The following is a 57671-nucleotide window of genomic DNA, read 5'->3' on the forward strand; positions in this document are numbered from 1 at the left end:
TACCTTTTGTAATTTGCGGGTATAATTATGGTACAAATCTGTTATTATGTCATTGACCATCACACGCTCTTTTTTTTCAAAGCCTTGCTCCGTTTGTAATTTTGAAATCTCCATTATGTTATCCATAACGTGCAGCAGTTGACTGCCGTTTTGAAGTACGATGTCGATATATTCTTTTCTTTCTTCCTCGGCTAAGCCATTGGATTTTAATAGTTCGGTAAAGCCCATGATGGCGTTCATGGGTGTGCGTATTTCGTGGCTGAGATTAGCTAAAAATGAAGCCTTTAATTGCTGACCCTCTGCAGCTTTAATATGTGCTGCTTCTAGTTGTTTTTTTGTTTTGTCTAATTGTTTATTTGTACGCTCCAACTCTTCTTTGTAAAGAAGCAGTTCTGCACTTTTTCGCTCTTGTAGCTTTTGTTCTCCGGCACACTCCAGATTTCTGCTCAGGGTATGCGAAATTATAAACATCAGGCCTTCAGTTTTTATAACATCCTTTATTTTATCACAAAAAAGTGCGGTTAAAACCCCAATAGGCATACCTGTTGAGTCAAGTAAAACGATACGGCTATATGCTTCAATTTTTAGTTTGCTCAAAAGCGGATTGTCCGGGTAAGCAGCACGCATATTTTCTTTAATGGTGATAATATGCTCACGCAGCACTTCATCTCGCTGGCTGTCTGTTTTGTTAAAAAATGAGGGAGGTAGGATATCGGAACGGTTACATGCACAAACTATATCCATAGCTTTGCTGTTAGGACTAAAGCGCTCCACGTAAACGTAATCAGCACGCAGATGCTTGTTTAGCGAGAGCAAAGCGGACTCCAAAAGATCCTTTTCTAATTTATCGTGCTTAGGGTGTAAAATATCGTAAATGCACGATTCCCAAATATTGTCCGTATTTAGGTAATTTCTCAACATTTCTTTATATCGTTCTGCCATCATATTAATGTAATACTCCTTGATGCAGCGGTTTGTTACGTCAAAGGCACCCCTATTATGCGAACGGACTATAACCTTTGACAAAGTAATGATTTTGATACTATTAATAGGTGATGCCGATGTTGATGTATTTTTTGTACTTTTGAGCTTCCAAACAATAAGAGGACAGAAATGAGTAATCAATTGTATATCTATAATACCCTTACGCGAAAAAAAGAAGTGTTTGTTCCCCTTACACCCGGAAAAGTTGGCCTTTATGTATGTGGGCCTACGGTTTATGGCGATCCTCACCTGGGACACGCACGTCCGGCAATAACCTTCGATTTACTAACGCGATTTTTGACGCACCTGGATTATAAAGTCAGATATGTGCGTAACATTACCGATGTGGGCCACCTGGAGAACGATGCCGATGAGGGCGAAGACAAAATTGCAAAAAAGGCAAAACTGGAAGAACTGGAGCCCATGGAAGTGGCACAATATTACACCAACAGATACCATCATTATATGGCTTTGCTTAATATGAGAGATCCCAGCATTGAGCCGCTTGCTTCCGGACACATCATAGAGCAGATACAAGTGATAAAATCAATATTGGATAAGGGATATGCCTACGAAAGCAATGGATCTGTTTATTTCGATGTAAAAAAATACGATCAAAATTTCCCTTACGGAATTCTTTCCGGACGTAAAGTGGAAGACCTGATCAGTAATACCCGAACCCTTGACGGGCAAAGCGAAAAGCGCAGCGCTCCTGATTTTGCTTTATGGAAAAAAGCAGCACCGGAGCATATCATGCGTTGGCCATCAGAATGGAGTGATGGTTTTCCGGGTTGGCATCTGGAGTGTTCGGCAATGAGCAAAAAATACCTGGGCGAACAGTTCGATATACATGGTGGTGGCATGGATTTGCTGTTTCCGCACCATGAGTGCGAAATAGCCCAAAGCACTGTTGATAACGGTAAAGTGCCTGCCCGGTATTGGATGCACAACAATATGATTACCGTAAATGGACAAAAAATGGGCAAGTCGCTGGGTAACTTCATCACTTTAGAGGAGTTTTTTACGGGCAACAATAAAAACCTGGAACAGGCATATGAGCCCATGACCATTCGTTTTTTTATTTTACAGGCACACTATCGCAGTACGCTTGATTTTAGTAATACGGCCTTGCAGGCAGCCGAAAAAGGCTTCGAGCGCTTGCGCCAGGCTATGGCCAGCATGGATAAGATAGCTGTGTCGGATACATCGAGCGTGGATATAGCAGCATTAGAAGAAAAATGTTACGCTGCACTGTTGGACGACCTGAATAGCCCCGTTCTTATAGCACATTTGTTTGATGCAGTTAAAATGATCAATAGCCTTGTAGCAGGTCATCAATCTATTACAAAAAGTGACCTGATGCAGTTAAATCAGCTGATGAACTTGTTTGTTGCCGATATTCTTGGTTTAGACCTGTCAACGGAAAAGGGTAAAAGCGATGATGACAAGCTTCACGAAGTGATGGACTTATTATTACAGCTGCGCAACGATTTAAAAGAAAAGAAGGACTGGGCCACATCCGACAGAATACGTGATGAGTTAAACCGTATGGGTTTTATAATTAAAGATGGCACTACAAGCGCTAGTTGGCAACTGAAATAGAGTTTGTTGAACTATTACGAATAGAGTAAGAGAAACAGTGCTTGCCTTGTTGAAACTAAGTATAATATCGATCTAAAATAACACAACTATGTTACCCATAAACACTTTAAAACACGTAGTATTATTGGCATTGATTACCTTGACTGCCTGTAATTTTACATCGGGCAAAAGCAACAAGAGTAATAAAAGAAGCAGCAAAACAATTATTGAAACCCCTATTTTCAATGGGGATTCGGCGTACTCATTCGTTCAAAAACAGGTTGACTTTGGCCCCAGAGTACCCAATACCGAGGCGCATGCCAAATGTGCCAATTACCTTAGTGGCAAGTTGCGAGAATTCGGTGCCGAGGTAATTGTGCAAGAGGCCGAAGTGGTGGCATTTGATAATACCTTGTTACACGCCAAAAATATTATTGGTCAGTACAAGCCCGAGTTAAAGGATCGTATATTGCTATTTGCGCATTGGGATACCAGACCTTTTGCCGACCATAGCGAGGATGAAAGCCGAAGAAATGAACCTATTCCTGGAGCCAATGATGGTGGCAGCGGCGTAGGTGCCTTGTTGGAGATAGCCCGCCAGATAAATAATAATAAGCTCGATTTTGGTATAGACATTATTTTTTTCGATGCCGAAGATTACGGCACGCCGGATCACATCGTAACACAAAACTACCAACCCGATACCTGGTGCCTGGGATCGCAATATTGGGGCAAAAACCCACATGTAAAAAATTATTATGCCCGCTATGGAATTTTGTTAGATATGGTGGGTGCTAAAAACGCCAGCTTTCATCAGGAGTTGAACTCGAAGTACTTTGCACCGCGTATTCTGAAAAAAGTGTGGAAAACTGCGCATAGGATAGGATATGGTAATTACTTCCCGTTTAAAGATGGTGGTGCCATTACTGATGACCATGTTTATGTGAATAAGTATTTAAATATTCCCTGTATCAATATTATTCACTACGACCCGAATACCGATACCAGCTTTGGATCTTTTTGGCATACCCACAACGATAATATGGACATCATCGACCGCAACACACTTAAAGCGGTTGGGCAAACCGTACTTGAATTTATCTATAGCGGACAATAAAAGTATAGATCAAACCGGTATAGCCGGCCCTCCATCCTATGGACGAAGCACATATTCAGCTTACAAAGGAGGAGGATTGATATGGGCGCTGATTATCCGCGATTTACTAAATCTTAATCATGAAAAGGCAGTTGGATCTGTTTATGTACCCCGATAAAATTGAAGCAGGATGCGACGAGGCGGGGAGAGGATGCCTGGCAGGGCCGGTGGTGGCAGCTGCCGTAATATTGCCACGTACTTTCGCTCATCCCCTGCTTAACGACTCCAAGCAATTGAGCGAAAAACAACGCGATAAGCTTCGACCCATCATCGAACGGGAAGCACTTGCCTGGGCCGTTGCCATTGTTAACAACCACGAGATAGACCAGATAAATATACTCAACGCCTCTATTGTTGCTATGCAAAGAGCAGTGGCGCAATTGCCCATAGTTCCTGAACATCTATTGATAGATGGCAACCGCTTTAAACCCTACAAAAAAATACCACATACCTGTGTGGTTAAAGGCGATGGTAAATATTTGCCTATTGCTGCGGCCAGTATCCTGGCAAAAACCCACCGCGATGCCCTTATGCAAAATTTAAACAAGGAATATCCGGGATATGGATGGGATAAAAACAAAGGCTACCCTACCAAAGCGCATCGAGCCGGGATTGAAAATTTGGGTACTACCCCATATCATCGTCTGTCTTTTAGGTTATTGGATAAGCAGCTAAAGCTGGGTATGTAGTGAGGTGGAGGAAGGGAGGATATTACTTTACTATATGCATTAGCTCAATGATATTTTTTATCCCAAATAATTCTATTGTGCACGTTGTATGGCTTCCGAAAGGGAGAAGTGTTTCTCGGCCGTCTCATTCTGTTAATAATTATCACCCAAACTAAAATCATTGTTTTTGCCTGTAAATTATTATTATATTGTGCGTCGCAAAAAAATGGCAGATAAGTGTAGTTTGCATCAATACTTTTTTTGATTCCAAAAAATATTAAAACATTACGAATGAAGAAATTATCAATTTTATTCTTCGCCTTTATAATAGGTTTCGCAGGAACCCTTAAGGCGGATGAGGGAATGTGGCTGTTGCCCTTGATTAAGAAGCTGAACATGAATAAGATGCAGGAGATGGGACTTGAGCTCTCTGCAGAGGATATTTATAGCGTTAATAATTCTAGCATGAAGGATGCCATCGTTATTTTTGGTGGCGGATGTACAGGCGAACTAATTTCGGATCAGGGCCTTATCCTTACAAATCATCACTGTGGATATGGAGATATTCAGGCATTGAGTTCAGAGGAGAACAATTATCTGAAAGATGGGTTTTGGGCTAACTCATTGGACGAGGAATTGCACGCCGAGGGCTTATCGGTTACCTTTCTTAAAAAAATGGAAGAGGTTACCGACCGTGTGTTTGAAGGCATAGACGAAGCGGAAGGGATTGACAAAAGAAATGAGCTGATAAGCAAAAATATCAGTGCCATCACTAAAGAAGCATCCGAAGGTAATGATTACACGATAAGAGTACAGAGCTTTTTTGAGGGGAACCAGTACTTTTTGGTGGCTTACGAAAAGTTTAACGATGTGCGTTTTGTGGGTGCCCCCCCTTCATCCATCGGAAAATTCGGTCACGATACCGATAACTGGATGTGGCCCCGGCATACTGGTGATTTTAGCCTGTTCAGGGTATATGCCGACAAAGACGGTAAGCCCGCCGATTATTCAAAGGACAATGTACCCTTTAAACCTGCCAATCACCTGCCCATTTCGTTAAAAGGCGCACAAAGTGGCGATTTTGCCATGACCCTGGGATACCCGGGTAGCACCAGCCGTTACCTTACCTCGTGGGGTATTAAAGAACGTATGGACGTGATAAACGACTCCCGTATAGTTCCGCGTGGCGTAAAACAGGAGCTATGGCGCGAGGACATGATGGCCAGTGAAAAGGTGAATATTCAATATGCCTCAAAATATAGCCGTAGTTCCAACTACTGGAAAAACAGTATAGGTATGAACCGTGGTTTAGAAAGGCTCAAAGTGGTAGATGAAAAACAAAAATTAGAAAAGGAATTTGCAAACTGGGTAGCTGCCTCAACAGAACGAACAGCGGAATATGGTGAGGTCTTGTCAAATTTGGAAAAGGTTTATTCCAATAGAGCCAGCGACCTAAAAGCACAAAATTATTTGGTGGAGTGCATGTTACGCGGTACCGAAATTATTGCCTTGGGTACAAGAGCCATACAACTGGAAAAAGAATTGGCCCAGGGCAATAAAGAAAGAGTAGCGCAAATTGCAGAAGCAATTACGGAATCCTTAGATGGTTTTTTTAAAGATTATAACGTTTCTACCGATCATAAGGTGTTTGCGACCATGTTGGAGTTATACCACAACAAGATTGATGCTCAATACCATCCCTCTTTCTTTACGGAAGTGGTAGAGAAAAAACACAAAGGCGATTTTAAAAAATATGGCGATTGGGTGTTCCGTAAATCTATGTTTGTGGATAAAAATGAACTCGAAACTTTTTTAGCAGCTCCCAAATTAAAAACCTTACGTAAGGATCCGGTTTTTATTGCGGCATTATCCACCATGGATATGTACCGTCAAATTTATGGAAAGGTAAGCGTAACAAATACCGTTGAAAATGAAAATAACCGCCTGTTTTTAAAAGGTTTAATGGAAATGTATCCTGATAAAGTATTTTATCCTGATGCTAATTTTACCATGCGATTGAGCTATGGTAAAGTGGGTAACTACAAGCCGAAGGATGCCGTTATTTATGAGTACTTTACTACCCTTGCCGGAGTAATAGAAAAACACGTGCCTGGTGACTTTGAATTTGAAGTACCCGAAAAGTTAATAGAGCTGTACCAAAACAAAGACTATGGCCAGTATGCCGATGTCGATGGTACCATGCGTGTATGTTTTACTACGGATAACGATATCACGGGCGGTAACTCTGGCAGCCCTGTAATCAATGGTAATGGCGAATTGTTCGGCTTGGCCTTCGACGGTAACTGGGAAGCCATGAGTGGTGATGTTACTTTTGAAACAGAACTGCAAAAATGTATAAATGTGGATATACGTTATGTTCTTTTTATCATCGACAAGTTTGCCGGCGCTACAAATTTGATTGATGAGATGACCCTGGTAAAATAAGTAGCCTTTTTACGGAAACGTTAATTACCACATTGTTTATGCGTGGATAATATAGAGGATTATTTTTTGAGGGGATGTGATAACATCCCCTTTTTTATTCGCTATTTTTGTCCCCATTTGTGTCAGTACACAGGTGAGTAAAAAACCGGGCTCAAGGTAGAATAGTAAGCAAAAAAGCTGCTCTCCGGTATTTGTGCCGAGTAAGCAGGCTGACATGTATAAGTGGTTATTTATTAGTATGTTATCTATAAATCTATTTTCCATCAATATAATAGCAGATATATGAACATTGATTTTTTACAGATACTTTCGGCTTTTATCGTTCTTTTTGCCGTAATTGATATATTGGGTTCTATCCCCTTAATCCTGAACTTGAAAAAGCGGGGGGAAACCATAAAGCCATTTCAGGCCTCTTCAGTTTCACTGATAATACTGTTGGTTTTCTTTTTTATGGGAGAGCCCCTGTTGGGCTTATTTGGTGTTGACATATCTTCGTTTGCCATAGCGGGGGCGTTTGTATTGCTGGTAATGGCTTTTGAAATGATTTTTGGTGTACATATTTTCAGGCACGATTCGCCCGCAGGAGCCAGCATTGTTCCCATTGCTTTTCCGTTAATTGCTGGAGCGGGTACATTCACTACCCTGCTGTCGTTTAGAGCCGAGTTTGATAATATCAATATTATTATTGCCTTAGTGCTCAATATAGTGTTTGTGTTTTTTGTGCTTAAATCAACGGATAGAGTAGAAAAAATAATTGGCAAAGGAGGAGTTTATTTACTTCAAAAATTCTTTGGTATCATTCTCCTGGCTATGTCTATACGTTTGTTTCTCTCTAATTTTGCCGATTTGCTCGTACAGTTTTTTCCCGTACTAAAAGGATAGGTGTGGCAAAAAAAAGTAAATATTACGTAGTTTGGAATGGGCACAGTCCGGGCATTTATACCAGTTGGGAGGAGTGCCAAAAAAATATCACAGGCGTTAGCGATGTGCGATATAAGGGATTTAAAACTTTGCACGAAGCCGAAGCTGCGTTTGAGGACGATCCGGACAATTATTGGGGTAAAAAGGATATGCCTAACCCCGTTTATAGCTCTATTGAAAATAACCCTGCCATAATAGGCAACAGCCTTTCGGTGGATGCGGCTTGCAGCGGTAACCCCGGCCCCATGGAGTATCAGGGCGTATATACAATTTCCGGAACACCTGTTTTTTTAAAGCAGTTTAAATTGGGCACCAACAATATTGGAGAGTTTTTGGCTATTGTGCATGCCTTGGCCTATCAAAAGCAACACAATCTTAACCTGCCCATTTACACCGACTCCAAAATTGCATTAGCCTGGGTAAAGGCCGGGAAATGCAAATCGAAACTCGAAGTGAACACAAAAACGCAAGGTCTTTTTGAGGTGATAAAGCGGGCAGAAGACTGGTTGCAAAGCAATACTTATAGGCAGCCTATACTTAAATGGGACACCAAAAACTGGGGTGAGATACCAGCCGATTTTGGAAGGAAATAAGCCATTTGCCGATGATACTTGCAAAACCTTCCTTTACGTTCGCATTATCTTCAGCGGTATAGTAAGCTTAACGCGAGTACCACAAGTGCCGTCTTGACTTCTGTCTTGCACCTTTAAGTCAAAACCTGAACCCGGTTTGCCAAAGTTAATCAGTTTGAGCCTTTCGGAAGTGATTTTTAACGCTAATGATTTGTGTTTTTTTGTGGGTGCACTGGCATTTTCTTTTTGCTTATGCATTATTCCAATTCCATTATCTTCAATCACATAAATAATTTTGTTGCCGTTTTTCTCAAAGCGGACACTAATGTGTCCATTATCTTTTTTACTTAGTTCGCCATGCTCAAACGAGTTTTCGATAAAAGGTTGAGCCAACATGGGAGGTAACATTATTTTTTGTTCCCGGAGTTCCGGATCAACTATAATTTCGTAACTCACCTTATCGCCAAAGCGCTTGTTTTGTAAGTTGATATAATAATCTAATATTTCACATTCGCGCGCTAACGGTATAAATTCCTCTTGCGAATACTGAAGAACCATGCGCATTAAACCGGCAAAATCTGCTAAAAAATCAACCGCATCTGTCACTTTATTTTCCAAAATATAATATTGAATGGTAGATAAAGAATTAAAAATAAAATGAGGGTTCATCTGAGTACGCAGCACTTTCTGCTCCAAACGCAGCACCCGCTGATTTTCTTTCATCCGTCTGCCTCTCCAATGAAAAAATAAAAATACCCCGGTACATATTACAATAAATGCGGCTGCCAGAAAAAATATTAGATATAAACGGTTTTTGGCTTTTAATTCGGTCACTTGATTCTGGCTTTTTTCAAATTTATACCGGTTCTCCAGCTCCAGTATTTTATCCGACTGGTTCATTTTGTAAATGCTATCCTTAATTTGGTTAAAGTGCTCGTAAACCCGCAGGGCATTAGTAACATCACCTATTTCTTTGTAGGCCGTAGATAAGCTAAGTAAATTATCGCGTTGCAAATCCAATAGCCCCACGTCTCGGTTTATCGATTCGCAAATCTGGTACATTTTAACCGCTTGATCTCGTTGCTCTTTTGCTGCGTACAAATCTCCTAATCCGGTATAAGCGTTTATTAAGCCGCTTTTTTTATCCAGCTCTTTAAATACGGATATGGCGGTATTGAAAGGCTCAAATGCTTTGTTGTATTCTTTTATTTTTAAGTAATAATAACCAATATTGGTCTGTACTGATGCTATCCTGCCTTTGTCGTTAAGTTCGCGGTAGGTTTCTAATGCTTTTAGATAATACGCATACCCCTGGTTAAAATTTTCTTGAAAAATAAGTGAAACACCGAGGTTCAGTGCAATGTCGGCTTCCGAACGGGTATCGCCCATTTGCTTGTATAATTCCATGGCTCGCATATAATACGATTGCTGCATCTCGTATTTTTGCGAATTGCCAAATATCAAGCCCATATTTTGCAGAGTTTTGGCCATGCCAAGCGAATCATTAAGCAGTGTTTCTAGGGCAAAGGATTTTTCGTAGTACGATAGCGAAGCCGTATAATTGGCCTTATAATAATACATTAGTGCTATATTGCTATAAATGCCGGATATAACGGAGCTATCACCACTTTGTTCCAAAAATGGTTGGGCTTGCATATAATGTTGCAATGCTAAATTGTAGCGTTCCCGGTAATATTCGGCTTCGCCAAGTATATAGTAGGCCATGCCTTTGTATCTTACCTGACCATCGTGGCTGAGTTTAAGCAGCTGTTGTGCTATACTATCGGCCTGATCGGGGTTATCTGGCGCTATTTCCAAGCCCACCCGTTGCATCTCCTCTAAATCATGCATATCAGATACTTCATTAAATATTTGATTCATGTTGCTTTGGGCAGGCAGCAAGGGGCAAGCAACGAGGCAAACTGTGATTAGTAGGAGTCGAAAAAACATGTAGCCTGTTTTAGGTTTTAAGGTAGGGTGTACCCAAGTAGTTCAGCTTAAAAGGCACTAAAAGTAAAATAAAAATAGCATAAAAAAAAGCCGTTCAGATAAGCTGAACGGCTTGGAATAAACTTAAAATAACCTATGTGTTTATTATTTACTGCATTTTTTTTCGCAAGCAGCTTTTTTCTCTTCACATTCGGCCTTTTTTTCTTTTGTGCACTCTTTCTTTTCTTTCGTGCACTCTTTTTTCTCAGCACATTCTTTTTTTACCGGCTCCTGAGCAATATCCATTGCCATAACAGGTGATGCGATGGCCAACATAAACATAAATAAAAAGGTAATTGCAATTGACTTTTTCATAATACTGAATTTTGTATTGTTAATAACTAAAAATTAGTCACATGGCATATGGCACATGTTTGAGGTGCAATATATAATATTTACACACAAATGCTTGTTAATAGTATGTTAATGAAGTCTCGCTTTATTTTTATATTGGTAATTTTACAGCCATTAATAATACTTACCATATTATACCCACGTTAAACAGGCAAATGAAACCGAGATGAAAATTGATAAACAATCCTTATTGGCCATCACTACTTTTATTCTGCTACTGATGCTTATAGGCATACAGTTTATATTTCTGGTACGGGCTGCCAAGTTAGAGCAAAAGCATTTTAATCACCGGGTTGTACTCGCACTTAGCGAATCGCGTAACGAAATAGCTCGGGCGGCCAACGCCTGTCAGTACATGAATAATTATGTTTGTGGCAAGCAGTGTACCAAGGATATGGCAACGGTAAATTCGCAAAAGGCCGACAGTATAATACGCTCCAACCTGGCCATTCATAAAATAAACCTGGATTATACTTTTGAATTTGTAAATATTGAAAAAGAAGGCAATGCCAAGTCTGATGTTTCGTGCTACGAACAATCCTTGAACGGATTACTGGCTCAAAACGGTATTAAACTCTTGATTACATTTCCGGAACAAAGCCAGTTTATTTTTGCACAAGCCGGCACTTTGTTTTACATCTCAATTGCAGTTATTGTTTTTGTTATGATTTCTTTTGTATTCACCTCTCGTTTGTTTAGTAATCAAAAAAGGATACTTTCAAACACTAAAGATTTTATCGACAATATGGTGCATGAGTTTCAAACGCCTGTGGCGAATATAAAATTGGCATCCAGCCTGATCAAAAAAAATATAAATACTGATTTTAATGGCGAAAAAATAAACAATTATACGCATCTTATACAAGACGAAAACAATAAAATTAAGAACCATGTGGCCGACATATTGAGAGTGGCCGATATGATTGGTAGCAAAAAAGAAATGGCCGATGTAAACATGCACCAACTGATTCATGATTGCACAAACATTTTTCGGGAAACTATAAATAGAGCCGGAGGAAGTTTATCCCTGGATTTAAAAGCCAATGATTGTGTGGTGAGAGGCAAAAAGGAATATTTACACCATGCCCTTTGCAACTTGTTGGACAATGCGATTAAATACTCCCGTTACGAACCGGATATAAAAATATCTACCATTAACAAAAAAAAGAAGATGTATCTGGCTATTAGCGATAAGGGAATAGGTATAGATCCTGAAAATCATAAAAATATATTTGAGAAATATTTTAGGGTAACCAATGGTAATATTCACGATACAAAAGGATTTGGTTTAGGATTGGATTTTGTAAAAACAGTAGTGTTACAACACGGAGGGAGAATTCATATTAATAGTCAACTAAATAAGGGAAGTACCTTTACCCTTGTTTTTAAGGTAATAACGCTTTAGGTATTGGATTAATTTTAGACAGATGGATAAAAAAACGAAAATACTTTTAGTTGAAGACGATACTACAATGGGCTTTTTGCTGGTGGATTTTTTGGAAACGAAAGGTTTTGAGGTAAAGTTATACCCCGACGGGATACAGGGTATTACTGCCTTTAACCAAAATAATTTCGATTTCTGTATCCTCGATGTTATGCTGCCCGGCCTGGATGGATTTGGAATAGCACAACGTATCCGAAAGAAGAATAAAGTAGTACCTATTATTTTTTTAACCGCCAAGGCACTTAAACACGATAAAATTACCGGTTTTGGCATTGGTGTGGACGATTACATTGTAAAACCCTTTGACGAAGATGAATTGCTGTGCCGTATAAATGCCATATTAAACAGGTGTAAAACAACTACGGAGCCTATGCAAAAAATGGACATAGGGCAATTTAAGTTTGATGCCGATAATTTGCTACTGACCATAGGTAAGGAGCAAAAGCGTCTGACGCAAAAGGAAAACGAAGTATTAAAAATGCTCGCCTGTTCCAAAAATAGTCTGGTAAAACGGGATGAGATATTACTTGCTTTATGGGGGAATAACGACTACTTTAACAGTAGGAGTTTGGATGTTTTTATTGCTAAACTTCGAAGATATTTAAAAGCGGACACTATGGTACAAATAGAAAATGTACCTACCGTTGGTTTTGTTTTAAGGGATCAAGCGGTAAATTAAACGGGTAAATAAATACGGGATATTAAAATGCCGCCATCAATAAACCAATATCTTTGGAGGGGAGCGAAAAGGTTTCGCCAATGTAATGATTGGTGAGGATTCCTTTGTAAATGTACAATCCATGACTAAAGCCGTTGTCCTCCTTTATTAAAGTGTTGATGTTTCCGGCATTGGCTATTTGTAAAAGCATGGGGGCAAAAATATTACTCAGGGCAATAGAGGCTGTCCGTGCCACATGCGATGCTACGTTGGGCACGCAATAGTGAATTACACCGTGCTTTATAAAAACCGGATGGGCAAAATCGGTACAGATAGAGGATTCAAAACAGCCGCCCTGGCCCATACTCAAATCAATAAGTATAGCGCCCTTTTTCATTTGCGAAACCTGTTCCTCGGTAACCATATAGCTTAATCCCGATTGCAAATAACGCAGATTGGCTATAACGGCATCGGCCGTTTTGAGGGCTTTGGTTACGGCTTTGGGATAAAGCACCGAAGTAAACACCCTTTGTCCCACGTGCAATTCCAGTTCGCGCAGGCTTTTTAGGGAGTTGTCGAAAACTTTAACCGTAGCCCCTAAGCCCAATGCTGCGCGTGCAGCACTCTCGCCGGCAGTGCCTGCTCCCAAAATAATGACTTCGGCAGGCGATACACCCGTAATGCCACCTAATAAAACTCCTTTGCCATTGTGCGCTTTACTTAAATATTCACTGGCAATCATAATGGAAGCAACACCTTCTATTTCACTCATGCTGCGTGATATGGGGTAGCAGTCGTTGCTGTCTTTGATTAACTCGAAGGCAATGGCATTTACCTTTTTGTCCATCATTTTACGAATGAGTTCGCGCGATTGCTGATGCAGCTGTACCAGTGAAATAAGCGTTTGACCGGGCGATAATAAATCCAGTTCGTCATTCGTAAATGGGGATATTTTCAGCACTACTTCAGCTCTAAAAACTTCGCTGTTGTTGTTTACGATGGTGGCTCCACATTCCGAAAAGTTGCGGTCGTAAAAATTGGCTGCTTCGCCCGCACCTGATTCAAATAAAACCGTATGCCCGTTTTCAACTAATAATTCAATCCCTTGGGGTGTCAATGCGATGCGGTTCTCGAATTTTGACTTTTCCTTAGGAATGCCAATCGTCAGTTTTTTACCGGTTTTTTTCACCTCAAGCATTTCTTCTTGTGGCATTAAAACGGTGTTATATAACGGAAAATTTGATTTATCACTTATGCCTGCCATTTTTATCGAATAATCAAAACAACATTAGAAAGGGTAAGTTAATCATTTTTTGGCTAATAGTATAACTAATAAATCCAAGATAACGGGCTGTATATTTTTTATAGGTAATTATCTATTTCCATTCAGGATAGCCTTAAGCTTCATTTAGAAATGATATTTTGCAACGTACGTTGAATGCTGAGCATCAATTAGCCAATGTTTTTTAGTGTTTAACTTCTTGGCCGAACCTGTTTTAGCTGCCTATTCGGCATCAATATGAACTTCCTTTGATTTGCCGGGTAAAATCAGGTTCAGAAATACCCCTACTACCGAGGCCAGTCCTATGCCCGCTAATGAAAAATTTCCGAAGTCGATAGATGCCCCGCCGATACCTATGGTCAATATCACGGATGTGATAACCATATTCCTTGTTTTATGAAAATCGGCTTTTGATTCGATTAGTGTTTTTATGCCCACGCTGGCTATCATGCCAAATAACAATAGCATAATACCACCCAGCACTTCATTGGGTATGCTCTTTAATAAGCCACTTATTTTCCCTACTAACGAAAATACGATAGCGGTGATGGCAGATATGCGTAAAACTTTAGGGTCCGTTACTTTGGTGAGCTCTATGGCGCCTGTTACTTCTGAGTAGGTGGTGTTGGGAACGCTTCCCAGCATACCGGCAATACCGGTAGCTACACCGTCGCCCAGCATTGTTTTGTTTAATCCCGGATCTTTTACAAAATCTTTTTCGGCCACGGCGCTTATGGCATATACATCGCCCACATGCTCTATCAATGGCGCAATAGCCACGGGTATCATATATAAAATGGCTTCCCAACTAAGTGAGGGTAAGGTAAACTCCGGCAATTGAAACCAGGCTGCCTCTGCGATCGGTGTAAAATCTACCTTGCCCATAATTAGGGCCAACAAGTAACCCACAACTATACCTACAAATATAGGGATGAGCCTGATAATGCCCTTAAAGTAGATTACGGCAATAATAGCGGATAATAACGAGACGCTCGCTATAACCCAATTGGTTTTAGCCATGTTAACACCTACAGAAGCCAGCGAAAGACCAATGACCATAATAACGGGTCCAACCACCACCGATGGGAAAAACCTCCGGATAAAACCTACACCACGCCATTTAACAAATAACGAAACAATGGTATATACAAGTCCAACGGCTACGATGCCGGACAAGGTTCCGGACCATCCAAATTTTTCGGTGGCTGCGGTAATGGGGGCAATAAAGGCAAAGCTGCTGCCCAGAAAAACCGGCACCTTACCTTTGGTTATAAAATGAAAAACCAGGGTCCCCACACCAGCCGAAAATAAGGCAATGGACGGGCTGATACCCACCAGCAAGGGTACCAGTACGGTTGCGCCAAAGGCAACAAATAAAAATTGAATACCCAAAATCATTTGTTTTGGCGGCGATAACTTGTTTTGTGGATTCATAGATATAAATTTGGATGTGCTGCGAAAATATAAAAAAATGGGAAAAAAACTTGGTAAGTAGGTTTTTTAGTCCATAAAATCAAGATTCAATAACATGTTCCAATGAAAGGTGTTGAGGAAAGGATACGTAGGTTGAAGGCAGCAATATGGGTAGAGCCGCTAAATCAAGTTATATGCTAAGAACCCGTTGGTGGAAAGAGGAAATTGTAAAGAGAATAATAGCCCTGTTTTTTTTAAGCTTGTTTGTGGGGGTGTTAAATTTCAATCTATCACAGATCAATTCTGATTGTATACGGAAAACATAATTTTTAATTTTATGTCTTCGATGTTTACGTTTAAACGAATTAAGAGCTGATAAAAATACGATGCTTTTTTTAGGTTGACAATGGCGAGAAACAATCGTTTTAGGGTTACGTAGTGATTCGGATAATCGGATAACTCAACAAACAATTGTTTGCATTCCTTGCTTCGGTGATAAACGCCATTTGCCGGCAAGCCGTTGCCATCGGGTAGCATGTGGCGCAGCGAACGGCGTAAGGTGGTAGGGTTTAATTTGTTGTAATAAAGTATTTTATATAGCTTTTCTTTTTCGACAAGAAGTTCCTCATAATCTTGTGCAGAGCGCACTCTGATACGTTCCTGGATTTTTTCCATCGATAATATGCCCAACATGATGTGGTCTATTTCTATTTGGGCAGTTTTTTTGTTGGCCGCTTCAAAAGCGGCTACCTGCCAAGCTAAGCGTACTCCAACAGAATATAGTTTCATGCCGTTTATACTTTGAGTTTTACATTGTTTTTCCACTTCACCACTTGGGGCGGCACCGTATAAATTACAAATTTGATGCTATATCCCGAATTGCCCATGCGGAGGTTGTTTACAATTTTGCCGGCGATGTGCCGTTCCGTGTCATCACCTACCGGTGGATGGTTCGGTTTTGATAGCGAATCGGTCGGGCTCAGTATGTCTTTACCAATGGCCATTCCTGAGGCTACAACGGTCAAGGCATGTGTACTTGACTCAAAAGGGATACCCGTACCAATGTAGGGATCCGACAAATGTTGTGCGAGGTAAGGGATGAGGGAAGGACTGCCCTCAGAATCATTTTCTTTAAATTCGTTTTGTCAGTCTTAGAGTCTGTCGTTGCTTCGCTTTAAATTACGTATATTTAAGTTTTTTACATTGGTAAACAAGTAGGTGTACGGTCTCTTCATCTGGTTACCTGCCGCTCCATGGATTATCACCCGTTTCTACCGTCTTTTTTTACTGTACAATTGGTGTATAGGTGATTTTCTTTTCTCGATTCCGTATTTTTTTATATAAGTTCGTTTAATAAATCAGTAAACTCAATACGTAAGCCGTTCCCGTTTGATTAACTGGAATATAGCTGTGGTAAACGTGTTGTAATTGTTGGTAAACTTTTGATTGGGTCTGTTCATGGCTACGAGTATCAGTAAAGGTAATTTATTGCAGATGCCAATAATAAAAAGTGTTTGCCTAAAAAACGCAATACCCTATTTTATAAGCCCCTTCTTATTTTGGCCTGCAATTCTTTTTAAACCAGTTCACGTAATTGTACGAAACAGGTAGTTCTCAGCTCTTTTCCGGAGATAAGCAATGCGGCTTTTAATACTTCACTTCATATTTTTTTTATAACTTACCCGAGCAAAACAATGCCCCGTCAATGATAATCATATATAAGTTTTTAAAAGAGAGCTTGCTGTTTGCTATCAATGCGCTAACTTCCAATAAGCTACGGACTATTTTAACGCTGAGTGGCGTTACCATAGGTATTTTTTCCATTATATCTGTTTTTACATTAATCGATTATCTTGAGAAAAGGATCAGGGACAGTATTCAATCCTTGGGCGATAACGTGGTGTATGTGCAAAAATGGCCATGGACACCTCCTGAAGGTGAAACGGAATATCCCTGGTGGCGGTATATGAATCGTCCGCAGCCCACTTTAAATGAGCTAAAGCAAATTGAACGAAAATCACAACTTGCCCAAGCATCCACCTTTGCCATCTCGTCGCAGAAAAAAGTAATATTTGAGGATAACTCATTCGATAACGTTCAGATTTTTGGTGTGACGCATAATTTTGATAAAAACTGGAGTTTTGAAATAGCTAAGGGAAGATATTTTTCTCCTGTAGAATCCAATGGGGGTAGTAACATTGTTGTTTTGGGTGCCGAAGTGGCGGATAATCTTTTTCGGGATGTGGATCCAATAGGTAAGCGTGTAAAAATAGCAGGACGAAAACTTACGGTGGTAGGCGTGATGCTGCGCCAGGGCAAGGATCTTTTTGGTAATAGCCTGGATGGTAATGTGGTGATGCCGATCAATTTTGCTAAAAATATATTTAATATCCGCAGTGGAAGCGTGCAACCTTTTATTATTGTTAAAGCTAAAAATGGGGTTGAGGTGGATGATCTGATGAGCGAGCTGGAAGGCATACTGCGTGCCGAACGAAAACTCAAACCCAGGCAAAGTAATTCATTTGCTTTAAACAGGGTAAGTATTATTCAAAAGCAGTTTGATGGACTGTTTGCAATCATTAATTTGGCAGGTTGGCTTATCGGTGGTTTTTCTATTCTGGTGGGTGGATTTGGTATCGCCAATATTATGTTTGTTTCGGTAAAGGAGCGAACACGCATTGTAGGCATACAAAAAGCCCTGGGTGCCAAGCGTAGATTTATCCTGTGGCAGTTTTTATTCGAGAGTATCTTCCTGAGTCTGTTAGGTGGTGCTGCCGGTTTACTGCTTATTTTTATACTCATACTCATTGCCAACTCAGCCATGGACTTGGCTGTGCCACTTACCTTTTGGAATATATTCAGAGGGCTGTTTATTTCAATTTTCCTGGGTATTATTTCCGGTTATATCCCTGCCAACAAAGCCAGTAAAATGGATCCTGTGGTGGCCATTAATCATTAACTTTTATCTTGCCCTAATATTTGTTAATATTGAAATTTTAAAAATTGTATTTACATTGTTATGAAAACACCTAAAAACCATATACTTGTTATTTTTGGCGCTTCGGGCGACCTTACCTATCGCAAACTAGTTCCGGCTGTTTATGATTTATACGATAAAAATATGTTGCCCAAAAACTTTGCCGTATTGGGTTTGGGCAGAACCGAGTTGTCAGACAATCAATTTCGCCGGAAAATGGAAGAAGGAATTGAGAAGTTTGCCTTAAATAACACGGGCAGCGCATTGAAATCCAAAATAGATACATTTTTGCAAAAGCTTTATTATTATGCCTTTAATACTAAGGAGGAACAAGAGTACGCTGGCTTTAAGGATAAACTTTTGGCGCTGGATAAAGAGCTGGGTACAGAAAATAATTTTATTTTTTATCTCGCCACCCCGCCAAGTATGTACACAACTATTCCCTGTCATCTTGCCAGGCAAGGCCTAAATAACGAAGACGAGGGGTATAGCCGGCTGGTAGTTGAAAAGCCATTTGGTTATGATTTAGAATCGGCACAGCAGCTGAATGAAAGTTTGTTTCGGAACTTCCGTGAAAGACAAATTTATCGTATAGATCATTATTTGGGAAAAGAAACGGTACAAAACCTTTTGGTTACGCGTTTTTCGAACACCATATACGAACCGCTGTGGAACCGCAATTACGTAAGCCGCGTGGAGATAACCTCGGCCGAAAGTATTGGTGTAGGTAGCAGAGGAGGATACTACGAAGGGTCGGGCGCATTGCGGGATATGGTGCAAAACCATTTGTTGCTTTTGGCCAGTCTGGTAGCTATGGAGCCACCTGCCCTTATCGATTCAAACAGTATACGTAATGAAATTGTTAAAGTGCTTCAATCCCTCCGTACCATTAAGGAAGAAGATGTAGCCAAACAGGTGATACGGGGGCAATATATAAACTCAACCGTAAAGGGAAAGAAAGTAAAAGGGTACCGTCAGGAAGAAGGGGTCGATCCGGAATCCAGAACCGAGACCTATGTGGCAATAAAATTTTTCATCGACAATATGCGATGGGGAGGAGTGCCGTTTTACATACGTACCGGTAAAATGTTGCCCACCAGAGTTACCGAGGTGGTTATCCATTTTAAACCTACGCCGCATCACCTATTTTCGAGCCACGCCACCATTGCCCAACAACAAAACCAATTGGTTATACGTATTCAGCCTGATGAGGGTCTGCTCCTTAAATTTGGTATGAAAGTGCCGGGTGCCGGCTTTAACGCTCAGAATGTAAATATGGATTTTCATTACACCGATCTGGCCGATGTGTATCTGCCAAGTGCCTACGAGCGTTTGTTGCAAGATTGCATGCTGGGCGACTCTACGCTATACTCAAGGGGCGATGCTGTGGAGGCAGCCTGGAAATTTGTTAAACCCATACAGGATGCCTGGAAAAACAACAAAGATATAAAGGTGCATGGTTATCCGGCGGGAACCTGGGGGCCGGATGTGGCCGATGAACTCATCGAAGGATCTGATCTTACCTGGCGCTACCCGTGTAAAAATCTGGCCAACGATGATAAGTATTGCGAGCTTTAAGGGGCTTGCTGTAAGGGTGATACGGGCGACTGATGCTTGCGGATTGATTTTAGTTTTTGTTACATACATTATTTAAATAACATTTAAAATGAGCAATATGAGTAACATTAAAATATTTGACTCGAAATTAGAGTTAGCCCAATTTTTTGGAGGGCTTTTGAAGGAGCGCACAGCGCAAAACGAAAAAGTAAACATAGCCCTTTCCGGGGGTAGCACCCCCAAGGCTATTTTTGATGAGCTGGCCAATAACTATGCAGAGCTGATCGATTGGAGCAAAGTACATTTATTTTGGGGCGACGAGCGCTGTGTTCCACCAACGGATGAAGAAAGCAATTATAAGATGACCCTTGATCACCTGCTTTCGAAAGTGTCCGTTCCGGATGAAAATGTGCATAGAATACAAGGAGAGTTAAACCCGGAAGAGGCAAGAGCTAAATACGATACCTTACTTGGCGATACGTTGCCGGTAGTAGATGCCCTTCCTCAATTTGATATTATGCTTTTAGGTATGGGCGATGATGGCCATACCGCCTCTATTTTTCCGGAAGAGATTGACTTGTGGAATGCCGAAGAGAAGTGTGTGGTGGCTACACATCCGCAATCTGGTCAAAAAAGGGTTTCGTTAACGGGGCAGATTATCAATCATGCCAGGGAAATATATTTTTTGGTTACAGGTGCCGGTAAAGCCGAAAAGTTAGACGAAATAATTAATCAAAAACCGGGTTATCAAAACTATCCTGCTGCTTTGGTTAATCATCCCTTTTGGTTGCTCGATAAGGAAGCTGCGCATAAGCTGTAGGTATTGTATCTGGTAAATACCGGGTTGTGAGTTTGTAGTAAACAAGCAGAGTAGGAAGTGTATGAAAAAAGGTAAAGTTTTTTTATCGCTACTGTTTTTAAACAAATACTTGTAAATTTGCAGGTTGAGAACACAACATGGACTTATTTACTTACAAAAAACTATTAGAATTTATGCGAATTTTATTTTCAGCTTTCCTCCTGTTTGCCTGTTTCGTTTATCCGGCTAATGCACAGATAACCGATGTTTTTGGTAATAAAGTACCTATTCAGCAAGGGGCCAATACAAAGGGTGTTTCATCAAACTTCAATCAAAAAGATGAGCAGGGGCGTAAGCAGGGATACTGGGAAAAACGATATAGTAATGGAAAGCCTGCGTATACGGTTACTTTTGTCGACGATAAGCCGGTGGGCACGATGATGCGGTATTATTTCAATGGTAATAAAAAGGTGAAGATCGTATATGATGAAAATCAATATGGTGCAGCAGAATTGTATAGCGAAGACGGAAAGCTAACAGCAAAAGGCTTTTACGATGGAACACATAAGGACAGCGTTTGGCAGTATTTTTCGCCTCAGGGGATTCTTTACACAACCGAATCGTATAAGGATAGTTTAAAGAACGGCCTTACCACGTATTATTACAAGGATGGTTCGGTAGCGGAGGAAATAGAATGGAAAGATGATAATAAAGAGGGTATTTGGAGGAAATATCACGAAAATGGGCGATTGAAAATGACATCCGCACATAAGAACGATCATATCGAAGGTGAATATATCCTGTATTATCCCAATGGAAAATTGGAATTGCAAGGTTTTTTCTCGGATGGCCTGGAAAACGGTACCTGGGTTGTTTTTACACCAGGTGGAACTGTGGCCTATAAAATAGAATATAAGGATGGGATTACCTTAAATGCCGATGAATTCGACGAAAAACAGCGAAAGATGTTTGAGGAATTTGATAAAAATAAAGGAAAAATAAAAGACCCGGAGCAATTTAGGCACGACCCCGATCAGTATATGAGAGGAGGCTTTTAAGCGGGAGTGCTAAGGCGTTAAATCGCTTTCCGCAAAACCGAAAATGAGGAAAAAGGGCCAAGGGGTGTGCCCTATATAATCGTTTTTTAAATAATTTAATGCTTAAGCGGTGACACATTACATTTAAACTAAAACAATGTGAAAAATAAGATACATTTATACTTTGCTCTCGTTTTTATGCTGGTATCCGGCATTAAGCTGAAAGGGCAAAAGTATTTTGTATCCTTTGCCGATAAAAACAACAATACTTACTCCTTAGAATCTCCTTCCGAATTTTTGAGTCAGCGTGCTATTGCGCGTCGCGTTAAACAAGATATTGCCTTTATACCGCAGGATTTGCCTGTTTCGCAGGCCTATGCAGATAGTGTTAAACGAATGGGAATCGCGGTTCTTTGGGCATCCAAGTGGCTCAATGGTGTTATTGTTGAAAGCAGTAAACATACCCTGATGGATACCCTGGTTAAGGTGTCGTTTGTTAAGGATGTTCAACTTATTTGGAAAGAGACGGCAAGAAAAGCAGTGGCCAAATTTAATAAAGTGGAGGAGGGCATCGGAAACCTTAAAAGTTCAGCCGAATACGGTGTGGCCTGGATGCAGAGCAAAACGGTGAATGGCCACTATCTCCACCAAAATAATTACGAAGGCCAAAATAAAGTTATTGCAGTTTTAGACAATGGGTTTAATAGTGCCAACACCCTTTCGTCCTTTGCCCATCTCTGGCAGGACGAACGAATTCTAAGTGTTCGTGATGTGGTGAATCCGGGTGCTGATGTTTTTGCGAGTGGAGAACATGGTACGCAGGTTTTTTCTATTATGGGCGGACTGCTGGATAGTCAGTTAAAAGGGAGTGCGCCAAAGGCTGCCTATCACCTTATACGCACCGAGGACAATGGCAGCGAATGCCCCATAGAAGAATACAACTGGGTAGTTGGAGCCGAATATGCCGATAGCATTGGGGCCGATATCATTAACTCCTCGCTGGGTTATAATTATTTTGATGGGGATTTTTTAAGCTATAGCAATGCAGCTATGGACGGTAAAACTACCGTAGTTACCCGTGGTGCCCAAATAGCTTTTAGCAAGGGCATGTTTGTGGTTTGTAGCGCCGGTAATGAAGGCGCAAAATCATGGGAAAAAATTACTGCGCCGGCCGATGCTAACAATGTGCTTGCGGTGGCAGCTATGGATGCCGACAGCATAAGAGCTCCTTTTAGCAGTTATGGTCCTTCGGCTGACTATAGGGTAAAACCCGACATAGCAGCAATGGGCAAGGGGACGGCACTGCAAAATACTTCTGGTAATCTTGCATTGGGCGATGGAACCAGTTTTTCGGCACCTGTAATTAGTGGTTTTGTAGCTTGTCTTTGGCAGGCTTTCCCCCAATTAAAAAATACTGAATTGCTACATGTAATGCGTCAATGTGCCCATAATTATTCCAATCCGGATTACGCATTCGGTTATGGTATTCCTGATTTTAAAAAAGCCTTGGATGTGAGCAATAGCATTGAAAGATACCAAAACAGCAACTTCATAACTTATCCTAATCCTTTTGGTGCCTCCTTTACGATAAGCAGTTCGGCGGACAGGAGGGTGAATAAGATAAGCATGTACGATATGGCAGGGCATATAGTGTACCAGCAGAAAATTAGTGATTTGCCTGTGCAGGTGAAAGGGCTGCACGATCTGCCTAAAGGATTGTACCTGCTAAAAATAGAGCTGCAAAAGAGCACTCGTACTTTTAAAATCGTTAAAAATTAAACCATGTCCGAATCCTCCTTGTCACTTTTTGAGCTCAACAAAAAAATAAAGGATACCATCCACAGCTCTTTTGCCGAAACCTATTGGGTTGTGGCAGAAATAAGCGAGGTGCGCGAGGTGCGTAACGGGCATTGTTATATGGAGCTGATTGAAAAAGACGAAAAAACGGAACAGATCATCGCCAAGTCGCGGGCTAATATTTGGGCTTATACCTATCGAATGCTAAAACCGTATTTTGTTTCGGCTACGGGGCAACACCTGGTTTCCGGTTTAAAAGTGATGGTGCGGGTAAGTATCGATTTTCAGGAGGTGTACGGCTTTAGCCTGAATGTGCGCGACATTGACCCCACTTATACCTTAGGCGATATGGCGCAAAAGAAACAGGCCATTCTTAACAAGTTAAGTGAGGAGGGTGTGGTGGATATGAACAAGGAGTTGGCAGTTCCGCCGGTACCACAGCGAATAGCTGTTATATCTTCGCCTACAGCAGCGGGATACGAAGATTTTTGTAATCAGCTTATTAATAATTCGCAAGGCTATAAGTTTTACATCAAGCTTTTTGCTGCCACCATGCAGGGCGAACGAACCGAACAGTCCGTTACTGCTGCCTTGGATAGAATCTATCAACATGAGAATTTTTTTGATGTGGTGGTTATTATCCGTGGAGGAGGTTCCACCTCCGATTTGATGTGTTTTGATAATTATTGGATAGCCTATAATATTGCGCAGTTTCCCTTGCCCGTTTTCTCCGGTATTGGCCATGAGCGGGACGAAACGGTGGTGGATAGGGTAGCGCATACCCGATTAAAAACGCCCACTGCTGTAGCTCAGCATATTATTGCATTGGTGGCCGATTTCGACAACAGGCTCAATTATTACAGTGAGGCGCTTCTGGATATCACCCGGGAAAAACTAGCCGATAAAAAATTGATTTTCGAAAGGGCGCACAACCGTTTAAAACCCCTTGTGCAGCACGCGCTCCTGATTCAAAAAAACCAGTTGAACCAACTTATGCGGCAACTGGGAAATTCATCAGATCGATTTTTGAGAGAACGAAAAAATAAGCTCAACCTAAGTACGCAGAGCCTTCAATCTGTATCAAACCGTGCCATTCGCCAACAGCAATATCAGTTAGATCAGATATCCACACGACTATCCGTACGCTTAAAACATTTTTTTAATCAACAGCAAGCGCGCCTGGAGTTAATGCAAAAAACCAATGAACTGGTAAACCCCATCAATATCCTCAAAAAAGGATACTCCATCACCACACTAAAAGGTAAAGTTTTAAAAGATGCGGGGCAACTTAAGCCGGGTGATGTGATTACCACCAAGCTGTGCAATGGGAAAGTGGACAGTAGGGTGGAATAGGCTGCAGTAGTAGTTATTGGGGTGGCGTTATTTACAAATAACAATAAGCATGAAATTAAACTTGCCACGTTTTTACCGATCAGATTTATTTCGGGATTTTTTTATTCCCTGTGAAAGCGTACCATAGTAAATAAAAACCCTTCATCCCACTATAAACATAAGAATGGAAATAAAATCGTCAGCAAAAGTTTACCAAAACCCAATGATATCTTACTCGAAGAATCATCGCGGGCAGGTCACGAAAAGGAAGCAGATGATCGTTATGCGGTTAAGCATGCTCCACCATGAATGTGAAGTAAAAGCTTCTGCATAGGCCTATTTACAAAGGTTTCGAGACCGGCAAGCTGCTCTTTTTTTTAAAATTTTAACAATTTCTGGTATATTGGTATCCTCAATCACTAAATACCATGGTTTCAAGTCATAAGATTTTGCGTTCTTTCACTCTCTTTTTGCTAATCTTTTTATCCTTAAAGGGTTGGGCTTCCAACAATTATAAGTTCGATTATTACTCGGTAAAACATGGATTAGCACACACTCATGTGCTTTCCATTTTTCAAGACTCAAAAGGATTTTTATGGTTTGGCACCTACGGAGGACTGCATCTATTTAATGGCTATACCTTTCAGATTTACACATCAAACCCTGGCGATACCAATTCTATATCCAACCATTCGGTTAATGTTATTTTTGAAGATGACGATGGATTTTTATGGTTCGGTACGGAGTGGGGTTTAAATAAATACGATAGAAAATCCGGAAAATTTACTCAGTTTTTACACGACGCAAATCAAATCAATTCAATAGCGCATAATACCATTAAAACAATTAATCAGGATTCGGCAGGTATTATGTGGATAGGTACATATGGAGGAGGCTTGCTTAGGTTTGATCCATATAATAACACGTTTCGGCAATTTAATTCGGAGCGTTTAGGTATAGTCAATAATGCGTTTGATAAAATTAATGCTGTAGTTGATAATGGTAACCATACTTTCTGGGTAGGTACCGAAGAGGGGGGGCTGTTCTTATTTGATGCACATAAAGCGCAAGTGAGTAAAAAATATTTTTCGCTTACAAATAACCAACAAAAGAACACCCTGGTTAATAGTTTACTAAAAGACAAAGAGGGAACTTTATGGGTAGGAACCTGGGATGAGGGATTTTTTAAATACCATAAGAGTACCGATAGTTTTATATATGTTACTTGTCATTCGGCAAACGAAACCAATCCAGATAAAGACAATATACGGGACATTGTTGAAGATAATTTAGGTAATTTATGGCTCGCTCATTTTGGCGCCGGACTAACGAAATATAATATACACAACAACTCGTACCAAAATTTCTATTACAATAAAAACGAAAAACATTCCCTTTCGCATAACTATGTGTGGAGTTTATTTATTGATAAAACGGATAATTTGTGGGCAGGAACTTTTGGCGGAGGGTTAAACAAACTTATACTTAACCAGTATCAAATACCCTTGTTGCAAATACCATCATCCTATTCAAGTCCTACTGATAATGATGGAATAAGTACCTTAATTGAAGATGTAAATGGGGTAGTGTGGTTAGGCACCCTGGGGGCGGGTGTTTTTCAATATAATTACCAAACCAACACCTATAAGCCTTTTAAAATATCGGAAAATAAAAGGGCGAATGCCGTAATAGATATTTTTGAAGACCGGGACAGTCAACTATGGTTTGGTACCGATTATGGACTCTACAAGGTGGATGCCTTAAGACAAAAAATTTATTCCTATAAGCACAATCCTAATGTGAAAAGTTCCATTAATGATGCTCCCATTTACCATATCTCGCAAGACTCAAAAGGTAATATTTGGCTGGGCACCTGGAATGGAGGTGTACAAATGCTTTCCTATTCCGAGAGTAAGAAAGAAGATACTGATTCGGCTAAGTTTGTTAAGTATATATACAGCGACACGGATAGCAATTCAATATCCAATAATATTGTGTATTCAATCTTTGAAGATAGTAGTGGCGATATTTGGATTGGCACCTCGCTGTTTTTAGAAAAGTTATCGAATAAAACGGGTAAAATTAGCAAGTTGCACAAGTTTGTTGTAGGATCAATGTATGAAGACGAAGATGGATTGTTATGGGTGGGTACATTAAGTGATGGGTTGTATACGCTAAATAAAGAGGGTACAATTGTAAATAATTATAAAAGCCTGGAAGACTTGCCATCAAAAACGTATAATGAGCTACCTGTTTCCAGTATATTAGGAATGATTGCAGATAGCAATGGGCAAATTTGGCTGACTACAAACAAAGGACTATCGAAATACAATAAAGAAACTTCGGTTTTTTCAAATTATGCCCTAGCCGACGATTTGCACCAAAATGCCTTGTCGTTAAATGCGATTACCCGATTTGCCTCGGGGGCAATCGCTGTGGGCGGTATCGATGGCTTCAATATAATATGGCCCAATAAATTAATGAGTAATCTTCCCACAAAGCCAGTGGTTTTTACCGATTTTAAAATCTATAACAAGTCTATTGTAAAAGACATTTCAAATAATAGTAACGCGAGAATTAGTACCCCTGCATCTGAAGTAACCGAGTTGCATTTATCTTATAAAGATAAAATGCTGCAAATAGAATTTGCCGCCTTGGAATATACATCTCCGCACCGAATTAATTATGCCTATAAGTTAGTCGGGTTTGATAAAAACTGGGTTAATGATATCTATGGTTTACGGCATGCAGCCTATTCAAATTTAAAGCCGGGGGAGTATACCTTTTTAGTGAAAGCAACAAATAGCAGAGGCAAGTGGGGTGAACAAGCTGCCAAACTAAAAATATTTATCAAACCTCCATATTGGCAAACCAATTGGTTTATTGCGATAATAATGGCTTTAGGGCTAATAATTGTTTTACTAATTACACAAATAAGAACGCAATCGCTCTACAAACAAAAAAAAGAACTGGAATTACAGGTAGAGGCAAAAACTTCGGAAATATTAAAACAAAACCAGGTATTGGCAAAAGCTAATTTGGCGTTAAAAAAACAAAAGGAAGAAGTGATTGAAAAAACAGAGGAGGCAAAACAGGCCAATGAGCTTAAGCTTCGTTTTTTTACCAGCATGTCGCATGAGTTCAAAACTCCATTAACGCTTATATTAGGTCCAATTGAACATTTAAAAGAAATGTTTAAGACCAGCCAGGAATCCAACTATTATCTTTCAGTTATTCAAAAAAATGCATTTCGCTTATTGCGGTTAATTAACGAAATACTCGACTTACGGAAAATTGATACTAAAAACCTTCAAGTGTATTGTATAAAAGCAGACTTGGTTCTTTTTATTCAAAATATTTTAAATGCGTTTAATGCATCGGCCAAAAAAAAAGCTGTACTAATTGAATTCCAGTGCAGTGTAAAAGAATATATTACATGGTTTGATCCTGGCAAAATGGAAATTGTTTTCTATAATTTAATTTCCAATGCACTCCATTTCACCCCTTCAGAGGGCAAAATAACAATTCATTTAAAAGTTAATGAAAATAAAAAGGAGTTGTATATTTCGGTAGCCGACACGGGTATTGGCATAAGTGCGGATAGTATACATAAAATCTTCGATAGGTTTTATCAAGCCCAGCTAAGTAGTTCTGCCGGATATAAAGGAACCGGAATAGGTTTATCGCTTACAAAAGAAATAATTGAAAGCTTAAATGGAAATATCACAGTTAACAGTATTCCCAATAGGGGCACACAGTTTGAAATAGTACTTCCCATTTTAAATAAAGAAGAAAATTCAACGGATTCTCCTTTTGTATTTAATAATTCGGCAGAATCGGAGCCTGATTTTCAAATAATTGATCAGCTGTTAAACGAATCAGAAGATTATCCTGCCCCGATAAATCAATCAATTCAAGATAAGGATGTAAAAGATAGGAGTAAGATATTACTGGTGGAAGATGATGAGGATTTGAGGATATATGTAAAGTCGTGTTTAATTAACGATTACATTATTCATGAAGCGTCAAACGGAGAAGAAGCCTTGGAATTAGCAAAAAACTTGCAGCCCAGCTTAATTATTAGTGATATTATGATGCCAATAATGGATGGTATTGAGTTGTGTAAGCGCATAAAAGAAGATTTTTTAACAAGCCATATTCCTGTAATTCTATTAAGCGCTAAAACAAGTATTGAATTGCAAATGGAAGGTTTTGAAACAGGAGCAGATGCCTTTATTCCAAAACCATTCAATAAAAAATACCTGATAACGCGCGTTAAAGCAATCATTGATTCACGACGAAAACTCCAGGAGCTGTTTTATTCAAAAGTAAACATGGAGCCGAAAGAAATTACCGTTACTTCAGTTGACGAATTGTTTATTGAAAAAGTGAAAAAAGCAATTGAAAACAATATGGATAATTCGGAATTTGGAGTAAGCGAATTGGTAAAGGAAATGGGTATGAGTAGAACTCTTTTGCATATGAAACTTAAAAAAATTACCAACTGCACTTCTAGTGAATTTATAAAAATCATGCGCCTTAAAAGAGCTTGCCAGTTATTAGAAAAGCGTACACATCGTATTTCTGAAATAGGCTATATGGTTGGTTTTAACGATCCGCATAGTTTTAGTAAAATATTTAAAAAACAGTTTGGTCTTACACCAACTCAATATGCCAATAAAGGCCTCAGTTAATATAATTGGCGGAAGCGAATCTTTTACTATACAACACCACAAAACAAGGTGCAGGCCAACCGTGCGCTTTCCGTCTCAAAAATACGGCTAGGATTAGCTACTCCATCGAGTATAACTGTACCACTTATTGAAGGTGATGAGTTGATAAAAATAGATTGCCTGGATAATATTCAGTAGCTCAATACGCTTAAAAAATCCAATTTAACTAACACCGGCTTACCTGGTAATTGTTGTGTAAATTCGCTGTAGCGGCAATAAGCCTCTTCTCTAATTAAAACCTATACACTGCCAAAGCGCTGTTTTTCAGTGCAAATTAATAAAGGCTTAAGGGACACCGATATTAATAAATCTGTTAGTGTGAACATCCTAACCACCTTTTTTTAACACAGGGACAAGCGTGTAATCTGCAGTGTAGCTACATTTGTACAGATAAAATCAACTATTGTTTTTTGTACAAACAAGAAAAAATAAATTTTTATGAAAAAAAACAGACTATTAATTTCAAAAATCACATTATCTATTTTTACATTTTTAATAGTAAATGTGTGTGCTTTCGGACAAACACCGGAAGGCGATTGGTATTTAAAATGGAATGACGAATTTGATGGAAACTCGTTAGATACCAACCATTGGAATGTTGAAGTTGGAAACCTCAACATAAACAATGAGCTGCAAACCTATACTGCCGATAGAGTAACGGTGGGCAATGGTCATTTAACATTATTTGCCTCTTATAATTTTCAGGAAAACAGGATAGAATCGGGGCGAATAAACTCAGCTAATAAAATAGTATGGGACGAAGGTTATACCGAAGCCAGAATTAAATTCGAAGACTGGGACTGGAATGGTAAAGATGCAACTTTTGCTGCATTCTGGTCGATGGGAGAAAGTTTTAATAATCCAAATGTAAGTGCCCATAATGTAAATGGGGGTTCGGCCTGGCCAAGTTGTGGAGAAATTGATATCATGGAAATGGTTCCCAACCACGACGCCATTTCTACCATCCATTACAACCCATCGCTCGATTATGATGGAGATGGAGATTCAGACGTTCAGAACTGGCCGCATAACTGGGTTTATCATACTGTTAGCAGGCCTGCTCCCGACTGGACACAGTGGCATACTTTCGGTTGTCAAAAAACAGATACCGAGCTTAAATTTTATTTAGATGGTGTGTATTACGGTTCTCACTATTTAGATGAAACAAGAAAAGAGTATCACCAACCCTTCTTTTATATTTTAAATGTTGCAATAGGGGGCGACTTGGCCGGCAATCCGCCTAACAATTATGACGTTTACGTAAAAATGCATGTTGATTATGTACGTTATTATAAACACGTATGGACTATTACATTAAAGGGTAGCAACAATAAATATGTAAGCTCGAACAATGGTTCCTCGGCAATGATGTGTGACAGAAACTCTGTTCAGGGCTGGGAAAAATTTGATGTTATTGATGTGGGTGACGGTAAAGTAGCTTTAAGAGGTACCAACGGAAAATATGTAAGCTCAAATAATGGTTCTTCGCCAATGATGTGCGACCGTACAAGCATTGGAGACTGGGAGAAATTTACTTTGGTTGATCTAGGGAACTACCAATTTGCCATAAAAGGAAGCAATGGAAAATACGTTAGCTCCGAAGGTGGTGGGTCGGCAATGATGTGTAACCGCTCAAACATTGGAGGATGGGAAGTTTTTACCTGGGGCGAAACTACCAAGTCGGCCAAAATTAGTGCTATTGATAATAATTTATTGCCTGATGAAAACAGTGAAGATTCATTGTCTGATATCACCGTGTTTCCGAACCCTGCAATAAACAAGCTTAATATTAATACGAAAGAAAAAAACTACACCTTATCACTATTTGATACCCAGGGGAAGCAAGTTTACAATGCATCTGCATTAAATGGCACAACGTCAATCAATGTAGAAAACTTAAATCCTGGATTGTATTTAGTAATAATAAATTCTGAAAACGGAACTCATACACAGCGAGTAGTAGTGAAATAGTGTTTCTTTTGCATTGAATGAATATATATCCGCTGGCTAATGTTGCTCTGCAATACCGGGGCAACACATAGGCCGGTAGATTACAATTTATTTGCATTTTATTGTACATAAGGCTTGAGTAATAGGCCTAATTTGTACTTTGCAAAAAAATAAAAAAGCGCTTAATGCCAACGGCTTAAGCGTTTTTTTATTTTTTGTGTTGGAAATTTCTGATCCGGCTAGAATTTTTATCTATTTGTAATGAGTTCAAATTCTCAAGTTACGGCACTTAAAATAAATAGGTCTCGATAAAATGGGTTCTGATATGCTGGTTAACCAAAAAGTTACGATGAGTATTTTTCATGATGCTTTCCAATTATACTTTCACATGTCTACAGCCATCTTCTTTAAAATAGAGCACTACACTAAACTGTTTTGTAGTTTTTTCTAACTATAATTATCCAAAGGTTAATATTTGATAAAATATACCCTATATTTGAACCTACCAATACAGAACAGTCTGTTTTTCAAATTTCTCACATGATAAAATTCGATATAAACCCTCAGAGTGAAATACCCAAGTACCAGCAGTTGGTGGATAATGTTGTGACCGCGCTCGCAAAAAACAAACTGCACCACGGGGACCAGTTACCTTCGGTAAACGCCATCTGCCGTGATAACAAGCTGTCGCGCGATACGGTTTTTAAAGCCTATGGGGAACTGAAGGACCGGGGCATAGTCGAGTCGGTCCCCAACAAAGGGTATTTCATCGCCAAGGAGGGGCGCAAGGTATTTTTATTTTTAGATACCTTTAAAGCTTATAAAGAAGTATTGTACGGAGAGTTCGTGAAAAACCTTGACAAGGACACCATTGCCGATGTTCATTTCCACCATTACAATATCCATCTGTTCAAAAAGCTGATAAGCGAGGCACACCATCGTTACAGTAAATATATCGTCATGCCTTTTGCAGATGAGCAAGTTGCCGGGGTTGTCAGCCAACTACCCCCCGACAAAACATTGATCATAGACTGGGACACGAACATCAAGAACTTCGGAAATAAACTCTACCAGGACTTTAGTGCACCCGTTTTGGACGTGCTGGAACAGGCCAACCACCTATTGGGCAGATACAAGCGTATGGTAATGGTTTACCCCGATTATACCTACCATCCCATTGTTACTGCTGAACGCTTTGAGGAGCATTGCAAAAAGTACAACTACAAACATATCCGTTTAGAAAAAGAGGAAGAACTAAACGTAAAAGCCGGCGATATGTACTTTAGCGTGAGCGACCGGATGCTGGGTCACATATTAGAGCAGTGCCGCGCAAAAAAACTGGAGCCCGGCACCGATGTTGGAATCTTATCATACAACGAAACCCCCATGAAAAAATTTATTTACAAAGGCATTTCCGTTATTTCCACCGACTTTAAGCTGATGGGACAGAAAGCCGCAGCGTTTGCCAGTGAGGACATAAGGATGGATTTTTGTGTGCCCACCAAATTATTTTTTCGGGAATCGTTGTAACAACCATTCTTTTTTATACATTTACACCCTACCAGACCAGAACGATATAATGTTGGTTGTTATGATTTAATCCTTATTTATTATTCTTTTATATTATGTATGCATTAGGATTCGACATCGGAAGCTCATCGGTTAAAGTAAGCTTACTGGATGTTAAAAGTGGCAAGGCACTCAATTCCGCTTTTTCCCCAAAAGAAGAAATGTCCATTTCAACGCCAAAAACCGATTGGGCGGAGCAGAACCCAATGGATTGGTGGATTAACCTAAAACTGGCCCTGGCCGATGTTATTGCAGCATCCAACATTGATAAAAAAAACATCAAGTCCATTGGTATCTCCTACCAGATGCACGGCTTGGTAATGGTGGATAAAAATGGAGAGGTATTGCGCCCGGCCATAATATGGTGCGACAGCCGGGCCATCGGATACGGCAATAAGGCATTTTGCGAAATAGGCAAGCAACATTGCCTTGGGCACATGCTCAACTCGCCGGGTAATTTTACGGCGTCGAAACTAAAGTGGATTAAGGAAAATGACCCCCACGTATATAAAGAGATTGATAAGATAATGCTTCCGGGCGATTATATAGCCTACAAGCTGACCGGCGACATTGCTACTACAGTAGGAGGCCTGTCCGAAGGCATTTTTTGGGACTTTAAAGTAAATGACGTATCGAAAGAACTTTTGGAGAACTATGGTTTTGACCGTGGCCTTATCCCCACAGTAGAAAAAACCTTTGGAGTGCAAGGGCTGTTAAGTGAATCAGCAGCAAAGGAACTTAATTTGGAAATGGGCACGCCCGTAGCGTACCGCGCCGGCGACCAGCCCAACAATGCACTCAGCCTAAACGTGCTTCAACCGGGCGAGGTAGCGGCCACCGCAGGCACTTCGGGCGTTGTTTATGGGGTAAGCGACCAGCTGCGCTACGATCCAAAATCACGCGTAAACACTTTTGCGCACGTCAACCACACCACTACCAAAAACCGCCTGGGGGTATTGCTCTGTATCAACGGAACCGGCATCCTTAACTCATGGTTGCACAAAAATGTGGCGCCGGGGCTCGATTATGAGCAAATGAACCACGAAGCCATGGCCGTTGAGCCCGCGAGTAAAGGTCTATTGGTCTATCCCTTTGGCAACGGGGCCGAGCGTGTGCTGGGCAACAGCAATCCCGGGGCCAGCGTAAAAAACCTCAATTTCAACCACCATGCCCGGGCGCACCTGTTGCGCGCTGCACAGGAAGGCATTGCATTTAGTTTTATGTACGGGATGGAGATAATGCAGCAATCGGGAATCGAGACCAAGGTGATAAAGGCAGGGAAAACCAACATGTTCCTGAGCCCGGTTTTCCGGCAGACCCTGGCCGATATTTCGGGCTCCACCATCGAATTGTACGAAACCGACGGTGCCCTGGGCGCCGCCCGTGGCGGAGCCTATGGGGCAGGTTTGTACGCCAGCCTGAAGGAAGCCTTCGCATCGCTGGAAAAGGTAGAGGTATGCAAGCCCCAAAAACAACATGTTGAAAAATTGAGCGAAGCCTATGGAAAGTGGAAAGCAGGATTGAAATAATTTTCATTACGAACCCCTTGCGCCACACTCGTACAAGCATTAATTTCAATCACTTGATATGTTTTTATAAAAGCTTGAAAATTAATGTTTCTACTAAGCTTCTTGCTTGATGTGCATGCGTTGATAATCTGGGATCTGTAAATAAGTCTATTATATCTTAAAACCTATTATTAAATCTTATAAAACATGGCAGCAAACAACGAATTTTTTCCGGGTATCGATAAGATCAGCTATGAGGGCAAAGAATCAAAAAACCCCTTGGCATTTAAATGGTACAATCCCGAACAAATGATTGCGGGTAAGACGATGAAAGAGCACATGCGCTTTGCGGTTGCCTACTGGCACACCTTCTGCGGCGATGGAGGCGACCCATTTGGTCCGGGCACCAAAGTCTTTCCATGGGATAAAGGGAGCGATGCGCTCGACAAAGCAAAATACAAGATGCAGGCGGCATTTGAATTCTTTACCAAGATAGGCGCCCCTTTCTATTGCTTCCACGATGTGGATGTGGTGGGCGACGGATCGGTATTTGAAATCGAGGAGCGCCTGGCCAAAATGATACCTATAGCGCAACAGTATCAAAAGGAAACCGGCGTTAAACTGCTTTGGGGCACAGCCAACGTATTCTCGAACCCGCGCTATATGAACGGCGCAGCTACCAACCCCGATTTTAACGTGCTTGCGCACGCAGGTGTACAGGTTAAAAATGCATTGGACGCCACCATCGCCCTGGGCGGACAGAATTATGTTTTCTGGGGCGGGCGCGAAGGTTACATGTCGTTATTGAATACCGATATGAAAGCCGAGAAAGAACACATGGCCCGATTCCTCACAATGGCGCGCGATTACGGACGGAGCAATGGTTTCAAGGGCAATTTCTTTATTGAGCCAAAACCGATGGAGCCATGCAAGCACCAGTACGATGTGGACGCCGAAACGGTGATCGGTTTTTTGCGCCATCACGGGCTGGACAAAGATTTTAAACTGAACGTGGAGGTAAATCACGCCACTTTGGCGCAGCATAGCTTCGAACACGAACTGCAATGCGCCGCCGATGCCGGCATGCTGGGAAGCATAGATGCTAACAAGGGCGATTACCAAAACGGGTGGGACACCGACGAGTTCCCCACCAATATAAACGAAACCGTGCTGGCCATGATGGTCATCCTCCAGGCAGGCGGTTTGCAGGGAGGCGGTATCAACTTCGACGCACGGACCCGTCGCAGCTCTACCGATCTGGAAGATATTTTCATAGCCCACATTTCGGGCATGGATACATTTGCGCGTGCGCTGACTGTTGCTCATGACATATTGAACAACAGCGAGTACCCAAAACTAAAAGCGGACAGGTACGCTTCGTTCGCGTCCGGCAAAGGAGCCGATTTTGCGGACGGGAAACTGTCCTTGGAAGATTTACGCAAAATTGCCAAGGAAGTGGGCGAACCCGCTATGACAAGTGGCAAGCAGGAACGTTACGAGCAACTCATCAACATGTACATTTAACCACTGCAGCAAAGCTCCCCGCTTTTTTCGCAATCAAACACGGGTTCGGTCGGGGAGCTTTATTTTATTCAACCCATTTATATTAGGCTAACACGCAAAAATCCATAAACAAATGAGACAGCAAAATATGGGCTATATCATGCTCCTAACATTGGTGGCCACCTTGGGGGGACTGCTTTTTGGGTATGATACCGCGGTTATATCCGGAGCCGAAAAATCCATCCAGGCCTTTTTGATCGAAGGCCTCAATTTAAGTTCGTTTGCACATGGGGCCACGGTTTCCAGTGCCCTGATAGGTTGTATCGCCGGTGGAGCCATATCCGGATTGCTGGCTTCGGGTATTGGCCGTAAAAACTCCTTGCTGGTGGCGGCCGTCCTGTTTTTTGTGTCGGCCCTGGGCTCCGGAAACCCCGAATTCCTTTTTTTTACCAAGGGCGAACCCACCATGGGTTTGTTGTACATGTTTAACTTTTACCGTGTCATCGGCGGCATAGGCGTCGGCCTGGCTTCAGCCATCAGTCCCATGTACATCAGCGAAATAGCCCCGGCCCACATGCGCGGCCGTTTGATATCCTTTAACCAGTTTGCCATCATCTTTGGGATGTTGGTGGTATATTTTGTCAACTGGAGCATCGCCAAAGGGCAAAGCATAGAATGGATTAACCAAATAGGCTGGCGTTACATGTTTATGTCGGAAGCCATACCGGCTGCAATTTTTGCCATTCTCCTGATATTTGTGCCCGAAACGCCCCGCTACCTGGCCATGCAAGGGCATAACGATAAAGCGTTAAATATATTGGAGCGTATCAACGGTGCCGAAGTAGCTAAAAAAATACTTGGCGACATTAAAGTCACGCTGGCCAGCACGTCTTCGTCCAGGATATTCGCTTATGGAAAAAAGGTGATCGTCATCGGAATTCTTCTATCGGTATTCCAGCAATTTGTGGGCATTAACGTAGCCTTATATTATGCGCCCCGCATTTTCGAGAGCATGGGTGCGGCCAAAGATGCCTCCATGCTGCAGACCATTGTTATGGGCTTGGTAAACGTGGTGTTTACCGTGGTGGCCATTTTAACGGTGGACAGATGGGGCCGCAAACCTTTGTTGATAACGGGATCCATAGGTATGGCCATTGGTATGGTTGCCATTGCCATGCTGTCGTTTTTTAAGGTGATAGGCATCAGCACGCTGGTGTTCATTATTATTTACACCGCTTCGTTTATGATGAGCTGGGGACCCATCTGCTGGGTACTCATAGGGGAGATATTCCCCAATAAAATCAGGGGTAGGGCAATTGCCATTGCCGTGGCCACGCAGTGGGCCGCCAATTATTTTATCTCGTCCACCTATCCGGCCATGATGGAGTTCAGTGGAGGCGGTACTTATTTGTTCTACGGTGCAATGAGCATCCTCTCGGCTCTATTTGTTTGGAAAATGGTGCCCGAAACAAAAGGGAAATCATTGGAAGAAATGGAAAAGGTGATAGAGAAGTTATAGAGGGATTGCTACAGAGCTACTGAAATTCAACAGTACAATTTATTAACAAACATTACTCAAGCGGACATGAAAATAAAAATAGGAATTCTTGCAACAATATTATTTATCACAATGAACTCATTTAAAAGCGATTTAAGATATAAAGATGCTTCTTTATCCCCTGCAATACGAGCCAATAATTTACTCAAGCACATGACCCTGGAAGAAAAAGTGGCACAAACTATTTGTGTATGGGAAAGTAATGCCGATCAATTATTGGATGCGGAGGGAAAGTGGAATGCAAAAAAAGTACTTACCAATTACCCTAACAGTATCGGCCAGATTGGCCGCCCCAGCAAATTGAAAAATAAACTGGGGGCGATCGAAATGGCTAAGTTTACCAACGAAGTACAGCGTTATTTTATTGAGCAGACCCGCCTGGGTATACCGGTTATTTTTCACGAAGAGAGTTTACACGGACATGCCGCCCTTGAGGGTACAAGCTTCCCTCAGCCTATCGGTCTTGGCGGTACATTCGATCCGGAACTGGTGGAGAAATTGTACAGCATGTCGGCATTGGAAATTCGGTCCAGAGGAGGCCACCTGGCTCTCACACCGGTGGTAGATGTAGCCAGGGAGCCGCGCTGGGGACGAGTGGAGGAAACGTTTGGTGAAGATGCTTATCTGGTTTCAGAGATGGGCATCGCTGCCGTCAAAGGCTTTCAGGGCGACGCGAGTTTTAAGGACAAAGACAAAATAATGTCCACCTTAAAACACTTTGCGGCACACGGGCAGCCCGAATCCGGAACTAATTGCGGTCCTGTAAATGTTTCTGAAAGGGTTTTACGCGAGGTATTTTTCCCTCCCTTTAAAAGATGTATACAAGAGGCGGGGGCTATGAATGTAATGGCTTCGTACAACGAAATCGACGGCGTACCTTCTCATGCCAGCAAGTGGTTGCTACAGGATGTGTTGCGCAAAGAATGGGGCTTTCAGGGAGCAGTCGTTTCTGATTACTTTGCGATTACCGAGTTGTTTCAGAAAGAAGACGATTGGGGCAACTGGGTAGCCGGCAGCAAAAAAGAAGCTGCCGCGTTGGCCATATCGGCAGGGGTAAACATTGAATTGCCCACGCCCGATTGCTACCCATATCTGGTGGAATTGGTAAAAAACGGAAAGATAGACGAATCCCACATAGACGCCATGGTATTGCCCTTGCTGGAACAAAAATTCCAAATGGGCTTGTTTGAGGATCCTTATGTGGACCCCAAAGAAGCACACGCGGCGGTAAACCGCCCAGGGCATAGGGAACTGGCTCTTGAGGCAGCCTTAAAAGCCATTACCCTGCTCGAAAACAAGAACAATGCCCTGCCCTTGAATAAAAATGAAATCAAAACATTGGCGGTCATCGGGCCCAATGCCGACCGCTCATTACTCGGAGGCTATAGCGGTTGGCCCCAATATGACGTTTCGCTTTTGGCGGGTATCAAAAAAGCGGTAGGCAATAAAGTGGAAGTTCTGTATGCCGAAGGGTGCAAAATAACCACCACAAGCGGTGTGGATGATGCCGGCAACAAAATTACCAGTGCCGATGGCTGGAATACAGATTCGGTAGCATTCCCTACAAAAGAGCAGGACGACCGGCTGATAGCTGAAGCCCTTAAAGTTGCCCAAAAAGCCGATGTGGTTGTTTTAGCCATTGGGGGTAATGAGCAAACATCCAGAGAAGCCTGGGCCTACAACCATATGGGGGACAGGACATCTCTCAAATTATTCGGACGTCAGCAAGAGTTGTTCGACCAACTGAAAAGACTGGGCAAAAAAGTTATCGTTGTCCTTAACAATGGCCGCCCATTGGCTGTAAACGAGTTATCGGAAAATGCCGATGCTATGCTTGAATGTTGGTATTTGGGTCAGGAAAGTGGAACGGCAATAGCCAAGGTGCTATTTGGCGAATACAATCCGGGCGGAAAACTACCCATCTCTTTCCCCCGGTCGGTCGGGCACATCCCTGCCTATTACAACCATAAGCCTTTCGACAGAAGAGGCTACTTTAACGACGAGGTTACCCCACTCTATCCTTTTGGCTATGGGTTGAGCTACTCGCAATTTGAAATATCCGCTCCCCAACTATCGACTATTAAAACGTCAAAAGATAAAATTGTTAAAGTAACGGTAGATGTTAAAAATACCGGCAGTGTAGCCGGGGATGAAGTGGTTCAACTGTATATCCGGGACATGGTAAGCTCTGTAACCCGTCCTATTAAAGAACTAAAAGGATTTAGCAGAATTACACTTGAGGCCGGAAGCAGCAAAGCAGTTGAATTTGAATTGACTCCCGATCTCTTTGCCTTTTATAATATCGACAAGAGTTTTGTTGTGGAACCGGGTAAATTTAAAATCATGGTGGGGAACAGTTCTGCAAATTTAAAAGAAGTAGTGCTAGAATTGGAATAAATTTTAATATTAAAGCAGAAAAGGGAGTGTAAACTGAACTCTGTCCGATGTTTATTTTATCGGTATCTTATACTAACCTGAACGATTTTGTGGTCGTAGGCTTTGGTAGGGTAAAAAAATAATATTACAGGTGCTTAGCTTCTGTACCTTCCAAAGCCTTATAGGGCCAATCTTTTACAGATTTAGATCGGGCTTTGCAAGAAAAAGTACCAGGTGTTACTGTAATTCAAAAATTCAGGGGGCTCGGGAGGTGCAGTATCTATAAGGTGGCAAGGCGTTACTTCGTTAACAAGAAGTAACGTACTTTTATTTATAGTTTATTGCGCTCCTATTGTCGTGATTTCAAACAATCGCTCTTTTAACTTTAAATTTAATTAATTGAAGTTATTAATTAGGCAGTTTTAGTGAATTTGTAAATTGGGATATTAGAACAACCATGAACCATCTACATTACCATTGTTAAGTCACTAATTTTCTTCCAGATTTTGGTCAGGTATTTAATTTTGCATGTCACTTGGCCTTCCTGCGATTAATATTCTACCAGATTAACAATTTTACAATAAAATTTGATTTATTTAAAATATTGTTATAATTTCGCAACTGTTCGAGTAAGTGTAATAAATACACTTTAGCTTGTTTTATATAAGTTTTTAATGATAAAAATCATGGCATATGATATCCGGTAAAAAGTTAAATGATTATATATCAGTAGACTGTGTTGTATTTGGTTTTGATTTTGAGAAGCTGAATGTATTGGTTGTTGAAAGGACACTAAGCGACGATAGTGGTAAGGTGGAGTTCTCGGATTTAACTTTGACGGGTAATCATATTTATGAGGATGAGACCATAGTTGAAGCTGCAGATAGGATTTTGTTTGACCTAACCGGATTGTATGATATTTATTTGGAACAATTTAAAACCTTTGCCTCTCCCGATCGGCTAAAAAAAGAGAATGATCGTAAATGGTTATTACATGATGGCAGAAATCCCGATAAAAGAATCGTGTCTATCGGTTTCTTCGCTTTATTGGCTACTCAAAAAGTTACCTTAGAGTGGAAAGGGCGGAATGTAAAATGGATGCCGATTGGTGAGGTGAAAGAACTGGCTTTCGATCATAATCTAATTCTGGAAGAAGCTTTAAAAGCCCTGCGCAATAAGTTACTGCACGAACCCATTGGCTTTGAATTACTGCCTGATAAGTTTACGCTTTCGCAATTACAAAAAGTATATGAAATTATTTTAGACACCACTTTTGACAAACGGAATTTTAGAAAAAAAGTGGCTCGGATGAAATATCTTATCCCCTTGGAAGAAAAGCAGAAAGGGGTGGCCCATAAGCCGGCCCGATTGTATTTATTTAGCAGAGAGGTGTATGAATTAACGCATAAGGAAATACTAAATTTTATTGTGTGAAAAGCAAAATCAACATAAAGGAGCATAGGATTTCCATTCGCGAAAAGCTAGGATATGCCATGGGTGATGCAGCAGCAAACATTGCGTGGCGTGGTGTTACAACTTTTTTATTCATTTTTTATACTGATGTGTTCGGGATAAACCCTGCTGCTGTTGGTCTCTTAATGCTTGTTGCAAGGTTTAGCGATGGTGTTAGCGATGTTGCTATGGGAGTTATTGGAGATAGAACCAACTCAAAATATGGAAAATTCAGACCCTGGATTTTATGGACTGCCTTACCTTTGGGGGCTATGTTGTCCTTATTGTTTACTGCACCTCAATTAAGTGCCAGTGGAAAAATAATATATGCTTATTCTACCTATATTATATTCACCTTAGTTTATACAGCCAATAATATTCCGTACGGTGCACTAATGGCTGTAATGTCGGGTGACGATAAGGAGCGAACAAGTTTGGGATCCTATCGGATGGTAGGGGCTTTTGCTGGTGGTATGTTGGTGCAAGGTGCCCTCCTTTTTTTAGTGGTTTATTTTGGTAATATCAACCCAGATGTTAGGGTTAATCAGCTGGCCAATGAGAAATATGAAGTGACTATTTCTGCTTCCCAAAATGTGGAGAATGTAAATGTTAAAACAAAAAATGGATTGGCACTATTCAGCTGGGCTAATAATAAATTGCCCGATACACTTAATTTAGCTACTAAGGGAAAGAGTTTTTCAATGGAAGCTAATCGGGCGTACTCATTTATTGTGGAAGGAGAAGCAAATATAAGTGAAGCGAGTATTGTGGTTATTGATCAAAAGAGGGGGTATAGCAGTGCCATCTATGTATTATCCATATTTTTGGTGCTTTCTTTACTACTCACCTTCTATACAACTAAAGAGCGGATTAAACCGCTTAAAACGCAGCAAAGTAATTTAAAAAGAGATCTTCTGGATATAATTAAAAATAAACCTTGGGTAGTTTTGCTTTTCATAGGTTTGTTGTTTCAGGTTTATAACGCTATAAAGCAGGGTATTGTAGTGATCTATTTTACGCACTACTTACACAATCAATTGCTGTCTGCCTCCTATATGGTAGCACTTATGATTGCATCTATTGGTGGAGCTATGGTTACTTCTGCGCTAGCCCGAAGGTTTGGGAAACGAAATCTTTTTATTTACGCCTTTATTTTTTCAGGTGGTATTAATGCCCTGCTGTCCTTTTGTGGCCCGGAAAATATTTTCAGCATTTTCTCAATTGGAATTTTATCAGAATTTGGAGCTGCCATTTTCCCGACTCTATTCTTTGCCATGTTAGGAGATGTAGCAGATTACTCTGAATATGTAAACGGACGAAGAGCAACGGGGTTGATTTATTCGGCAGGATCTTTCTCAACCAAATTTGGGGGAGGAGTAGCAGGTGCAATTATAGGATTGGTATTGGCTGCTTTCCATTATGATGGACAGGACTCAGTAGCTATTGAGGCTGCTGTTCCCGGTATTATTATGCTTATGAGTTGGATACCATCTATTATTGCTGTATTAGGTGCGGGTTTAATGACGCTTTACCCATTGAATGTGCAAAAAATGGATGAGATTACCACAGAGCTCAACAGGCGAAGAAGGGAAGATATGATTATTACAGATTGATATAATTAGGATTGGAAATGTTCGATTTTTAAAAGTTAATTTATGAAATACGGTTTTTTTGATGATGAGAATAGAGAGTATGTTATTACAACACCTCAAACGCCTTGGCCCTGGATTAATTATTTGGGTAATGAGGATTTTTTCTCATTGATCTCAAATACGGCAGGTGGGTATTCTTTTTATAAAGATGCCAAGTTTAGGCGGATTACCAGATATCGTTACAATAACGTTCCGATGGATAGTGGGGGTCGGTATTTTTATATTAAAGATGGTGATTCACTTTGGTCACCAGGTTGGAAACCATGTAAAACAGCGCTGGATAGCTACGAATGTCGCCATGGTATGAATTATACCAAAATAAAGGGCATAAAAGAGGGTGTTACAGCAGAGGTGCTATGCTTTGTGCCATTAAAAACCCGGGCCGAAGTTCAAAAGTTAACCCTGAGCAACAGTTCAACTGAAGCAAAAAAATTGAAATTATTCTCTTTTATAGAATGGGCGCTATGGAATGCGGCTACGGATATGGAGAATTTCCAGCGTAACTTCTCCACAGGTGAGGTAGAAATTGAAGGCTCAACCATCTACCATAAAACGGAATACAGAGAACGTCGTAATCATTATGCTTATTACTCCGTAAATACAGCTATTGATGGTTACGATACCGATAGAGAAACTTTTATGGGACTCTATAATGGTTTTCATGAACCCCAAAAGGTGCTGGAGGGAAAACCGGGCATGAGTGTAGCACATGGTTGGTCTCCTGTGGCATCACATTATATCGAAGTAGAGTTAAAACCCGGCGAAAGCAAAGACTTTGTTTTTGTTTTGGGTTATGCGGAAAATTCGCAAGAGGACAAGTGGGAAAGCAAGGGCGTAATCAATAAAACCAAAGCAAAAGCTACGCTGGCTAAGTTTGATTCAACGGCAAAGGTGGATGCTGCTTTTGACCAGCTAAGGGCGTATTGGGATAAACTGCTAAATGTTTATACGCTTAATTCGGGCGATGAGAAGCTCGATAGGATGGTAAATATTTGGAATCAGTATCAGTGTATGGTAACCTTTAACTTCTCGCGTTCGGCATCGTATTTCGAGAGTGGTATCGGTCGGGGTATGGGCTTTCGGGATTCTAATCAGGACTTAATTGGCTTTGTGCACCAGATACCCGAAAGGGCTCGTGAACGCATTATCGATATTGCTTCAACACAGTTTACCGACGGAGGTTGTTACCATCAATATCAGCCCTTAACAAAACGAGGGAATAATGATATCGGTGGAGGTTTTAACGACGACCCAATGTGGTTAATACTGGGTGTTGTAAGTTACATCAAAGAAACAGGTGATTTTGCCATACTCGATGAAATGGTGCCTTTTGACAATGATATGTCAATCGCTAAAACCTTGTTCGACCACCTGACTGTTTCTTTTAATCATGTGATTAATAATTTGGGGCCTCATGGTCTTCCCTTGATTGGACGGGCAGACTGGAACGATTGTCTTAATCTAAACTGTTTTTCCACCGACCCTAATGAATCATTTCAAACCACCGAGAATAAGGCTGAAGGCTCCAAAGCGCAATCATTAATGATTGCCGGACTTTTTGTGGTTTATGGCCGCGATTATATCGAACTCTGTAAAGTTTTGGGAAAAGATAGCGAGGCTGAACGAGCCCAGGCTCACGTAGATGCAATGGTGGATGCGGTAAAAAAATACGGTTGGGATGGAGACTGGTATCTAAGAGCTTATGATTTTTACGGAAATAAAGTAGGGAGTAAAAATAATAAGGAAGGTCAAATATTTATTGAGTCGCAGGGTTGGTGCACGATGGCAGAAATTGGCAAGGATGAGGGTATGTGCAAAAAGGCACTGGATTCAGTAAAAGAACGCTTGGACAGTAAATATGGCATTGTGTTAAACAACCCTCCCTTCTCGGAGTATATTATGGAATATGGCGAAATATCTTCCTATCCTCCCGGATATAAAGAGAATGCCGGTGTTTTTTGTCATAACAATCCATGGATTATGATCGGGGAGATTAAACAAGGAAATGCGGACCGGGCATGGGATTATTTTAAAAAGATTTGTCCGGCTTATCTGGAAGATATCAGCGAATTGCACAAAACAGAGCCCTATGTTTATTCGCAAATGATTGCCGGTAAAGATGCCTTCAAGCCCGGCGAAGCCAAAAACTCTTGGCTAACCGGCACCGCAGCCTGGAATTTTTATACCATTAGTCAGTATATATTGGGCATTCGCCCGCAATACGATGGATTGCTCATTGATCCTTGTGTGCCAAGTGGTTGGAAGGGTTACGAAGTGACAAGGAAGTTTAGAGGGGCAACTTATAATATAAAGGTGAGTAACCCTTTTAAAGTATCAAAGGGTGTGAAGGAGTTGAAAGTGGATGACAGAAAAATAGAAGGAAATTTAATTCCTATTATGCCTGCCGGGGAGTATGTTGTAGAGGTGGTGATGGGTTAGTATTTAAAATTTTATTATGAATAAGCATTTAAATTAAATGCATCAAAAAGATAAAAAAATATGCAATCACGTAAAATTACCTTATGGTTAAATATCCTACTTATAGTGCTTACGGCATGTGAAAGTAAAAGCGGGGAAGTTCAAATCCCCGTCTTGTATAACCAAGTGGGTTACATAACAGATGGCACAAAACTGGCTCTTGTTTCACCTGATGTGGATGAAGTTGTTATATTGAATGATAAAGACGAGGTAGCTTTACGGATTGTGCCGGACGCTGCTCTTTTTTGGGAGTTAAGTGGAGATGCTGTTCGCAAAGTCAATTTCAGTAGCTTGGGTAAGCCGGGAGAGTATCGAATGGTGGTGAATAGCGAAGAATATCCGTTTTCTATCGCTGATAAGCCTTACACGGAACTGTCCAAAGCTGCCCTAAAAGCACTTTATTTTAATCGATCCGGAATGGCCATAGATAGCACCCATGGCGGTAAGTGGGCCAGATCTGCCGGTCATCCGGATACCGTGGTGTACATTCATACTTCAGCAGCTGATGAAATGCGGCCGGAAGGAACCATCCTCTCTTCTCCTTTAGGATGGTACGATGCAGGTGATTATAATAAATACGTGGTTAACAGCGGCATTACCACTTATACTATGTTTCGGGCCTTGGAAGATTTTTCTGATTATTATACCTCCCTGAAGATTGGTATTCCTGATTCCCGGGATGGTGTGCCTGACTTACTCACCGAAACGCTCTATAATTTTCGCTGGTTGATTACCATGCAAGATCCCAATGATGGCGGTGTATATCACAAACTCACCACCAAAAAGTTTGAAAACATGATTATGCCCAAAGACGCGGTAAGAGATAGGTATGTGGTCGCTAAAACTACTTCTGCTACTTTAGATTATGCAGCTTTAATGGCACATGCTTCCAAGGTTTTAAAATCTTACGGCGAGGATTATGATCCATTGGCTGCAGAGGCTTTAGAAAATGCGATTAAAGCCTGGGAGTGGGCAGTTTTAAATCCCGATGTTTTGTACGAGCAACCTAAAGATATTGAAACAGGTGCTTATGATGACAAGCATATTAACGACGAGTGGTTTTGGGCTGCATCCGAACTTTATTTAGCTACGGGCGAAGAGCAGTATCTCGATAGCGCTAAGCGTTTCTACAACAAGCCCGGAGTGCCTGGCTGGATTGATGTGCGTGCTTTGGGTGTATACTCATTGCTGGATAACAGGGAACTTATTTCCGACACTGCTTGGACGAATTTATTAACGCAGGACTTTATCTTCTTAGCCGACAGTTTGGTGGCGCTTTCTCAAACAGCACCATATGGCGTCAGTATTCATGTTTTTGAGTGGGGAAGTAACGCACAAGTTGCCAACGAAGGTATGGTAAAACTCTTTGCCCATAAATTAACGAATAACCCGAAATATCTGGATTCGGCTCTGTCTGATCTCGATTATTTATTAGGCCGTAATGCTACCGGATATTGCTTTGTAACGGGCTTTGGTAAAAATAAAGTGATGAATATTCACCATCGGCCATCAGCAGCTGATGGTGTTCAGGATCCTGTCCCCGGTTTCTTAGTGGGTGGGCCTAATACCGTTATTTTAACAGATTGTCCTGATGCCGAAAGAAGTCTAATGCCTGCCAAGTCTTTTGTGGATAGGGAATGTAGTTACTCAACAAATGAAATCGCTATAAACTGGAATGCGCCTTTAATCTATTTACTTGGAGGGGTGGATGCACAATTGTGCAGATAATTCTTTTTAAAGAGGCGAGAAGTCTGATTGGACCCATCTTCTCGCCTCCAATTGCAAGTCCAATAAATGGAATTGAATCAATTAAAGGTGCAAAAATAACAAAAATATACTCTTGTGTAGAGAGGAAGTATTGATTTAAGTTAATGTTTTAAATGTTAGTCTTAACGATTGTTAATTAAAAAGATAGCATGCCTATGATATGAAGAATAGTTAATAGCGAAATTAGGAAGTTTGATTGGACCCAGACTTCGGTTTCTAAGTAGAATGTTTAATTAATAAATAGAATTGAATCAATTAAAATTGAAAATTATGAAAAAATCTATTTTCAAAACGCAACTACATTTGTGCAGTTGCATTAGGCAGACCAATCTCCGTTGGCTGTTTAAATCTGTTGTCGTATTGCTGACTCTTTTTAGTTTTACGTCGTTGGCTATGGCGCAAACAAAAACTATTACAGGTACGGTTACGGATGGTTTAGGGAATTCATTACCCGGGGTTACCATAGCCATAAAAGGTACCGTGCAAGGAACTATCACAGATGTAAATGGTAATTACAATCTTACCGCATCTAACGAGGATGTTTTAGTCTATAGTTTTATCGGTTTTGTTACCAGGGAAGTGGCTGTAGCAAACCAAACTACCATTGATATCACTTTGGTAGAGGAGACCATTGATATGGATGAGGTTGTTGTTATAGGTTATGGAGTGCAGAAAAAAGCTTTGGTAACAGGAGCTAATGCCAATGTAAAAGGAGAGGTGCTGTCGGAGCTTAATACCTCCAGCGCGATGGAAGCACTTCAGGGAATGGCAGCCGGTGTTAATATAACCAGAAACAGCGGTGCTCCAGGAGCAGGAACGCGCGTTACGATTCGCGGAGCAGGAACAATTGGAAATGCCGCACCTTTGTATATTGTGGATGGTGTGTCCGTTGGGGATATCGATTACCTAAATCCGTCTGATATTGAGTCTATAGATGTTTTAAAGGATGCTGCATCAGCAGCTATTTATGGTTCTCGTGCTGCCAATGGGGTTATTCTTGTTACTACTAAAAAAGGGGAGAAAGGCAGTAAAGCCCAAGTTTCGTACGATGGTTATTATGGGGTGCAAAATGCCTATAAACAATTGCCTGTATTAAATGCCCAAGAGTATATGTATATTATGGATGAGGCCCGTTCTAATGAGCGCCTTACTCCCTTTGATTGGGAGGATAAGATTGTAAATGGAAATTCCTATATGACGAATACCTTTCCTGGAAATTTAGGAGTGGCGTATGGACAAGATATTTGGAATAAACTACAGAATGGCTGGACAGGAACAAATTGGGTTGACGAAATGTCCAATGATAATGCAGCTATGCAAAGTCACTCCATTAATATTACCGGAGCTACAGACAAAGCGGTGTATTCTGCCGGATTTTCTTATTTCGATCAGGAAGGAATAATAGGAGGGCATATTACCGATGCAGGGTACGAAAGGATAACAGCTCGTTTAAATACGGAGTTTACTGTTATTAAATCCGATAAACGAGATATATTGAAATTCGGTGAAAATTTTACTTACAACAATACCCAGAAAAGAGATATAGCTACCGGTAATATTTATTATAACGATTTGCATAATGCCCTAGTTACAAATCCTTTGACGCCTGTGTATTGGTATAACGAAGATATTAATCACCGTACGGGTGGTTACGGCCCAACGCTTGAAGGTGTTTCGATGGATCAACACAATCCTATTGCACAAATGTTTTACAGAAGTAATTACAATTGGTATAAGGGTAATAATATTGTGGGAAATGTATATGCTATCCTGGAGCCAATTAAAGATTTAAAAATTCGCTCATCTTTTGGTATAAATGCATGGTTTGGCAATGGTCGTTCATGGTCGCCAACTTACGAGCTGGCCACGCAATACCAAAACACAGTTGATGGCGCAGAGCAAACTATGTATCAGGGTGCCGATCATACTTGGACCAATACTGCAACCTATGATTTTAGAATTAATAATCATTCTTTCTCTGCGCTTGTTGGTACTGAAATTTTAAAAAATGTTTTAAGTACAGATTTAGGTGGTCAAAAAAGAAATACCCTATACGGCGATCCAAAGTATGCATACCTTAATAACACAAAAAACCCCACAGTAGTATCAGAAATTGGTACATGGGGTCAGGATTGGGCAGCTCAAGGTGGTGGTTTAACCTCATATATGGCTCGTTTATCCTATAATTATACGGAAAAATACATGCTCGACTTTACTATGCGGGCGGATGGTTCTTCTAATTTTGCAAAGGATAATCGTTGGGGTTATTTCCCTTCAGTTTCTGCAGGATGGAATTTTACTGAGGAAGATTTTATGCAGGATGTTAGTTTTATAGAGTACGGTAAATTGCGTGCCAGTTGGGGGCAAAACGGAAATCAAGCAATTGATAACTTTGTATATAGTTCAAATATAGCCTATAAAGATCAAGGTTATTATTTTGGTCCTAATAAGGATGTTCCTCAACAAGCTGCTTTTCCTGCTAATGTTCCTAATCAAGATGTAAAATGGGAAACATCAGAACAAATTAATATTGGTCTGGATACGCGTTTCTTAAATGCTCGCTTAGGCTTTACTTTCGATTGGTATAAAAAAACAACCATTGATTGGTTGGTAAGAGCACCTATATTGGGAACGTTTGGCGCAGGGGCACCTTATATTAATGGTGGTGATGTCGAAAATAAAGGCTTTGAATTATTGTTATCTTGGAATGATAGGATATCAGACTTTAGATATGGTGTAACCTTGTCAGGCGCATACAATAGCAACAAAGTAACAAAGCTGGCCAATGCCGAGGGAATTATTTATGGTGAAAATAACGTTTTGTCGCAAGGCACCTCGGATATGGCTCGTGTACAGGTGGGTAAACCAATAGGATTTTTTTATGGCTATAAAACCGATGGTATCTTACAAAACCAAACAGAGGTTGACAATTATGTGTCGGCAGATGGAGCACCTATGGTAATAGAAACAGAGCCGGGAAAACCACGCCAACCGGGGGATGTAAGGTTTGTAGATCAAACCGGTGATGGTATCATTAATGATGACGATAGAGTAATGTTAGGTAGCCCGTTACCTGATTTTGAATTAGGTATCCAGTTAAATGCGGAGTACAAAGGTGTATTTATGAATACTACGCTGTCAGGTAAATTTGGTCATCAGGTAATGCAGTCCTACCGTTCATTTGCCGATCGATTAACTCAAAATTATACAACGCAGATATTTAATCGTTGGCATGGAGAAGGTACTTCAGACCGTTTACCACGTTTATCGTATAATTCAAACGCCAACACACAACTGATTTCAGATATTTACATGCATGATGCAGATTATCTTAGAGTTAACAACTTAACACTAGGGTATAAATTTAACAGTTTACTTAAGAATTTTGAATGGATGAGTGCCGCTAAAGTTTATGTTTCGGTGAATAATTTATACACATTTACCGGGTATGATGGTATGGATCCAGAAGTTGGTTACAGCCCTGATAGCTGGGGGTCGGGTATAGATTTAGGCTTGTACCCACTACCAAGAACAGTAATGTTTGGGATGAATGTTACTTTTTAACCTGAACTATTCATAAATTATCGAAAATATGAATAAAGTTCAGGTTAATCCCGACTTAGCTGAAGTTAAACTTTTGAAAAAAGTTTTTACTGAAAATTAGTCGCTGCCGGAGGCAGAAATAATTCTTGAATTATTTGGGTTAATGAACTACATTATTCTTAAAAAATAAAATTAAAGATATGAAGAAGATAATATATTCAATGCTTATTGGTGTTATGGCAATCACAACAAGTAGTTGTGAAGACCATTTAGATACCGATAACCTGTATCAAAAAAACGTTGAGACCTTCTATAAAACCCCTACAGACATTGATGAAGCGATGAATGGGGTTTATAATGCCTTATTTGTCAATGGTATACATAGCGACGAGCATATAGCCGCTAATTTGTTAAGCGATATTGTTTTGGCCGGTGGCGGACCCGACGATAAGTCCGCTAAGGATGTAGATCGGTTCTTGGATCCAAGTGAAGATACATATCGCGACCTTTGGGTAGAAACGTATAATGGTGTTAGTAGAGCTAACGCCATTATTGAAGCGGTTGCAGAAGGCGAATTTGCTCAATTTTTCGAAACTGCCCAGGAGGCGCAAGAATTTAAGAACAGCGCACTTGGAGAAGCCTATTTTATGCGAGGTTTTATGATGTACCGTGCGGCAAGATTTTTTGGTGGAATGCCACTTATCCCAACTGTTGACGCGGATAGGGCTGTGGGTAGATCCTCTTTAGAAGAAACTTGGGCTTTTATAGCAACCGACTTCAAAATGGCCGCGGAATTACTACCTGTTAGGGTTGCCTCAGATTACGCTCTTGAAACGTACGGACATGCCAATGTATGGGTGGCAAAGGCATATATAGCCCGTGCTTATCTCTATTACACAGGGTATATGACAAATATTGCTAAGCAAGCAACAGATGTTTTGCCACTAAATGATGGCGGTAGTATTTCAAAACCAGAAGTTGTTGCGCATTTAGAGGATATTAGAGACAATAGCAAGTATCGATTGGCAACTGATTTCAGGAATTTGTGGCCCTACTCCTATGTCAATAAAAATGCAAGGGATTTTGATCCTGATGGAATGAACCCTGTTTTACCATGGGCCGAAAATTTAGGTTTAACCTGGGTTGGCCAAGATGGCCTTAACGGAACTATTGGTACCGGTAATCATGAAGTAATGTTTTCGCTACGTTACGGTCTGGGAGACTGGGACTATGACAATGGTAACGGTCAGAAATATAACAACCGTGTATGTTTATACTTTGGTATTAGAGATCACTCAATGATTCCATTTGGTCAGGGATGGGGCTGGGGTACTGTTCATAGTGCCTTTTATAATAGTTGGGACGATGCAGATCCTCGTAAAGAAGGATCAGTTATTGATTTAAATACCAAAGATCCTAATCTGGGTATTCAAGATTGGAATATTGGCAAAGGCGACCATAATACAGGTTTAGTGAATAAAAAATACACTACGCTGCAGCACAATGGGCCGGATGGTACAAAAGGAATGTTTTATTATTTGTTTAATATGGTTCATGGAGACCCAATGCAGCTATGGGCTGCGCAAGATTTCTACTATTTACGATTTGCAGACGTGTTGTTAATGCATTCTGAGTTAACACAAACTGCCGACGGAATGAATGCCGTGCGTGCAAGGGCTGGTTTAGATCCTATTGCCTATAGCTTAGCTGATTTAAAAACAGAACGTTTACATGAGTTTGCTTTTGAAGGATTGCGCTGGTTCGACTTGGTTCGTTGGGGAGATGTGGAAAGTGGGAATAATTATTTTGACGTAGATGTAAAGGTGAATAATTCAGGAAATGAAGGAACTTATAAGGTTGCTTATCGCGCGGAAACCAAAGGGTTAGTTCCGGTTCCGGAAGGGGAGATAAGATTGTCGGATGGTGTTTATATGCAAAATCCAGGCTGGTAACAATAGTATTAATTTGTAAAACAAACAGTATGAAAATAAATAATTTAATCGGTCTCTTTGCAGGAGTTTCACTGATGGCTTTCTCTGCTTGCGAGCCCATAGAAGATAGGGATGTTTTAAGTAATAGTTTTGAGGTAGAAAACATCGAGCTAAAAGTTGTACAAGCTACAGAAGGTGGTAATAAAATGTCTGTTCAAATGCTCACCCCCGGCGTTACAGGTTATTGGGATTACATTTTGGACACAAAATCGTCAGATCGTGTTGAGGTCGTATTTCCTTTTACAGGAGAGCACACATTTACCTATTATGCAACTACGCCTTATATGACTAACGGTAAGCCAGGGGCTACTGAGTTCTTGAGTAAAACAGTAAGCGTAAAAGTAGATAAGCTGGATGAGCCACTTCCCGAAGCTTATTATGCTTTGGTTGGTGACGATTTAGGTGGTAAAACATGGGTGTTTGATAAAGAACATTTATGGTTTGATGGAAGAGTGGCTTGGTGGGTTATGGTAGCTGGTTATAACTGGCAGGAATTATGGTGGGATTCAAATGATCCGATCGATCCCAACGGCAAAATGGTGTTTGATTTAAAAGGAGCACCTAATTATACTTACCATACCGGACCTGACGATGCGGGAAGCGTAGGTAGCTTCGCTTTTAATGGCGACTTTACTACCATTACCTTTAAAAATCAACCTATTTTAGGATCAAACAGCGATAGGGTTAATCCTGAATCTATATATGAGATTAAAGCGTTAACTAGTGAGCAAATGATTCTTTATACTCCCACCAATGGAGGGGGTACCGGTTGGTTATGGGTATTTAAGGCTGTAGAAGAAATTTAGTTGTTCTTTATTAATTTAGAAGGGTTTGCACTTATTGTAAACTCTTCTTTTTTTATGTTCGAACATTTAGATTGGTATTTTTAAGAAAGTCGTTCAGTTATTAGGGCCTGAAAACTCTATTTTTGAAGCAAAGTGTTTGGGATGAAATGATTTGCCGAATAGTTAAAAGGATAAGTTTAAACTAAATAAATACGATAAAATGAAACAAGTTATTTGCCTGGTCATATCTGTGATTACACTGGGTGTTGGAAATATAATAGCGCAGACACATGCGGTAAATGTGGAAGATAAAATTGAGGCTATCATTTCGCAATTATCCTTAGAAGAAAAAGTTAAAATGTGTCATGCACAATCAAAGTTTAGCTCACCAGGAGTTGAACGCCTTGGTATTCCCGAATTATGGATGTCAGATGGTCCGCATGGGGTTAGAGCAGAAATAGCCTGGGATAGTTGGGATTATGCAGGTTGGACTAATGATTCATGTACGGCATTCCCTGCTTTAACAGCATTAGCTTCCACTTTTAATCCCGATTTAGCTTATAAATATGGGGTAGCAATTGGTCAAGAAGCACGTTATCGAAAAAAGGATATATTATTAGGTCCCGGAGTGAATATATATCGTACTCCGTTAAATGGACGTAATTTTGAGTATTTGGGTGAAGATCCGTATCTAGCCTCAGTAATGTCTGTGCCTTACATAAAAGGAGTGCAAACCAATGGTGTTGCTGCTTGTGTTAAACATTTTGCACTAAATAACCAGGAAGTATGGCGCTCGCATATTAACGTTACATTAAGTGATAGGGCATTGCACGAAATTTATTTACCGGCTTTTAAGGCAGCAGTGCAAGAAGGTGAAGTTTGGTCGGTTATGGGGGCATATAATAAATACAACGGACAGCATACCAGTCATCATGAAGTACTAATTAATCAAATATTAAAAGGAGATTGGAGCTTTGATGGGGTTGTTGTTACTGACTGGGGTAGTGCACATGATACCAAAGAGGCTGCTTTAAATGGACTTGACATTGAAATGGGTACCGGAACGGATGGTTTAACTACATCAAAAGAGAATGCCTATGATTACTATTACCTGGCAAAACCATTTTTAGAAATGATAAGAAATGGCGATATTGATGAAAGTATAGTGGATGATAAAGTACGCCGAATTCTTCGTTTGATGTTTCGTACTAACATGGATAAATCACGACCGTTTGGTTCAAAGGCCAATGCACAACATTTTGAGGTTGCACGCGAGGTAGCGCAAGAAGGGATTGTACTGCTAAAGAATACAAAGGACTTTTTTCCTATAAATCCAGAAACAGAGCAAACCATTGCTGTTATTGGCGAAAATGCTACGCGAATGATGACAGTAGGTGGCGGTTCTTCAGAGTTGAAAACTGTTTATGAAATATCGCCTTTAGAGGGTATTCAAAAGCGCTTTGTTAATGCCAACGTTATCCATACCATGGGGTATGCGTCAGGACCCTCTCAGTACGGACGTGTAATTCCGTCCTCTGTTGACGCTGATTCGTTGAAAAAAGCAGCTATCGAACTGGCAAAAAAAGCTGATCTTGTACTATTTGTTGGTGGGTTAAATAAAAATCACGAGCAAGATTGTGAAAATGGCGATCGTAAAGGCTTGAATTTACCATTTGGACAGGACGAGTTATTAAACGATATAATGGATGTAAATAAAAATGTAGGGGTTATTCTGGTTAGTGGTAATGCTGTGGCTATGCCTTGGCAGGAAAAAGCAAAAGCAATAGTACAGACATGGTATTTGGGCAGCGAAGCGGGGTATGCTTTAGCCGACATTCTTTCAGGTGATGTTAATCCATCAGGTAAATTGCCTTTTTCTTTCCCAGTTAAATTAGAAGATAATGGAGCTCATGCTTTTGACGCATTATCTTATCCTGGTGATGGTATTAATCAGGTTTATAAAGAAGATATCTTGGTGGGTTATAGGTGGCACGATACCAAAAATATAAAGCCATTATTTGCGTTCGGACATGGCCTTTCGTATACAACTTTTAAAGTGAACAATATTGTTGCTGACAATACAAGTTACAATAATGGTGATGTTGTTAAATTATCCGTTGTAATCAGCAACGTTGGCAAAGTGCGTGGTGCCGAGGTTTTGCAAGTTTATGTTCATGACGAAAAATCTTCAGTAATGCGGCCTGCAAAAGAACTAAAGGCTTTTAGTAAAGTGAATTTAGAAGCTGGGGAAAGAAAAACAGTTGAATTAAGTTTGCCAGTAGATTCTTTTGCTTTTTATGACGAAGAAATAAACGATTGGAACCTTGAAAAAGGAGTATATCAGTTAATGATAGGTACAGCATCAAATAATATTAAGAAAACAATTAAGGTGAATATTGATTAAATAAGTTCAATTTCTGAATTTTAGGGAGCAAATCCTGCAAAACGGAATTGATTAGATTATAATAAAAAGAAATAAACACATAAAAAGCGCTTAAAATTGATGTTTTAAGCGCTTTTTAGTTTTCGATAAGTTTTGTTTTGCTAAGCCTTTGGGCGCGGCGTGCGGTTGAAGTTTTGGCGGAGCTCAAGATGTGTATCATAAAGCCAACTTGCTAATAGTAGATGAGGTAAAGCCTATGGGGTGCGGGATTGCTCTATTTCGAAATAAATAATTGAGAATTAAAGATGACTCCAAATAAGCCATCTTAGGTCAAACCTAGATATTGTACTTAACCTATCAGGTTTTATTTTTTCTGAACATAAAAAAGGGTGTGGCATACCCGTTTTTTCTTTTATCTCTCCTGTTATTAACCCTTTATTACAAAGCAACACTAAAGTAACACCCCCGCAAAAAATTTCAATAAAATTGAAACTTCTATTTATCAATTACTCTTTTAAAAACTTTATGACGCTCTCGGAACCAAAGTTCCCAGTAAAACGAAGAAAGTACAATCCTTTTTTTAATTGTGAAACATTCAATGTATTAATGTCAGTGCTATTGATAGGCTGAGATATCAATACATCACTGCCATTTATGCTAATAATATGTACATTTGAGTATTTGGATGATAAGCCTGATATTACAAGAATATCTTTTGCTGGATTTGGATAAACATTAATAGTCTCTTGATTAAACTGAAAATCGTTAGTTGAAGTCGAAATAGGTGTGTTAAACTCAAGGCCCTCTATTTTTACCTCATCAATAAATATATCACCAGATTGGCCTGTAGAACCTTCTTTTTGCCAAATAAATTCAATAACCTTAGAATTGTCAAATGCAATTGGGGTAGCCCATGAGGGTTGTGCGAAATGTGTCCAAGGAATAGAAATCTTTGTCCAACCAGTATTTGAAGGAATATTGTACATATGTTCTTGACCAGGAATAGTTACTGAACTAATTCCAATTTTTAAATAGCAACTTTCACCTTTATGCCAAAAAGATACCCCTGTTGAGCCACTTAAATTATATGGAGATTTATCTTTATTCATCGAAAAACCAAATCCAACAAATGGATTGTACTCCCATCCGCCTTTATTAAGCGCGAAGCTAATTTTAGCAGATTTTGAAGTTCCATTTGCGCCTTCTGAGGCCATTGGAAAAGATGCTCCATCGTCTGGCTTAGGTGTTACAGTAGAAGCCCCATTGTCGCTATTATCATCAAAAGATCTCCAATTTGTTTGCATATAAGTAACACCATTTAAGAGTTCACTATCACTTATTAATGTACTTTTTCCACTCGGATTAGGGTCGTCAGGATCCGGATTGGGATTATTTGCAACATTATTTTTTTCTAGTTTAATTGAAGATATAATTACTGGGCCAATCTGATTTCCTAA

General features: G+C 40.5%; 37 protein-coding genes (2 of these 37 cut by a window edge). 29 read left to right on the top strand and 8 right to left on the bottom strand.

Going from position 1 to position 57671, the window contains the following annotated elements:
- Positions 1–1026, bottom strand: partial view of a sensor histidine kinase gene (locus tag FN809_RS10665; protein ID WP_142533512.1) — the 5' portion only. It extends 396 nt beyond the left edge of the window; the window shows 1026 of its 1422 coding nt (coding positions 1–1026); its start codon is at positions 1024–1026; its stop codon lies off the left edge, out of view.
- An 87-nt stretch (positions 1027–1113) separates the two neighbouring features.
- On the opposite strand from FN809_RS10665, the gene cysS reads away from it, so the two are divergent.
- The 6 genes from cysS (at position 1114) to FN809_RS10695 (ending at position 8348) form a co-directional block, all read left to right on the top strand.
- Entirely contained in the window at positions 1114–2586 is a 1473-nt protein-coding gene (gene cysS, locus FN809_RS10670; RefSeq protein ID WP_142533513.1) for a cysteine--tRNA ligase, read from the top strand.
- An 88-nt stretch (positions 2587–2674) separates the two neighbouring features.
- Entirely contained in the window at positions 2675–3682 is a 1008-nt protein-coding gene (locus tag FN809_RS10675) for a M28 family peptidase (RefSeq protein ID WP_142533514.1), read from the top strand.
- Between the two features lie 119 nt (positions 3683–3801).
- Positions 3802–4410 carry a ribonuclease HII gene (locus FN809_RS10680; RefSeq protein ID WP_142533515.1) on the top strand — a complete coding sequence of 203 codons (609 nt, stop codon included), beginning with the start codon at positions 3802–3804 and terminating at the stop codon, positions 4408–4410.
- Between the two features lie 270 nt (positions 4411–4680).
- Positions 4681–6834 (top strand): S46 family peptidase, encoded by a 2154-nt coding sequence (locus tag FN809_RS10685; protein WP_142533516.1) that lies wholly within the window; start codon positions 4681–4683, stop codon positions 6832–6834.
- A gap of 282 nt (positions 6835–7116) precedes the next feature.
- Complete coding sequence (locus tag FN809_RS10690) at positions 7117–7716, top strand: MarC family protein (protein ID WP_142533517.1); 600 nt, start codon at positions 7117–7119, stop codon at positions 7714–7716.
- Positions 7717–7718: 2 nt separating this feature from the next.
- The gene (locus tag FN809_RS10695) at positions 7719–8348 is read left to right on the top strand and encodes a ribonuclease H1 domain-containing protein (protein WP_142533518.1); all 630 of its coding nucleotides are present in this window, start codon (positions 7719–7721) and stop codon (positions 8346–8348) included.
- Positions 8349–8381: 33 nt separating this feature from the next.
- On the opposite strand, the gene FN809_RS10700 is transcribed toward FN809_RS10695, so the two are convergent.
- Both FN809_RS10700 and FN809_RS10705 read right to left on the bottom strand, forming a co-directional pair.
- Entirely contained in the window at positions 8382–10208 is a 1827-nt protein-coding gene (locus FN809_RS10700; RefSeq protein ID WP_185957538.1) for a tetratricopeptide repeat-containing sensor histidine kinase, read from the bottom strand.
- A 213-nt stretch (positions 10209–10421) separates the two neighbouring features.
- Positions 10422–10631: a hypothetical protein gene (locus tag FN809_RS10705; RefSeq protein WP_142533520.1), complete on the bottom strand. Its 210-nt coding sequence runs from the start codon at positions 10629–10631 to the stop codon at positions 10422–10424.
- 205 nt (positions 10632–10836) lie between these two features.
- On the opposite strand from FN809_RS10705, the gene FN809_RS10710 reads away from it, so the two are divergent.
- Positions 10837–12075, top strand: a complete 1239-nt coding sequence (locus tag FN809_RS10710; RefSeq protein ID WP_142533521.1) for a sensor histidine kinase — start codon at positions 10837–10839, stop codon at positions 12073–12075.
- A 22-nt stretch (positions 12076–12097) separates the two neighbouring features.
- A complete protein-coding gene (locus FN809_RS10715; RefSeq protein ID WP_142533522.1) occupies positions 12098–12793 on the top strand; it encodes a response regulator transcription factor in 696 nt (231 codons plus the stop codon).
- A 22-nt stretch (positions 12794–12815) separates the two neighbouring features.
- Here the strand turns inward: FN809_RS10715 and FN809_RS10720 are convergent, their stop codons facing one another.
- From FN809_RS10720 to FN809_RS10735, 4 genes are all read right to left on the bottom strand, one after another.
- Positions 12816–13985: an alanine dehydrogenase gene (locus FN809_RS10720; protein ID WP_246095582.1), complete on the bottom strand. Its 1170-nt coding sequence runs from the start codon at positions 13983–13985 to the stop codon at positions 12816–12818.
- Positions 13986–14276: 291 nt separating this feature from the next.
- Positions 14277–15488, bottom strand: coding sequence for a uracil-xanthine permease family protein (locus tag FN809_RS10725; protein ID WP_142533524.1), 1212 nt, complete (start codon positions 15486–15488; stop codon positions 14277–14279).
- Positions 15489–15764: 276 nt separating this feature from the next.
- A complete protein-coding gene (locus FN809_RS10730; protein ID WP_142533525.1) occupies positions 15765–16256 on the bottom strand; it encodes a hypothetical protein in 492 nt (163 codons plus the stop codon).
- 5 nt (positions 16257–16261) lie between these two features.
- Positions 16262–16546: a hypothetical protein gene (locus tag FN809_RS10735; RefSeq protein ID WP_142533526.1), complete on the bottom strand. Its 285-nt coding sequence runs from the start codon at positions 16544–16546 to the stop codon at positions 16262–16264.
- A gap of 626 nt (positions 16547–17172) precedes the next feature.
- On the opposite strand from FN809_RS10735, the gene FN809_RS10740 reads away from it, so the two are divergent.
- The 21 genes from FN809_RS10740 (at position 17173) to FN809_RS10840 (ending at position 56235) form a co-directional block, all read left to right on the top strand.
- Positions 17173–18426, top strand: coding sequence for an ABC transporter permease (locus FN809_RS10740; protein WP_142533527.1), 1254 nt, complete (start codon positions 17173–17175; stop codon positions 18424–18426).
- Between the two features lie 60 nt (positions 18427–18486).
- Positions 18487–20022, top strand: a complete 1536-nt coding sequence (gene zwf, locus FN809_RS10745; RefSeq protein ID WP_142533528.1) for a glucose-6-phosphate dehydrogenase — start codon at positions 18487–18489, stop codon at positions 20020–20022.
- Between the two features lie 97 nt (positions 20023–20119).
- Positions 20120–20821 carry a 6-phosphogluconolactonase gene (pgl, locus tag FN809_RS10750; protein ID WP_142533529.1) on the top strand — a complete coding sequence of 234 codons (702 nt, stop codon included), beginning with the start codon at positions 20120–20122 and terminating at the stop codon, positions 20819–20821.
- Between the two features lie 173 nt (positions 20822–20994).
- Positions 20995–21858 carry a toxin-antitoxin system YwqK family antitoxin gene (locus tag FN809_RS10755; protein ID WP_185957539.1) on the top strand — a complete coding sequence of 288 codons (864 nt, stop codon included), beginning with the start codon at positions 20995–20997 and terminating at the stop codon, positions 21856–21858.
- A gap of 138 nt (positions 21859–21996) precedes the next feature.
- Positions 21997–23616: a S8 family serine peptidase gene (locus FN809_RS10760; protein ID WP_142533531.1), complete on the top strand. Its 1620-nt coding sequence runs from the start codon at positions 21997–21999 to the stop codon at positions 23614–23616.
- A gap of 3 nt (positions 23617–23619) precedes the next feature.
- Positions 23620–24987, top strand: a complete 1368-nt coding sequence (gene xseA, locus FN809_RS10765) for an exodeoxyribonuclease VII large subunit (protein WP_142533532.1) — start codon at positions 23620–23622, stop codon at positions 24985–24987.
- Positions 24988–25394: 407 nt separating this feature from the next.
- Positions 25395–29660 carry a hybrid sensor histidine kinase/response regulator transcription factor gene (locus tag FN809_RS10770; protein ID WP_142533533.1) on the top strand — a complete coding sequence of 1422 codons (4266 nt, stop codon included), beginning with the start codon at positions 25395–25397 and terminating at the stop codon, positions 29658–29660.
- Between the two features lie 477 nt (positions 29661–30137).
- Entirely contained in the window at positions 30138–31670 is a 1533-nt protein-coding gene (locus FN809_RS10775) for a T9SS type A sorting domain-containing protein (protein WP_142533534.1), read from the top strand.
- 519 nt (positions 31671–32189) lie between these two features.
- Entirely contained in the window at positions 32190–33179 is a 990-nt protein-coding gene (locus FN809_RS10780) for a GntR family transcriptional regulator (protein WP_142533535.1), read from the top strand.
- A gap of 95 nt (positions 33180–33274) precedes the next feature.
- Positions 33275–34747, top strand: a complete 1473-nt coding sequence (locus FN809_RS10785) for a xylulokinase (protein WP_142533536.1) — start codon at positions 33275–33277, stop codon at positions 34745–34747.
- A 186-nt stretch (positions 34748–34933) separates the two neighbouring features.
- Positions 34934–36250 (top strand): xylose isomerase, encoded by a 1317-nt coding sequence (xylA, locus tag FN809_RS10790; RefSeq protein ID WP_142533537.1) that lies wholly within the window; start codon positions 34934–34936, stop codon positions 36248–36250.
- Positions 36251–36362: 112 nt separating this feature from the next.
- Positions 36363–37748 carry a D-xylose transporter XylE gene (gene xylE / locus FN809_RS10795; protein WP_142533538.1) on the top strand — a complete coding sequence of 462 codons (1386 nt, stop codon included), beginning with the start codon at positions 36363–36365 and terminating at the stop codon, positions 37746–37748.
- A gap of 111 nt (positions 37749–37859) precedes the next feature.
- Positions 37860–40184, top strand: a complete 2325-nt coding sequence (locus tag FN809_RS10800; protein WP_142533539.1) for a glycoside hydrolase family 3 N-terminal domain-containing protein — start codon at positions 37860–37862, stop codon at positions 40182–40184.
- Between the two features lie 672 nt (positions 40185–40856).
- Positions 40857–41597, top strand: coding sequence for an NUDIX hydrolase (locus FN809_RS10805; RefSeq protein ID WP_142533540.1), 741 nt, complete (start codon positions 40857–40859; stop codon positions 41595–41597).
- The gene (locus tag FN809_RS10810) at positions 41594–43228 is read left to right on the top strand and encodes an MFS transporter (protein ID WP_246095583.1); all 1635 of its coding nucleotides are present in this window, start codon (positions 41594–41596) and stop codon (positions 43226–43228) included. Before FN809_RS10805 ends, FN809_RS10810 begins: the two co-directional genes overlap by 4 nt.
- Before the next feature lie 42 nt (positions 43229–43270).
- Entirely contained in the window at positions 43271–45706 is a 2436-nt protein-coding gene (locus FN809_RS10815) for a GH36-type glycosyl hydrolase domain-containing protein (RefSeq protein ID WP_142533541.1), read from the top strand.
- A gap of 60 nt (positions 45707–45766) precedes the next feature.
- A complete protein-coding gene (locus tag FN809_RS10820; protein ID WP_142533542.1) occupies positions 45767–47473 on the top strand; it encodes a glycoside hydrolase family 9 protein in 1707 nt (568 codons plus the stop codon).
- A 309-nt stretch (positions 47474–47782) separates the two neighbouring features.
- Positions 47783–51076 (top strand): SusC/RagA family TonB-linked outer membrane protein, encoded by a 3294-nt coding sequence (locus FN809_RS10825; protein WP_142533543.1) that lies wholly within the window; start codon positions 47783–47785, stop codon positions 51074–51076.
- A gap of 179 nt (positions 51077–51255) precedes the next feature.
- Positions 51256–53007 carry a RagB/SusD family nutrient uptake outer membrane protein gene (locus FN809_RS10830; RefSeq protein ID WP_142533544.1) on the top strand — a complete coding sequence of 584 codons (1752 nt, stop codon included), beginning with the start codon at positions 51256–51258 and terminating at the stop codon, positions 53005–53007.
- Positions 53008–53036: 29 nt separating this feature from the next.
- Positions 53037–53852: a hypothetical protein gene (locus tag FN809_RS10835; protein WP_142533545.1), complete on the top strand. Its 816-nt coding sequence runs from the start codon at positions 53037–53039 to the stop codon at positions 53850–53852.
- A 199-nt stretch (positions 53853–54051) separates the two neighbouring features.
- On the top strand, positions 54052–56235 hold the full coding sequence (locus tag FN809_RS10840) for a beta-glucosidase (protein WP_142533546.1): 2184 nt from the start codon (positions 54052–54054) through the stop codon (positions 56233–56235).
- A 485-nt stretch (positions 56236–56720) separates the two neighbouring features.
- Here the strand turns inward: FN809_RS10840 and FN809_RS10845 are convergent, their stop codons facing one another.
- Positions 56721–57671 carry the 3' portion of a cellulase family glycosylhydrolase gene (locus tag FN809_RS10845; protein WP_142533547.1) on the bottom strand. Its footprint extends 1413 nt past the window's final position, so only the last 951 of its 2364 coding nucleotides appear in the window; the start codon falls outside the window, past its right edge; it ends in the stop codon at positions 56721–56723.

This window comes from Saccharicrinis carchari, from assembly GCF_900182605.1.
GTDB classification, from domain to species: Bacteria; Bacteroidota; Bacteroidia; order Bacteroidales; family Marinilabiliaceae; genus Saccharicrinis; species Saccharicrinis carchari.

Excerpts from the sequence above, each read along its gene's own strand:
- cysS (WP_142533513.1), top strand. The coding sequence starts at position 1,114 with ATGAGTAATCAATTGTATATCTATAATACCCTTACGCGAAAAAAAGAA.
- FN809_RS10675 (WP_142533514.1), top strand. The coding sequence starts at position 2,675 with ATGTTACCCATAAACACTTTAAAACACGTAGTATTATTGGCATTGATT.
- FN809_RS10680 (WP_142533515.1), top strand. The coding sequence starts at position 3,802 with ATGAAAAGGCAGTTGGATCTGTTTATGTACCCCGATAAAATTGAAGCA.
- FN809_RS10685 (WP_142533516.1), top strand. The coding sequence starts at position 4,681 with ATGAAGAAATTATCAATTTTATTCTTCGCCTTTATAATAGGTTTCGCA.
- FN809_RS10690 (WP_142533517.1), top strand. The coding sequence starts at position 7,117 with ATGAACATTGATTTTTTACAGATACTTTCGGCTTTTATCGTTCTTTTT.
- FN809_RS10700 (WP_185957538.1), bottom strand. The coding sequence starts at position 10,208 with ATGAATCAAATATTTAATGAAGTATCTGATATGCATGATTTAGAGGAG.
- FN809_RS10705 (WP_142533520.1), bottom strand. The coding sequence starts at position 10,631 with ATGAAAAAGTCAATTGCAATTACCTTTTTATTTATGTTTATGTTGGCC.
- FN809_RS10710 (WP_142533521.1), top strand. The coding sequence starts at position 10,837 with ATGAAAATTGATAAACAATCCTTATTGGCCATCACTACTTTTATTCTG.
- FN809_RS10715 (WP_142533522.1), top strand. The coding sequence starts at position 12,098 with ATGGATAAAAAAACGAAAATACTTTTAGTTGAAGACGATACTACAATG.
- FN809_RS10720 (WP_246095582.1), bottom strand. The coding sequence starts at position 13,985 with ATGCCACAAGAAGAAATGCTTGAGGTGAAAAAAACCGGTAAAAAACTG.
- FN809_RS10725 (WP_142533524.1), bottom strand. The coding sequence starts at position 15,488 with ATGAATCCACAAAACAAGTTATCGCCGCCAAAACAAATGATTTTGGGT.
- FN809_RS10730 (WP_142533525.1), bottom strand. The coding sequence starts at position 16,256 with ATGAAACTATATTCTGTTGGAGTACGCTTAGCTTGGCAGGTAGCCGCT.
- FN809_RS10740 (WP_142533527.1), top strand. The coding sequence starts at position 17,173 with ATGATAATCATATATAAGTTTTTAAAAGAGAGCTTGCTGTTTGCTATC.
- zwf (WP_142533528.1), top strand. The coding sequence starts at position 18,487 with ATGAAAACACCTAAAAACCATATACTTGTTATTTTTGGCGCTTCGGGC.
- pgl (WP_142533529.1), top strand. The coding sequence starts at position 20,120 with ATGAGTAACATTAAAATATTTGACTCGAAATTAGAGTTAGCCCAATTT.
- FN809_RS10755 (WP_185957539.1), top strand. The coding sequence starts at position 20,995 with ATGCGAATTTTATTTTCAGCTTTCCTCCTGTTTGCCTGTTTCGTTTAT.
- xseA (WP_142533532.1), top strand. The coding sequence starts at position 23,620 with ATGTCCGAATCCTCCTTGTCACTTTTTGAGCTCAACAAAAAAATAAAG.
- FN809_RS10770 (WP_142533533.1), top strand. The coding sequence starts at position 25,395 with ATGGTTTCAAGTCATAAGATTTTGCGTTCTTTCACTCTCTTTTTGCTA.
- FN809_RS10775 (WP_142533534.1), top strand. The coding sequence starts at position 30,138 with ATGAAAAAAAACAGACTATTAATTTCAAAAATCACATTATCTATTTTT.
- FN809_RS10780 (WP_142533535.1), top strand. The coding sequence starts at position 32,190 with ATGATAAAATTCGATATAAACCCTCAGAGTGAAATACCCAAGTACCAG.
- FN809_RS10785 (WP_142533536.1), top strand. The coding sequence starts at position 33,275 with ATGTATGCATTAGGATTCGACATCGGAAGCTCATCGGTTAAAGTAAGC.
- xylA (WP_142533537.1), top strand. The coding sequence starts at position 34,934 with ATGGCAGCAAACAACGAATTTTTTCCGGGTATCGATAAGATCAGCTAT.
- xylE (WP_142533538.1), top strand. The coding sequence starts at position 36,363 with ATGAGACAGCAAAATATGGGCTATATCATGCTCCTAACATTGGTGGCC.
- FN809_RS10800 (WP_142533539.1), top strand. The coding sequence starts at position 37,860 with ATGAACTCATTTAAAAGCGATTTAAGATATAAAGATGCTTCTTTATCC.
- FN809_RS10805 (WP_142533540.1), top strand. The coding sequence starts at position 40,857 with ATGATATCCGGTAAAAAGTTAAATGATTATATATCAGTAGACTGTGTT.
- FN809_RS10815 (WP_142533541.1), top strand. The coding sequence starts at position 43,271 with ATGAAATACGGTTTTTTTGATGATGAGAATAGAGAGTATGTTATTACA.
- FN809_RS10820 (WP_142533542.1), top strand. The coding sequence starts at position 45,767 with ATGCAATCACGTAAAATTACCTTATGGTTAAATATCCTACTTATAGTG.
- FN809_RS10825 (WP_142533543.1), top strand. The coding sequence starts at position 47,783 with ATGAAAAAATCTATTTTCAAAACGCAACTACATTTGTGCAGTTGCATT.
- FN809_RS10830 (WP_142533544.1), top strand. The coding sequence starts at position 51,256 with ATGAAGAAGATAATATATTCAATGCTTATTGGTGTTATGGCAATCACA.
- FN809_RS10835 (WP_142533545.1), top strand. The coding sequence starts at position 53,037 with ATGAAAATAAATAATTTAATCGGTCTCTTTGCAGGAGTTTCACTGATG.
- FN809_RS10840 (WP_142533546.1), top strand. The coding sequence starts at position 54,052 with ATGAAACAAGTTATTTGCCTGGTCATATCTGTGATTACACTGGGTGTT.